The sequence below is a fragment of the Mycobacterium sp. D16R24 genome (genome assembly GCF_002013385.1).
In the GTDB taxonomy this organism is placed as follows: Bacteria; Actinomycetota; Actinomycetes; order Mycobacteriales; family Mycobacteriaceae; genus Mycobacterium.
Window position 1 is genome coordinate 170,478 of the sequence record NZ_MAEV01000010.1, and the last position, 56,276, is coordinate 226,753.

A 56,276-nucleotide genomic window follows, 5' to 3' on the forward strand; every position below is an offset into this window, starting at 1 on the left:
TCCCTGCCGGACCGCCCCGTTGAGCGCGTTCCGTGCCTCGGGGCGATTGATCGTCAACCAGGCCACCCCGTCGACGACCTCGTAGGTGATCGCTTCCTCGCTCATCAATCCCCGTCCTGATCGGCACCCGCCCTCCCGATGTGAGGGCTCGTTCACTCGCAGTACGTTACCCGGCAGAATGTCGCGAGGACCAGTTGGTGAGCGAACGCGTTGCGTCCGGCGGCGCAACCCGACCGGCGTGGCCAGCTCCGTAAATGTTGGGTTCGCCACCTCGTCGGCCGCATTCGGTTCGAGCGATTGACGAGATCGGATCCCAAGGCCGCAACACGGGGTTGCATTCGTACGTCAAGTCCTCGGCAAGAATGTGGCCCTCTTCGGCCTTTTGGGATTGGCACGCCGGAGGTGCTCCTTGCCACCGTTTCACCCTTGGCTCCCAGAAACAATCGGTGCCAAATGCTGTGAACGCATGCGTCGCCGCGGGGAACCGCTCGTCAGCGTCCGAGGACTTGAAAACCTTCCCATGCTTTCCGGCGGTCGGCGTGGGGGTCGTTGTCCACTCGCGAAGCGCGATCGAAGACGAGGACCGGACGGGCGTCGCTGGTGTAGCGCGGCCAGCCGTCTCCTGGAACTCCGGTGCGTGCGAAAGCATCCCAGCGCCCTTGCATGTCGTCGCTCACGCGTAGGGCCGAGCGGCGATCGGCTCCGGCGCTGAGTAGCCGACCGAGCGGCGTGCGGTAGGCGTCGAACACCGCAAGAAGCTCCGTCGCATGGGTGGCACCCAGCCCGGCCCATTGCAGAGTTCGCGGGGCGAAGTCATAGCGGTACAGATATGTGGGGGCGTGCCGACTGTGGGAATCCGCGAGCTGCCACAGTGTCGATCCGAATGTGAAGTCGGCCCCCAGTCGGATACAGGCATCGGGGGCCGGATATTCGGGATAGGCAGCAGTAATTCGCTCGCGACAGGTGGGTTCCGCTCCCGCTAGTAACGCTTCGATCTTGGCTTCGTTCGTCGGGAGGAGTTTGAGGAAGCGAGTGAACAACCGGCCCTCGTCGGCGTTCGTACCGACGATCAGCGGCACACGGTACGCCTTGCCGTCGCGCATCGCTTGAATGGGCTCGGACGGTAGATAGTCGGTTCCGAATGTGCATCCCACCGGGTAACCGCCAGCAAGGTCCGATGCACTCGTGGTGAGCAAGCGATCGAATGCATTCACCAGTTGAGCCGGACGCGCCGCCAACAGGAGGCGGGCGGGCTCCCGCTCGTCGGCGCAGAGAATGGATGCGAACTTGGCGGCGAACTCCGCGGCCAGCTCCTGGGAGCGGGATAGCGCGCCGGCCGGACTTTGTGAGATAGCCTGTGCGAAAAGCCCTTTCGCCGCTGGCACGGCCAGCAAAGTGGTAACGGCGTGCGCGCCCGCGCTCTCTCCGAAGATCGTCACGTTATCGGGATCGCCGCCGAATGCCGCGATGTTCTCGCGTACCCACCTGAGCGCCGACACGAGGTCACGCAAGTAGAGGTTGTCGTCAATATGGATGTCTGCGGTGGACAGCGACGACAGGTCGACAGCCCCTAGCGCGCCGAGGCGGTAGTTTGCCGATACGTACACGCAACCGCTGCGGGCAAGCGACGCGCCATCATAGATCGGTGTCGCGGAACTGCCCAGGAAGTACGCCCCGCCGTGAATGAAGAACATCACGGGCAGAGGTCGGTCCGAGCCGCCGTCGGGTGCAACGACATTGAGGGTGAGGCAGTCCTCGCTCATGGGCTGGAACTTGCCCGGACCGACGATGGTGTATCGGCGGGGCTGTGGAGCGCAGTAGCGGAATCGGTGGCAGGGTCGGACGCCGTCCCACGCTTCGACCGGCTGGGGAGCCTTGAACCGCAGCGCGCCGACTGGTGGCTTGGCGTAGGGAATGGAACGCCAGCGATTGACGCCGTCCCGCGTGAATCCTTCGATGGCGCCCGAGGTGAGTTCGGTGCGGACTGTCTTCGCTGGCATGTATCGACAATAGCGAATGACTATTCACACCAGCGCCCGGCTCTGCCGTTCAGTCGCCGTGTCGGGCACGGTTTGGCCTGCTACTGATGACTCACTCGACTTCGGTCAGCGGCCTCCACGGCCGTTCGGTGACGTCGTGGCTGATTCTTAAGCACCGGTTACTTCTTTTCAGAAGAAGAAGCTACCCATGACCGGCTATCTCCGGGCGTGCGGGGACATCCTCAGCGTTGTGAGCGTCGGTACTCGCTCGGAGAGCGGCCGGTCCATCGCTTGAAGGCGTGTGAGAAGTTAGCAAGATCGCCGTATCCGAGCTCGGTCGCGATCTGGCTTGCCGACATTGATCGGGTGATTAACAGCATCATCGCGCTCTCCCGCAGACACGACTGGCGCAACTCGCGAAACGTGGTGCCCTCTTCGGCGAGCCGGCGTTTGAGTGTGCTGGTGGATACCGAGAGTTCGTCTGCGACCCGCTGGCAACTTCGCTGTCCGGGATCCTCGTCCAACAACCGTCTCACCTTCTTGGAGAAGGACGTGGCTCCGCTCTGCTCGTCGAGGGTCCGCCTCAGCTCGGCGACGGCGAGTCGATACGCAAGGGGATCGGAGAACCGGCACACTTCATTGAGCGCGTTGACGGGAACATGAAGGTAGGACATCGGTGCGTCAAAGAACAGGCGCCCGGCTAGTACCATCTCTGCCGCGAGTTTGTTCAGGGAGACCGGCGCTGACCAACTCAAGTGGAGCGTGACGGTCAGCGCGTCACTGACGAGCATGTCCAGCAGTCGTAACAACGCCGAGCCGGTATATGTGACTGCTAAGCAGTCCAGGGCCCGATCGCCTGTGTGCCCCCAGAGCCCGACGGTGAGACCTTGGTCGTTTGGACGGAATTGTGCATTGATCGCCGTGGTGATCAACGGTAGATAGGTGAGCAGCTCGACGATCTCGGCTACCGAGCCTGCGCTGACCAGCGGGACGCTCAACGGGCCGAAAGATGTCAACTGTGCCTGTCCTGCAAACGAGAAGCCGAGCAGGGTTGCCCGGTCGACGTCTAGATCGGGGTACAGATCGCGAAACCACCGCAGTGGCGCCTGGACATCGTGCTGCATCAGCGTCGCCTCGTCGGTTCCCTCGCGCGCCATGATGGTGCGAAGCCGCGCGACGGCGTCCGGGTCGAGTGCCTGGCTCTCCAGCATTTGCACGAACGCGACCGGAGGCACACCGGCGTTGCTGAACTTCACCGATCGTGCCCCCTGAGCCCAATCCACAAGTTCCTGATCCGCGCAAACATAGCGGAAGCGCTCGGATTGGACAATCCTGTTAACAAGTATTCACATTCAGGGCAACTTAAGAGGAGTCGGTAATGGCCGTTGTCACTTTTGTCTCCCACGACGGCGACAAGCACCAGGTGCCTCTCGATGAAGGCCAGTCACTCATGCAGGTCGCGACCAACAATGCAGTGCCTGGCATCGACGGCGACTGCGGAGGCGAAGCGGCGTGCGGTACCTGCCACGTCGTCGTCGATCCGCAGTGGTCCGATCAGGTCGGCTCCTCCGGCGTCGGCGAAGAGGAGATGCTCGCGATGAACCCCGAGCGTCAGCCGACCTCTCGGCTGTCCTGCCAGATGACGGCCTCCGAGGCATGGGACGGCTTGATCGTCCATCTGCCGGAGTTCCAGATGTGACGACGAAGGGAAGTGGTCAAACATGGTAAAAATCTCTGAAAAGGTCGCCGAGAAAGTTCAGGCGACCATCCCGATCGACCTGCAGATTCAAGGTGCACACGCCTACGACAAAACTCGGCGTTGGGTGACCGGTACGAACGGGAAGAAACTCTTTGTAGAGCGTCCTATTCCGCCGGCCGAGGAGGTCGAACTCGCCGACATCGATCTCAGCAATCCTTTTCTCTATCGCCAGGGGCGCTGGCAGTCATACTACGAGCGCCTGCGTAACGAAGCTCCGGTCCATTATCAGCGGCACAGTGCCTTCGGCCCGTTTTGGTCCGTCACCCGGCATGCCGACATCGTGGCCGTCGACAAGAATCATGAGGTCTTCTCCGCTGAGCCATTGATCGTCATCGGGGTGCCGCCCCGCTTCCTGGATATCAAGATGTTCATCGCGATGGATCCACCACGCCACGACCTGCAGCGGGCGGCTGTCCAAGGGGTGGTCGCACCCAAGAACCTACGGGAAATGGAGGGTCTGATTCGCTCGCGCGTAAGGGAGGTGCTGGATAACCTCCCCGTGGATCAGCCGTTCGACTGGGTTCACGACGTCTCGATCGAGCTGACCGCTCGAATGCTTGCGACCCTGCTGGACTTTCCGTACGAGCAGCGTCGCAAGCTTGTCGAGTGGTCGGATCTGGCAACCTCGATGGAGCAAACCAACGGCGGTCCCTCGGACCTTGACGAGACGTTCGTCGGCATGCGCGCCATGGCCCGAGATCTCAGCCGGCACTGGCACGACAAGGCGGCCCGGACCGGTGCCGGAGAAGAGCCTGGGTTCGATCTGATCACCATGCTGCAGAGCAATGAAAGCACCAAAGACCTGATCGACCGGCCGATGGAGTTCTTGGGCAACCTTCTGCTGCTGATCGTCGGAGGCAACGACACGACCCGGAACTCGATGAGCGGCGGCGTTCTCGCGTTGAACCGCTACCCGGACCAGTTCGAGAAGCTGAAAGCAAATCCCGACCTGATCCCCAACATGAACTCCGAGATTATCCGATGGCAGACGCCACTCGCCTACATGCGCCGGATCGCCAAGGCCGACACCATGCTGAATGGTCAGTTCATTCGCAAGGGTGACAAGGTCGTGATGTGGTACGCATCGGGAAACCGCGATGAGCGCGTATTCGATCGGCCCGACGACTTCATCATCGACCGGGACAACGCCCGCAACCACATCTCTTTCGGGTTCGGCGTCCACCGCTGTATGGGCAACCGGTTGGCCGAGATGCAGTTGCGGATCCTGTGGGAGGAGCTGCTTCCTCGTTTCGAGAAGATCGAGGTCATTGGTGAGCCCGAATACGTGCAATCCAACTTCGTCAGGGGAATCAGCAAGCTGATGGTCCGCCTCACCCCGAAAGCCGGCGCATGACTTTGCATCGAGCGGTCATCGTGGGCGCCAGCCACGCGGGCGCCCAACTGGCGGCCAGCCTTCGTCAAGAAGGATGGGACGGCGAGATCGTCCTCGTCGGCAATGAATCGGCAGCGCCCTACCAACGCCCTCCGCTGTCGAAGGCATATCTGGCCGGGAACTGCACAGTCGACAAGCTCGCGATCCGCAGCGCCGAGTTTTACACAAAGCTGCGAATCGAAGTTCTGGATGCGACGGTGGAGGCAATCGATCGCGCAGCGGGTCACCTCTCGCTGAGCACCGGCGAGGTGCTGCCCTACGACAGGCTCGCGCTGTGCACGGGCGCGCGCCCCCGTCGGCTCTCCACCCCAGGCGCCGACCTGGCCGGAGTCTTCTACCTACGCACCGCGGCGGACGTCGAGATGATCCGAGACGCCACCAGACCGGGGCGTCGAGCCGTGATCATCGGCGGCGGTTACATCGGATTGGAGACGGCTGCCTCCTTGCGTGCGTTGGGTCTAGAGGTCACCGTGCTCGAGGCGACGGAGCGCGTCCTCGAACGGGTGACCGCCCCGGAGGTATCGGCGTTCTTCGACCGGATCCACCGGGAGGCGGGCGTCAACATCCAGACGGGCGCGCGGGTCGAGGCTCTGTCTGGCGACGGCAAAGTCGGCGAAGTAGTCCTGGCCGGTGGCGAATCGATTTCCGCCGACCTCGTCATTGTCGGCATCGGCGTTGAGCCGAACACCGAGCTCGCCGCTGCCGCGGGCTTGGTCGTCGACAACGGCGTCGTGATCGACGACCAAGCCCAGACCAGCGACTCCGCCATCATGGCCGCCGGGGACTGCGTCAGCCACGACATGGCTCGTTACGGCCGCCGTATACGTCTGGAGTCCGTGCCCAGTGCGGCCGAGCAGGCCAAAGTCGCGGCGGCGACTTTGTGCGGGAAGTCCAAGAAGATATCAGCGCTGCCTTGGTTTTGGTCAGATCAATACGACCTCAAGCTCCAGATCGCGGGTCTCAACACCGGGTACGACGAGGTGGTCCTCAGCGGCGACCCGACCCGCGACCGCGACTTCACCTGCTTCTACCTGCGTGCCGGCGAGCTCATCGCCGCCGACTGCATCAATCGCCCCCGCGACTTCATGTTCAGCAAGCGGGTCATTACGCAGCAGGTCCCCGTCGAACGGGCCGAACTCATGCTCGCCGGCTCGGTCTGAGGTCATGGCTGCATGGGCGATGGGACGGCGACTGCGATTGCGACGCGTGTGTCGGAGACGAACGTCAGCGAGAACCGCCATCCAACTCCGCTGGCCGCGGGGACTGGCTAGCGGATGCCGCCGGGCACCTCGGCGGTGTTACCGCAGCGCATCAGAAGCTAGTGGAGGTCGCCAACAGGCGTGACGATTTTTGCGGGGGGAGCATCGTCTTGAGTCGATGCTCGCGACTGTTCTGTTCTGACAACGAGATTGGTGGAGATTGACGGTGGCGGTATTCAAGGACGAGGACGAGGTCTATGCCTTCTTGGGTGGGATCTTTCAACGGGGCTTGGAGAAGGAGGGACTGGCGGACAAGCTCGCAAATTCGGGTGTGGTGTTACGGGTGCACTACACCGATCCGGACGCGGTGGTAACGGTGGACATGCCGAAGAAGGTGGTGGAGACCGGAGCGGCCAGTACCGCGGTGCCCAACGTGGAGTTGTTCATGTCGGCGGACACTGGAAACAAGTTCTGGCTGGGCAAGGTGAACCTGACGATGGCGATGGCCAAGGGGACGGTGCGCGCAAAGGGCCCGGTGCCGAAGTTGATCAAGTTGATTCCGCAGGCCAAGAATCTGTTCCCCGAGTACCGGTTGATGCTGCAGAGTCAGGATCGGCAGGACCTCATCGATGCGTGACCGTCGCCTCATCAAGGGTTGTCGGGCGGGCTCTCGATGAGGAGCACGATGCAGGACGTTGCGTTGACGGTGCCCGCGATCGTGGCCCATGCTGCGGCAGTCCATGGCGATCGCGAGGTGTTGACCGCACGCGGACCCCAACAGATCTCTGGGGTGTCGTATCATGAGTTGGGGCAGCGTGCGGCGCGGTTGGCGAATGCGTTGCGCGAGATAGGCATTTGTGGAGACGAGCGTGTCGCGACGCTGCAGTGGAGCAACCAGGAGCACCTGGACTGTTACGCGGCGGTGCCGTCGATGGGTGCGGTGCTACATACGTTGAATCTGCGGCTGCCACCTGAACAGCTGACGTGGATCGCCAATCATGCCGAAGATCAGGTGATCATCGTCGACGGTACGGTGCTGAACCTGTTGGCGGCGGCGTTGCCGTCGATGACCTCGGTGCGCACGGTGCTGGTGACCGGCACGGGTGATCTTACCGCAGTGCAGGGCTGCGGAAAGGACGTCCTTCGCTACGACGATGTGGTGGCAGCCCAGCCGAGCACGTTCGACTGGCCCGACGTCGACGAGCAGTCGGCCGCAGCGATGTGCTACACGAGCGGTACTACCGGGCACCCGAAAGGCGTTGTCTACAGCCACCGTTCGACGTGGTTGCACTCTCAATCGGCGTGCACCTCGAACGCCTTGGGCATCGGTCATGACGACACGGTGTTGGCGATCGTTCCGATGTTCCACGCTAATGCCTGGGGGTTGCCGTATGCGGCGATGATGGCGGGGGCGCAGCTTCTGCTGCCTGACCGTTTCCTGCAGGCGGGGCCATTGGTGGAGATGATCGAGGCGGCCCGGCCCACGATGGCGGGCGCTGTGCCGACGATCTGGACCGATGTCTTGCACTACCTGCGCGACAATCCCGGCCACGACGTGAGTTCGCTGGAGATGGTGGCGTGCGGTGGTTCGGCGGTTCCGAGGTCGTTGATGACTGCCTATGACGAACTGGGCATCCGAATCGTGCAGGCCTGGGGGATGACTGAGACCTCCCCGCTGGCTGCGGTCGCTCTGCCGCGGAACACCGACACCCCGGAGAGGTCCCTTTACCTGCGGGGAACCCAAGGCAGGGTAGTGGCCGGTGTGCAGGCGCGCATCGTTGATGACAGCGGTGCAGAACAACCTTGGGACGGACTGTCGGTGGGGGAGATTCAGATCCGCGGCCCGTGGATCACTCAGTCCTATTACGAGCATGACAGTCCGGCGGTGTCGCCGGACGGTTGGTTATGCACCGGGGATGTCGGGACCATCAGCGCCGATGCGTTCATCACTCTCACCGACCGCGCCAAAGACGTGATCAAGTCTGGAGGGGAGTGGATCTCCTCGGTGGAATTGGAGAACGAGTTGGCCGCTCACCCTGCAGTACGCACCGCCACGGTGATTGGAGTGCCCGACGACAAGTGGCAGGAACGGCCGCTGGCAGTGGTGGTCCTGGCCGCTGACTGCACCGCCACCGCTGCGGAGTTGACTGAGTTCCTGCGTGCACGGGTGGCCAAGTGGTGGCTACCGGAACGGTGGGCGTTCGTCGCCGACGTTCCGTTGACGTCTACTGGCAAGTTCGACAAGAAGAAGCTGCGCCGCCAGCATGCCGACGGTGAGCTCGCCGTCGAGACGCTGGCGTGAACCATCCACTGCTACGGAAGCACCGACGTTGAGGAGAGGACACACATGAAAACACGCGCTGCCGTGCTCTGGGGCTTGGGAGAGAAGTGGGAGGTTGATGAGATCGAGCTGGATCCGCCCGGTGCGGATGAAGTGCTGGTCCGGTTGACCGCCAGCGGGTTGTGCCATTCAGACGAACACCTGGTGACCGGTGATCTGCCGTTTCCGCTGCCCGTCGTCGGTGGTCATGAAGGCGCCGGCACCGTGGTCGAGGTGGGTGCAGGTGTCGAGGACCTGGCCGAGGGCGATTCGGTCATCCTGACGTTCCTGCCGTCTTGCGGGCACTGCTCTTACTGCGCGCGCGGGATGGGAAACCTGTGCGACATGGGTGCGGCGATCATGATGGGACCCCAGATCGACGGCACCTACCGCTTCCATGCCCGCGGCGAGGATGTCGGCCAGATGTGCTTGCTGGGCACGTTCTCGGAATACACCGTGGTGCCGAAGGCCTCCTTGGTCAAGGTTGACCACGGGACACCGTTGGACAAGGCGGCCTTGATCGGTTGCGGTGTCACGACCGGTTACGGCTCGGCGGTACGCACCGGTGACGTGCGCGCCGGGGATACCGTGGTCGTGATCGGCGCCGGCGGCATCGGCATGAATGCGATCCAAGGCGCCCGCATCGCTGGCGCGTTGACCATCGTGGCTGTCGACCCAGTGGAGTTCAAGCGCGAACAAGCTGGCGGTTTCGGCGCGACGCATGCCGTTGCCACCATCGATGAGGCCTGGTCACTGATCAGCGACATCACCCGTGGCAAACTCGCCGACGTCTGCGTCTTGACCACCGACGTCGCCGAAGGGGCCTACACCGCTGAGGCGCTATCACTGGTCGGTAAACGCGGCCGTGTGGTCATTACCGCGATCGGACACCCCGAAGACACGTCGATGTCGGGCTCGCTGCTGGAATTAACGCTGTATGAAAAGCAGATCCGCGGTGCCCTCTACGGCTCGTCCAACGCCGCCCACGACATCCCGCGGCTCGTCGAACTCTACAACTCCGGACAACTCAAACTCGACGAGCTGATCACCCGTGAGTACACCCTCGATGAGATCAATGAGGGCTACGACGACATGCGGTCAGGCCGCAACATCCGAGGACTCATCCGATTCTGACAGAGCACCGAAAGCAGGGAAGCGCAAAACGGCACCAAGCGAGCTCAGTACAACGATGGCGATGCTGCGGGTCAGGGGCTCTCACCGTTGACGCTTTGATGCGGATAGCGATCGAAAGCAATGTTTCCCATAGTCATAGGCGGTCGAGCTGCGCGGGTGAGATTGGCTGCGGTCGACCAGTTCTGGCACCTACCGCCAGCCGCGACGCCTTGATGGAACGTAGCTTTCGATGAGTCTTAACAGTGCTATTGGACAAGAGAGGAAGCGGCGATGGCGAGGATTGAAATTCCCTATCCCCACAGGAGAGGAGGGCACTGTGGTTCCGGTGCGCTGCGTGACCTTACTGAATGGGCACAACTAGGATGGGGGACAGAAACACTCAGTGAAGGATTGGTCTTCACCCTCGGCGGAGCCTTGGACTTCTCGTACGTCCGCTCTACGCAATTGTTTCCCCAGATCTACCTGGTAGGACGAGGAAGCGACCTGGAAAAAGACTACCTCTCCCGAGTTGGTGCAAACTGCGTAGTGCGATCGACCGATGACGCAGACGTGGGATGGTCATTTGTTACCGACGAAGTCGACAAGGGCCGACCCGTCATGGTCTGGGCTGACATCGGCGAACTTCCTTACCTGCGCGTCCGATTGCACATGAGCCGTCACGACATCGTCATCACCGGATATGATGACGAACAAGGGGTTGCCTATGTGGTCGATAATGACCGCGAGACCACCCAAACGGTGGCTTATGACGACCTGCGCCGGGCGCGGTCCTCGGTAGGGTTCCCTACACCGACCCGGCACACCACATATCACGTCGACTGGCCGGAGCGAGTGCCCGACCTTGGGCCGATTGCCGCCACTGCATTAGCCGCGAGCGCAGCTTTCATGCGCGGCGGTGCCGTAGGTGCGCCGCTACTGCGCATCGAGGCAGCTGAAGTCGAGGCCTCCGGTTTGAAGGGTGTGCAGGAGTTCGCCGATGACGTACGGCATTGGCCAACGGTGTTTGATGACGACGCCCTGACCGCGGCATTGTTCGGGCTCGGGGCGTTCATCGAGAAAGCCGGAACCGGTGGCGGGCTCTTTCGTATGCTGCAAGCACAAGGTTGCCAGAATATCGCCGATCTCCTCGGGGACGCCGCCGCAGCCGAAGCGGCGGCCGCGGCCCGACACGCTTCCCAAGCGTGGTCTGAGCTTGCGGCCGCAGCCACCGATGCCGGCACATCGCTACGGAGTCGTAGTCTCGCTGCGGCCAAAATCGCCGCGACGATCCCGGACTCCGAAACACGCCTCGTCGAAGCCCTCGAAACGGCCAGTCGATCCGTTGGCACTGTCGATACCGGCCTCGAGGCTTATCTGAAAGGCTATCTGTGAGCGACACTTCAAACGAATCGAGTTTCCTGGAGACAACTGGGTTCCTCGATTGGCAGCACGACGATGTACAGCGCTTCACCGAGGACGCGGTCGGTGACGTTCGTGACCCTGTGCAGAAGGCGAGGTTGATCTTCACCGCTGTGCGGGACAGGATTTGGTACGATCCCTATAGCACCGACGACGATCCCGAGCATTATCGGGCGAGCTATGTAGCGACAGCGTCGAGGGCGTATTGCATACCGAAGGCGGTGCTGCTGACCGCGGCAGCTCGTGCGGCGGGCATTCCGGCCCGGCTCGGATTCGCGGACGTGCGCAACCATCTGCAGACCACCACATTGCGTGCCCGGATGGGAGGTACCGACGTGTTCGTCTACCACGGATATAGCGAATTACAACTCAACAACCGCTGGGTGAAGGCCACTCCGGCGTTCAATGCCGAGCTCTGCGCGCGATTCGGTGTACCTCCGATCGACTTCGACGGCCACACCGATGCGCTCCTCCATGCCTACGACGGTGGGGGAAGCCAACACATGGAGTACCTCAACGACCGCGGTTGGTACCACGATCTCCCCTTCACCGACATCGTTACAGAGTTGCATCACCGGTACGGCCCGCTCATGGCTGGCGCTGGAGCCCAGCGTGACGCCTTCTCCCAGGAGTTGTGAGGCGCTGCGGACTGTGTGCCAGTTCATTGTGACGCGATCTGGCCGGCTATGAATACACTGCAGTCCAAGGGATTACGGGCAGGACCAGATAGCCGACAGTGTCCTAATCGGAAGGTGTGTCGCAGCGATGATCTCGGCGGGCTAACGAGTCCTACATACATATCTACCGGCGATCAGCCCAGTCGACGCCGGCGCAATTCTTCAGTCGTGTGGTGAACCACGCGCTACGAGGGTCTATTTAGGAGGGTTTCGTCATCGAAGAGCAAGCGGAAGAAGATTCGGCCATCGCATGGTGGCATAGCTTTCAGGATCGTGCTGTCGCCGCCGACGGCGACTACCTTGATGCGCACCACCCGTGGTGCCTTGGTTGCGGCACAGACAATCCGCACGGTCATCGCCTGCGAGCGCGTCGGCATGGCGACGGGGTGGGTGCCAGGCATATCTTCGACGGCAGACATCGCGGCGCACCCGGTATCGCACATGGCGGCGCAGTCATGACCGTACTCGACGACATGGTGGGCATGTTGCTGTACGTCGTCGGTGAGATGGCCGTCACCCGCAGGTTCGATACCGAGTTCTACGCGCCGGTGTTGCTGGGGGTCCCCTACGAGGTCAGCGCGGAGCTGGTGTCCAAGACCGGCCGGAAACTCGAAGTCCGGACAGAATTGCGCGAGGAGACTACCGGTCAGCTAGTCGCGTCCGCCTCAGGGTTATTCGTCGTCGTCACGATGGCGCACTTCACTAGTTCCATACAGAAGGCGACTTCGACACCCTGCATTGTGCGGTCACCCAGGGAGGGAAGATGCTGAGCACCAGCCTTGGAGGTGGCGCACGGCTGGCCGCGCGCGTTCCACGTCTCTTACCCCGCTCGACGCAAACATCATCAACGCACTCATGTACCTGGTCGCCGAGGATCACCTCCACCAGACGGCGGCCACGGGTCAGCGCCGTCGTATTCGACGGCCCGCGCCCGCGCACAGGAGACCGGTCATGAGCACCTACGGCCTGTCGGTTCTCGGCGCGGATTTGAAGTCACTGGCCCAGACCGCACACGCCGCCGATGCGGCCGGGTTCGACGCCGTATGGGCCTCGGAGTTCTACTCCCGGTCGGGTTCGATCTCCATGGCCGCGATGGCCAACTGCACACAGAACTGCCGGATCGGTTCCTCCATTCTCTACGGCGTCGGCCGAAGCCCCCTGGTGCTGGCCACCGAGGCGCGTGATCTCGACGAACTCTCCAACGGACGGCTGGTGCTGGGCATCGGCAACGGCACCAAGCGGATGATGAGCGACTGGCACGGCGTGCCCGACACCTCCGCGCCCGCGCTGCGGATGGAAGAACTCGTGATGCTGCTGCGCCGGATATGGAACCTGCATGAAGGCCCGATCCATCACGAGGGTCGTTTTTACAGAATGAATCTCACGCCGACCGGCGACGTGGGACCCTCCAGCCGGCCGATCCCGATCGTCACCGCCGGTGTCCGGCCTCGGATGTGCGAGGCGGCCGGGCGGGTGGCCGACGGGCTGGCCGGACATCCCCTGTTCACCACCACCTACGTCGAGGAGATCGTCCGGCCCGCTATCGCCAGGGGTGCCGCGCACACCGGCCGCGACCCCAATGACGTGGAAATCATTTCCATGGTGATGTGCGCCATCCACGACGACGCCGAGGTCGCCAGGCGCGAACTGGCGCAGCAGATTGCGTTCTACTCCTCGGTCAAATCCTACGAGACGGTACTTGATGTGAACGGCTTCGCCAGCGAAGGCCGAACCATCCGGGAAGCATTCGCCCAGCGCGATTTCCCGGCGATGTTCGCCGCGGTGTCCGAGGAGATGATCGACACCATGGGCGTCGCGGGGACGGCACACGAGGTCCGTGAACAGCTGAGACGCTACGACGGCGTCCTCGACCACATCATGCTGTATTCACCATCGGTTGGCATCGCTCCCGAGCGCGTGCAGCAAAACCTCGACAGCATCATTCGGGAATGCTCGCCCGCCTCGATGTCGCCAGGGCAGTCCGGTCCACGTTCAATCTGATCCACGCATTGCCGCCGAAGTTGACCCGTCCCCGTCCGCGGTCGCATTTAGTGCGTCTGTCGCGCCGACCCCGCCGACGGTTGTGCGGCGTTGTTGAGGATGTTGGCGTCGTCGCTGTCGGGGAGGTCGTGGCGGACCACGCGTACCCGCCCCCGGGGTAGGCATGCCATGTAGCCGTGGCGCTTGCCGTACAACTCCCATGCCGTTTCCTCGGAATCGGGGTCGACGTCGATGCTGTGTCCACGCGAGAACCTCAGGTGTAGCCCTCCATCGTCGCCGGACCAGGCCTGAGTGCACACCGCGCCGGCGAGGTTCAACAACGGGCGTTCGTCAGTCGCGATCTTGAGTGGATCGATGCGTACCGCTTCTGCGGGATACGGGTCGACCGCAGGCAGTGTCAGCAGCAAGGGGCACGAGATGACAATCTCGTTGTAGTCGTCCAGGTCCAGGACCAGGCCGTCGCGCACGGAGACGCGTTGCACGACACAATTTTCGATCCATTGGGTATACATGGCACTCTCCTTCGCCGCGTCATCGAGCCTCGCCCTAAGGGTACTTCAGGTAGCGCTGCGATACTACTAGTATCGTTATGCGGTTTCCGCGGGTCGTGCGCGGCTGGTCACCACGCGCCGAGTGGCCAGGTCGATGCGTTCGCGAGTATCGGCGGCCGACGCTCGGTGGCCACAAAAGGCCACGAGGTTGGCCAGCCACACGTCGGAGATGATCGCGGCGATGTGTAAATCGGCTGGAGTCGGTTCGCCGCCCCTGAGCGTGCGGGCCAGCAGGGTCTGAATTTCGGCGGCGGCGCAGTCTAGTTCTGCGGCTGCCCGGGTGTCTGCAACGGCGAACGCTCGTGTCATGGCTGATGTCAGCCAGGGATCGCGCTGCCAGCGGTCATGTAGGTGTGTGGTGAGACGTTCGAGCCGTTCCAATGGCGTGCCGTCACCGCTAGCCCAGTCGTCAGCCGAGTCGAGTCGGCGAAACTCGCGCGATAGCGCCGCCACCAACAAGTTGGTCTTCGCCGGGAAGTGGCGGTAGAGCGTGCCGACGGCGATACCGGCCCGCTCGGCGACCGACCGCATCTGAACCGCCTCATAGCCACCTGACGTGGCCACGAGCAGGGCCGCGTCCAGAATCGCTTCCCGGCGCTGGGTGGATGAATGCGAGGCGGGCGCTACAGCGGTCCGCGTCCGGCCGCCGGCTGATTTTGCCTCCAGCGGTCGGGTTTTGCCATGGCTGCGAGAAAGGGGGAGCGTCATGGTCGCCCGTCGTCGAGGCCGCCGTGACGTGAGAACTGTTCGAGAAGGCCGCCAAAAGCACTGACGTCGCCGTGCGCAGCGAAGTGATCCTGGCTGACCGCGACAAATACCGCAGTGGCGGTGAAGCGGTTGGCCCCATCGGAATCAGTGCCCGTCGCCATGACGTGCAGAGCCCGTCCTTCGCGGCACCGGATGTGGGCGGTGATCCTGTGGGGTTGATGCAGAGGTACCGGCCGCAGATACTCCACTGTCAGGCTGCGAGTCACCGCTGGTGTGCCGGCGATCCACAATGTGAATCCCAAGACGTCATCGCACGCCGCCGCAACTGCTCCGCCATGGGCCAGCCCAGGAGCCCCGATGTGGCGCTCGTCGAAAATCACGTCGGAGTACACCGCGTCGCCGCGGCGGTGCACCACCAACTGCAGTCCGTGGGGATTGTCGGGGCCGCAACCCATGCACGTTGTCGTGTGCGAAGGTAACCGCTTCGGCAGCGACGCGCTTTCCGGCACAATCACGCTCCAATACTATCGGTTTCGCTTCGATACCGTTAGTACCACACTGCTAGACTGCCAGGACAGCATCGCGTGAAATCGACCGCCGAGGTGAATGAGTGAGCGACAGTCAGCCAGCGCCGGTCCCTGACGATGACGTGGACCCGCGGCGAATCCGGTCTCGAAATCGACTGCTGGATGCAGCCGCGACCCTTCTGAGCACTGGCGGCGTGGAAGCCGTCACGATCGATGCCGTCACCAAAGCGTCCAAAGTGGCCAGAACCACGCTTTACCGCCATTTCCAAAGTTCGTCGCACCTGCTCGCAGCCACGTTCGAACGCTTGCTTCCCCAGGTGGCGACTCCGGTACCGACCAGCGGCCCTCTGCGTGACCAGTTGATCGAATTGCTAAGCCGCCAAGCCGCTCTTTTCAACGACGCGCCACTGCATGTCACGACGCTGGCATGGCTGTCCCTTGGTCCCACCGGCCCGACGAACGAAGCCGATGATCGACACACATCCGGCGCGTTGCGGGCCCGAGTCGTCGACCAGTACCGGCAACCGTTCGACGCCATACTCTCTAGCCCGACGGCGCAAGCCGAGTTGGAGAACTTCGACCGAGAACTGGCGCTGTGCCAACTGGTCGGCCCACTGGCGTTTGCCCGGATGACCGGGATTCGCGGCATCACTCACGACGACTGCGAGAACCTCGTCGATGGCTTTCTCGCCGCCCACTGCAAGAGCGACGATGGCGAGACCAAGCGCGTGAAGGCCGCCAGTCTGCATGCAGGGCGACCGCTCGCATAGCCCTCTAGCGGCAACGAGTTTCACTGCGCCCAGTCTGGCTGGTCTTCGAACTTTCCTCTGCACTCCAGTCACGTCGGCGATGGCACCGGCGAAATGTTCGCCGTCACTCGCTAGGGGCCGTGCACGCAGATCGCAGGCATGCCCACGACGACTATGTCGGGCCAGGCGACGTGAACCGCCTCAGCGTTCGCAGTGCGGTTGCTCGCGTTGAGACCCCGTAGCACTTTCGTCAATGGCATTGCGGATCGATGCGTGTTTATCGTCCGACGAAAAGTGATCGTGCTTACTGGTGGACAGGACGTATTCGCTCGAGTCTAATAGCGCGCCTCGTGGGTCGTTCTTTTCGGGCCATCCCGGCACGACGAGTCGGTCAGCGTCTGCCAACAGCGGAGTAAGGCGTGGCCGTTCTCTTTGAATGTCGGTGGTGATGTGCGTACGGCGCGGATCCGATTACGAGGCGAGAAAGCCGTGCGCTGCTGTTCGATGCTTCGAAGAGGTCGGGAGTCGATTGGTGGCGCCTCGGTCATGGCGCCGTCGCGTCGTTTGCGAGTCCGTCGGTTTCCGAAGGCGCTGGATCAGTCGAAAGTGGCGCTTGCGCAGTGGATACACACCAGTGGTGAGTCGGCGAGCACGATTGCCGCCGAGTTGGGTGTATCGCGTGCGACCGTTTACCGAGTCTTGGCCGAGGACGTCGACGACTAGCTATGCGACCGAGTCGTTGGTGTCGACTGCGTACGGCGGCCCGAGGAATCGCCGCACCATTTGATGCTCGGCATCGGCATCTTTGAGAGGCCAGTACCACAGCGCTAGGAATGCTCGGATCAGCCACTGCGCGGCAAGGGGATCAGGAGTGCTTAGCCCCACCATTTCGGTGGCGAAGCGGGTGACGATGGGGGAGTCGCTGAGCCATTCGTCGCCGGGGAGTGTGGCCATCGAGCGCATGATCTGCGCGAGCGGATCGGTGCGCAGCCGCTGCAAGGCGACCGTCGTGGCCGTGACGATGCGCTCAGGGCCGGTCAGCCCAGCGATGGCTTCGCGAACCGAGTCGAGGATGCGCTCGGCTTGTCGCCCCAGCACGGCGTCGCGGATTGCCGCCTTACCTCCCGCGTGGCGGTAGATGGTCGCCGGTGAACAGTGAACGGTGGCGGCCAAGTTGTCGATGCTGAATGCGTCGTAGCCCTGACGCGACATCAGGTGGGCAGCTGCGGCATAGATCCGTTCGGCAGCCTCGCTATGGCGATCCCGCCCAACCAGCCAATCGTTAGTCGCCATCAGTCAGTTGCTTCCGCGCCGCGAACCCATAAGCCCGTTTTATCACCATGAGAAGAATGCCGGCCAATTTATCATCGAAGGCGCTGGTGGGCTCACCGGACTGAGAAAGCGCCTCGCGGACCACGCTGAGATGGGATTTCATGTTCGGCCTGCGCCGTTGACGCTGCCGTGCGCCGCGTTTCAACCTGAGTGCATGACCCTTCTGGCGGATGCGAAAGACTTCTTCGGAACCGACGCTCTACAGGATCCCTACCCGCTCTATGACCGGATGCGCGACCAAGCGGCGGTACATCGCATTGGCGACTCTGTCTTCTATGCGGTGTGCGGATGGGACGCAGTCATGGACGCCGTCAGCCGGGTGGAGGACTTCTCTTCGAACCTCACCGCGACGATGGTCTACCACGACGACGGGACCGTCACCCCGTTCGATATGGGGACGCTGGGCGGCCCGATGCACGCGCTGGCCACCGCAGACGATCCGGTACATGATGCACATCGCAAGCTGCTGGTGCCCCACCTATCGGCCAGACGCATTCGTGTCATTGAAGAGTTCGCCGAAGCGACGGCCATCCAACTGTGGTCCGAAGGATTGGCCGACGGTCAGATTGAATGGATGAGCGCGGTGGCTAACCGGCTCCCGATGATGGTGGTCGCCCGCCTGCTTGGACTGCCGGAGGAAGACGTCGACAGGCTGATCCGACTGGGCTACGCCACGACGACTCTCCTGGACGGCGTCGTTAGTACGGCCCAAGTCGAAGCCGCTGGCATGGCTGCCATGGAGCTATCTGGGTACGTTATGGAGCACTTCGCAAAGGCCAGTGAAAGTGCCCAGCCAGGACTCATCGGCGACCTCGCCGCCCGCTATGCCGCAGGTGAGGTGGAGCAGCTTCCGGCACTCGCGATCATGCTCACATTGTTTAGCGCCGCAGGCGAATCCACTGCGTCCTTGCTGGGCAGCGCCGCTTGGATTCTGGTGAGCCATAGCGGCATCCAAGAACAGGTGCGCGCCAATCCCGAACTGCTGGGTGCGTTCATCGAGGAGACATTGCGCTACGAGTCTCCGTTTCGCGGCCATTACCGCCACGTAGTCAGAGACACCACCCTGGCCGGGGTCGATGTGCCTGCCGATTCCCGCTTGCTGTTGATGTGGGGAGCCGCCAACCGTGATCCCAACCAGTTCGTTTTACCTAACGAGTTCCGGCTCGACCGCAGCGGCGCTAAAGGTCACGCCACCTTCGGCAAGGGCGCACACTTCTGCGTCGGTGCCGCACTGGCACGCTTGGAGGCCCAGATCGTCTTGCGGATGCTGCTGGAACAGACAACCTGGATCGAGGCAACCGACGTCGGTCAGTGGCTACCCAGCATCCTTGTCCGCCGACTGGATCATCTGAAACTGGCAGTCTCATGACCGAGCAGGCAGAATTAATCGCCTTCTACGAACTGACCCAAGCCAAGGCCAAGTACTGCCGAACACTCGACACCCGCGACTGGAACGGCTTAGCTGCGCTGATGACCGCAGACATCGAATTTGGCATGGGTGAAGCACATTCCGAACCGCACATGACCGTGGGACGGGACGAGACAGTGGCGCTGCTGCAATCCCTGGTAGCCGGCTCAAGGACCGCTCACCAAGTCCACACGCCCGAGATCGACCTCAATGGAGACGAGGCGCAGGTGATTTGGGCCGTGCAAGACCGGGCTGTGTTCGACAATGGAACCTCGGTCACCGGCTACGGGCACTACACCGAGCGATGGGTCCGCCGAGAAGACGTGTGGAAACTCGCGTCCCTGCGCCTGAGTCATCTAATAACGGACGTCCACCAGATGAACGGAGTGGCAGTCCTGATCTCAAATGAAGGGGGTGAGGGGTAGCCCCAATTTCCGTGGGCAACGCGCCTAGTACGGGCGTTTGTCGCCGTTGATGGCGTTGGCATCGTTAAGTCTTAGCAGGTTCAGATGGTTGGCGGACGTCGGCTGCTGTTTACGGCGAACGAGGCTGCTGCGGACGACTGCGGACTGGGCGCGGTGCGTGAAAGCACGGAGAGAGCGGGCGCTGGCCTACCTGTTCCAGGGTGTACTGGTGGCGGAACGAATTTGGATCCTCGTCGATACCGACCACGGCATCGAGGCGGCCTCTCTGCCAGTGCTAGCGCACGCAGCGTCTCTCAGCGGACGCGTTCAGCGATGTAGTCGGTCCACTGGCGGGCGGCGAGCGCAGCCCAGTCGGCGGCGTTGTGGGTGGTGATGCCAATCAGCTCAGCGAGAACGGGGGAGGGTATGTCGCCGGCGAGGTGGAACAGCGCGGCTTTCCGGTTCTCGTAGGGTTTGATGCCGATGGCGACAAGCTGAGCGCGAATGTTCTCAGAGGCAAGGTGGTGGCCGGGATTGCCGCCGGGAAAGAGCCAGCCGGTGTCCCGCGAGGCGTAGAGGCTCTTGCCGCGTCGTTCGAGATGCTCGCGAATTAGATCGTCGAGGACGGGCGGCATTCGGATCGGAATGGTGTTGAACGTGACGTTCAAGCCATGGTCGTCGGTCTCGGCAATCTGACTGGTTCGCATGGCCACGATTCGCGCTAGTGGTTGCGCAAATAGGAGCGTGAGCAGACCACCGATACGGGTGTAGTGGCGCAAAGTGGTGTCGTGAAGTAGGCGGTCGACAGCTCCCCAGCGTTGAGTGTCGGACACCGTGATCGCCGGCCAAGTCCGCGGCACTTCTGGGATGGTCAGTTTCGTGTTGATTCGGGAGTCTCGCAGCCAGGTCACGAAGGCGTACTCATGGGTCAGCGACGCGCCGCCGACGTGTTGTTGGTAGCGCTCGAGTAGATCCTGGGTCGCGGTGTCGGGTGTGAAACCGTGGTCGTCGAGAAAGTTGACGATGTGGATTGCGACGCGAATGCGTCGGCGAGATGCATCGGCCATTGTCTTCGTCAGGCGGTCCCCTCGGGCGGCAGTGCGCATCTGCCGCAGGACGTGCCAGTGCGCGAACCGGCGAATCAGTGCGGCGTCGTCAGGGGGTAGGTCGGCGGTGATGTCATCAATCCAAGGCGGCATGCGCTCGATACGCATGTCGACTGGCTCGAGAACGCCTACGGCGATGAGGAGGTTGCGCAAATAGTCGTGTGGTTTGTCCGACGGAAGGGAGCGGAAGGTGTCGTGGCTGATGTCGATTGCACCGCAGGCCATCTGCTGGAGAAGCTGGGGGCCGAAGCCGGGTTTCTTGCGCAGCCACCACAGTCCGGTCTGCGGTCGCTCGGAGTTCACCAGCGCGTCGAATATCGGTCGCAAGCGGTGGTGGGTTTGACCGGTCGCCGGGTCCATCAGCAGGTCGCCTAGGCGTTCGCGCAGGAAGCAGCGCGCGCAGCGATGGAGTCCGTAAGGGTGGTCTTCTCGGCCGCATTCTCGGCACGCGAAGATCGATGCGACACCGGCACACGAGGCGCACACCACCATCTCTTCGCGTGGCCACGCAAGCGGCCGCACGACCTCGCACAGCGGGCAGCATTCGGGGTGATAGTGCCGTTTGCGACGGCAGCCGACACACATGCGACGGTCGTGCGACAGATAGGTCAATCCGTTGGTACTTCCGCATTCCCAACAGTGTTGGCGGGTCACTCGTTGTCGTCTGGCCGGCGGATCGTGGCGCGGATCGGCCGCAGGTCGCCAATCCCGGGGCCGCTGTCGTTGACGGCGGACGCCTCCAGCGTCTGTTCTTGGGCGAGCTCGAGAAGGTCGTTGGGAGTGCACGACAAGATGTCACACAGCGCTGCGAGCACATCGAGATTGATGCGTTGCGGCGGTTTGGTCGCGATGCGGTGAACCATCTGTCGGGACATCTCCACGCCACGTTCGTGCAGCGGTGCGACAAGCTCGGTGGTGGCGAACATGCCGTTCTCCGCCATGAGCCGGCGCAAATTCCACCGGATCACGGTTCTAGTGCTCATCCTGGCTCCCGATCGTTGGCGCGGATCCGTACACCCGACGGAGTGCCGACTGCAGTGTCTTGGTCTTGAAGTCGTTGGACACCGAGGTGTAAATCGCGGTGGTCGAGGCGTAGGAATGTCCGACCTGCTCGGTGACGAACCGTTCGGGGTAACCGAATTCGATCAGGTGCGTTACATAGGAGTGACGCAGGCAGTGCAGCGTGAGGTCATGGGGTAGGCCAGCTTGCGAGCGCAGAACCGCGAAACGCTTGTCCATCGTCGTGGTCGCCAACCGCTGCCGGCGCTCGGTCAGCCACAGTTCGTCACGCGTTCCGGGGCGCAGTAGTGGTCGAGCCTGCTCGACCCATTGACGCAGTCCGTCGATCACCCAGTCGAACTCCGGAACAGCCAGAACAGTGCGGCGCCGCGGGGCGCTACCACGACTGGATTTGCCGTACCGAACGTGGACCGCGCCGAACGTTCCCCACGCCGGCATCCGAGGGTTGGGACGCAAGTCGGCCACGTCGAGGTAGCACAGCTCTCGGCGACGCAAACCGAACGCATACGCAGTCTTGATCATCTGCGCGTCCCGCATCGCCGCCAAGGCACCCTTGCGGCCTGACCGTGCCACGATGTCTACGCGATCGTCGAGGAAACCGAACAGCGTTTCCACCTCGTCGTAGGTGAATGGACGGCGAGCCGGCTTACCCTCGTAGTCAACCAAATGCGCTGCTGTGTTGTAGTCGTGGCAGACCTGCGACGGAATCCTCCCGAACCGCTGCTCACACTGCCCAACCCAGCCATACCGGCCATCGAGCAGGTAGTCGCAAAACATCCGCAACGTCATGTGATAACCGCGGATAGTCGACGGCGCCTTGCGCTCGGATCCAGACATCAAAGCGGCCGTGAAATCCTCAACATCACCGGCCGTCCAGTCCCAGGGAAGCGTCTCTGCAAAAGCGGCGAACCGTCGCAGTAAACCCAGCCGCGACTCGATTGTGGACTCGGCAAGCAGCCTCGACTGCTGCTGACGACCCCACCCCAACAACATCGCCTCAAAGACCGCGGATCGCTCATCAAGGTGAACGACACCCGAGGCAAGAACTAGATGCGCCGAACCCGGAACGCTCACCTGACAGCCCCCGTTGCGGTCAACTCACGGTTTACAATGACAACGGCAAGTTACCACGGGTGAGCGCTAAAGCGTCGACCACCAGTGATAGAGATGTGCTTCAATCACGGCTGGGCAGCTCTCGCCCGGTGCGTCGTCTGCAGGCGACAACTTGAAGTTGATTCGCCACCTTCGGCCCCAGAGTGCAAGAGGTGTGTCGGAATTGGAGGAACTGGCTGGCAGGGATGGCTTGGTGGCAAGCGGGGCGGGTTACTCGGCAGTGACGACAGCGGCCGGGGCGCGCCATCGGAAGTGACGCTGAGCGACGCGCGGAACTGAGACGAATGTGGCTGTGGTCGTGGACGAAACCTCGTGTTGCTTCGTAGGTTGTCGACATGACTGCTGTGTCGAAACTGGAGGCGCGTCGTCGCGCCGTCGAGGCGCAACGCCGAGCGAACGAAGTGCGAGCGCAGCAGGACCGTGCCAACGCCGATGACGCGACCGCCGTTCGGGCGTTGATCGGACGCCTGCAGGATGTGGACGAATGGCAGGCCCGTCGCGTCGCGCAGTCTCGCCAGCAAGCGGAGGCGGAGGCGCAGCGCAGGCGCAGCCGCTATTACGCGGAAGCCTGTGCATCGATCAAGGACATGCGGGAACGTGGCGCGACGTTGGCGGCTATCGCCGAGCTGGTCGGTGTTGATGTCAGAGAGATACGCGCGCTGCTGCGCAGCAAGGCGGCGAAAGCCGTTAAGAAGCAACCGGCTGCGCGCGCTGATGCATGGCGCGACGCTCGTGTGGACACGGAGTGGCCGCGGTGCGTGCGATGCGATGTGTTGATGATGGATCCTGAAGACAGGCCACGTCGCGGACGCTGCCGGCTCTACTGCTCGGACACGTGTCGGCGCGACTCATCTGCTGCACGCATGGCTGCCGAGCGCCACGGAACGCCGATCCGCGTCGTCGAGGTGCCGAGGGCCGGTTCCGCGACCGACCTCGCCCTGACGCCTGAAGATTCACCGGCTCCTGTCCCTGTCAGCGCGCTCGACGCCGCAGACATTGCCTCCCGGGACGAGCGGGCGCTGTGCACGCTGCTAGCGAGGCTCACGGAACGGGCACGGCACAAGGACCTCGACCGAGCGACTCTGACGGCGGCGCGTGATCTCGCCAAAGCTGTTTATCCGTATCGCGCCTGAACGGCTCAGCAACCGTATCGATCATCTGGTCGTCAACGCCCGTTGTGCCCGCGTGATGCGCGCTGCGTAACCTGGGTCACGTGGCAGATAACCCGCCAGGCAATCGATGTGCGTCCTGCGCAACATCGGCATCGGCGTTGCCGAGCGCCCTAGGGCGGATCCGTCGCCAGTGAGCGCAGTCGCTCGTAACCTGCCTTCTGACTCCGCGATCCGGCCGGGAGCGGACCGCGGCGTGCTTCGATAGGTACGTGGGGCCACCCTGTCCGAAATCAGCTGTGCGATTGGTGAGGCGGACACCCCGAGTGGGTCTATGCAAACCGTCCGCGCTCGAGAGTCGGCGCTTCGATGGGTACCGACGCGCGATAGAGTCGCACGGGGCATTTGTCGACCGTGAGGAAATGGATTGGTTCCCAAGTAATCCCGGCGGCGTTCAATGACTTCCGATGGGACTTCCATTCGTCGCGAAGCGGTTTCTTCTCCGACGGTCCGAAGCGGACGTCTGTCAGCACGAGTAGTCGCACACGCTTCGGATACAGTGTGGTCCCCTCGACGATCTCCAAACGAAGCTGTTCGACGTCATCGCACCAGTCCTGCGACTTCTTCGCCTTCGAAATGAGTTTGCGCAGAGCTTCGAATACCGGACCGGCAAGCGCATCGTGCACAGCAGGCCGGCCAAGTTTGCTGGCAAGGCGCTGTCCGAGAATGAGCTCGTCCTCAATCGAGGCGAACCCCACGACCGGTTCCTGCGCAGCGAGCAAACCCTTGCTGACCGGAACGATCGCGCGCAGGTCCACGGCCCAAACCGCTCCAGGAACCGGAGGCTCACTTAGCCAGACGTAGTCGGAGAGCTGATGGTCTTTGATCTGCTGGACCTTCTCCGTCGAAAAGACTGAGATGTCGCGTACCGGGCATGCCTGCACCAGCGGATGCCGCATCCCGGGACCGCCCGCAATGTCGCAGGTCTGTGACACCACCGCGGCATACCCGCTGTCACTCAATGGTGCTGACCGAGCACGCACCTCACCCAACGCTCCATCGGCAGCGGGTTCTCCGGTTACAGGGTCGTCTACCCACGCTGGGACGATCCATGCGCCGCGATCCATCGGGAGAAGATGCCCTTGCCGCCACCGCTCCAGAGCGAGAAGCGTGTGCGGGGGCCATCGCTCCGGCAGGAGTCGATCAATAGTCACCGGGCGAATCCGTCCTCGACGTTCTCGGTCACCACCGGACCACCGGTTCGAATGATCGGTGTCTCGACGTGTTCGGCGATCCCCTCGTATACCGAAGTGCCGATCTCTCGCCGAGGGAACGGCGTCCGATCCACAGCCAGGTCAACGAGGTCGTCGAACCGGCCGTCGAGTAGTGCGGAGGCTCGCTTCTTGTCGGCACGCAGCCACCTGTTCATCGGCTGGTCCAGTGTGCTGCGGAGGTCGTCGACGGCGTCCGCCAACTCCCACAGTCCACCCAAGCTGGCTACACGGGGCCGGCTGGCGGGGGGCTTTGCCGCCCACGAGTGGAACGTGCGCTTGTTGATGCCGGTGGCCTTGAACATCTCCTTCTGCGTTAGGCCCAGTTCGGCTCGGATTCGTTCGAAGGCATCAAGAACATCGACCGTCTCGTCGACCTGTTGCTCGTCGGACAGCACCGTATCGATGAATGTATACGGCATCGTCAACCACAGCGCCGAGCCCGGAAGGTTCATCTGCCCGTCGAGACTCTTGAAAACTTCGACGCGAACCTGATCCCATCCGCACGGGTCGAGGGCTCCAGAGAAATGCGCGACGACATCCCGCAACCCCGGCGATGAACTCATCTCCACGAACGTGCTGGACCAGAGTCCGTCCTCGCAAGGGGCCGGGTACAGGCCCTTTTGTGCTCGGGCCCAGGAAGGTGACCGGAGCACGCGGGAGCCGGTCGGCTGCTGCTCCATGATCGTCATTTCGCGCTCCCTTCTCGAAGCTCTTTCAGGTAGGTATCGGTAACCGACGCCTGAAAAAGTGACAACGAAGTGCGGTTCAGCCGCTCCGCTGAGATGACGACCTCTCGCACGTCGAACGTGAATGAGGAGTGGCGGAACACGTCCGTATCGAGTAGATACTGCACGCACTTGCCCGAATCATCGCGAACTGGTCCATGCCGCAGCAACGCGCCGTGATGATCATCAAGCCGGATCTCCACCTGCTGTTGAGCACCTCGAACACTGCCGCCGAACACTGGGTTAAGCACAGGGCCCAGAAGGGTGTCGTCGATCCGGCCACGCCAAGCCTCTGCAGAGTTGAACCCACTGTCATGGAAGCGGTCGACGTACCGCAGACCGATGCGGTGCACCAACGATGGCTTGACTAACCGTCCGAGAGATTCGACCAGAACGGTTAGCGGAGCCTTCATGCTGGTACGCCACCGCTCGTAGCGGTTGACCTGCATGATCAGGATGTCGGGCATGAGCGTGACGTGTGCTCCGTCCGCGGAAGCAATTTGCCACCCACTGGACTCCGCTGCCACCTGGGAAACGCCGTTGGCCCCGAAGTCGATCCTCATCTGCTGTTGGACGGTGGGTTGAATGCTCGGGAAGTCCACCCCCGTGTTCTCCACAAGGTCGTCCCGGAAAGCAGCGGCGACCTCCGGTGTGATCTCGTCGGTACGGGCGGTATACCGGATCTCGATCACTGCGACTTCGAGGGGAGCGTTTCCGAGCAGGGTCGGATCGGCCGAGGGCAGCCCCCCCAATGGAACGTCCTCAGCTGGGCGAAGTGTGTGTGGATCGATGGTCATACTGTCCTGTCCATAGAGATGCACCTTAGATGCACCTACCGACAAGTGTAGGCGCTATCGTCAGAGATGAGGAGCAGGAGAGGCAGCGGCCCCCGGTCCGGAAATAGCGAACGCGGCTTCAAGGGATCTATGCGCCGCTCGATCGCATCTCGTCTGTCGACACGGGAGTGCGAAAGGCCATTTCGAAGCGGATGGTGCCGCCGCAAAACGGAACCTACCTAAGGACGGCTTAGGCGCAGTGTGCTGCTCTGCCGCCGTTGGGCCGGCCCGCACGCCGTCAGAGAGCCATTTGCCCTTCCAACACCGTGGGCTGTCAACGCGGCGATCTCGGCAGGTAGGTCAGCCACGAAGCGGAGCTCCAGTTCGTCGATTGCGTCTCGTCGCGCCGCTTCGAGAAGCAGGGTCGCATCGTCACGATGGGGGAGAACTCCGTGATCGCGCGCATAGCGATCTGTGACGGTATCGATGAGATCGTCCAACGAGGTGGTGAGAAGAAGCGCATCGTCGCCGGCGTGGCGCTCTGCGAACTCCTCGCGGCGTTCGCTGGACCATGTTGCTGGATAAGAAAGATCTGACAGATACAGCTGCTTGATGGCCGCCTCCAACTGGCCTGACCACCCGTAGTCAGGCCAGTCGTGGATGACCGCCTGGACGATCGCGTCGAATTGCGTGCTCACGAAGACCACTCCTCCCGTTGAGGGACCTGGTCCAGATTCTGCCCGATGGTGCCGACGCCGCTAGCCCGACAAGCGCGGTCACGACGCCTCGACGTCTAGATCGTCGGCTGAATGACCCTTCGGGACAGTCTGGCGGTGCGCGGGCAGCTCTTGAACAGAGGACGACTGCTCCCGCGGAGCCGAAATGCGCGAGGGACGCGAGGATTGCGAGTGTTGTTTGGCCGACACATCTTTGTAGGGCGGGTAGACGGTCCACAACAGGACATTCCGATGATTTCGAGCGCCATCGTCTTCGATCGCCCAACCCAGACTCCGTAGCGCGGGTGCGTGCCGTCGTAGGACGGCCGTGACATCCCGCCCGTTCCGGGGCCACTCCTTCGGCCTGCGCCAGGTGTCGCCGGTTGGCGTGACTGTCGCCAGCAGGTCGCCTCCGGACTTTGCGACGAGCGGTTCCCGGATGTGCAGCCGTAGCTGTTCGATGAACGGGTCGGCGGACAGGCTGTCTTCGGAGAGTTGATTGGCGCGTGACAGGTAACGCCGGAAGCCATGGGTCGACAGAATCTCGTCAACGGCCGCCAGCGTGCGACTGAAGTCCGCCATCCGTGGCGACACGTCGACCGAAATGGTTTCCAGCCGTTGATGGACGACGGCGGCCAGATCGAGAAGCCCGCCCAAAATCCCTGGTAGAGCCGTGCGCCACTGTTGTCGCATCGTGGCTTCCGGTTGTCGCATGTGGCGATCAATGCGTCGCAGGTCGACAGTCGCCAGTCGCTCCGCGAGGTCGGGCCGCACTGCTCCGACGTCGATGCCGTTGATGATGACGCACCGCCGAAATTTGATGACTGCGAGATCGGAGTCTGTGTACAACGCCCGTTTGACGTTGCCGTCGCCGGTGGCGGCGCGGCACAGAGAATCCGACAACCACGGCGAGATAGTCGACAGGTTGTCCAAGGCAACGACCCACGAACCGGAGGCTGCAGTGACCCACGAGTCGGCGTCACGCGGTGCCTGCCGCAGGGGGACCGGTGACGGGTCGATGAGATCGACCAGCATGCGCGTGGTTGTGCTCTTGGCGCTGCCCTGCTCGGCGAACAGCGCCAAGATCGGGTGGGGGACGTCCGTCTGGACAAGAGCGGCAACGAGGGCAGCAAGGAGGACCGGTCGGTCTTCAAAGTCGACGTTGACGAAATCCCAGAGCTTCTCGACATTCCCGCCCTGAGCCGGCAGCGGCATCGCCCCGGTCAACTTGGTACGCAGAAAGCGCACAGGTGCCCGTTCGGTGAGCGTCCACCGGCCCTGTCGGATACGAATCGTCTGGACATCGGGCCGTCCGGTGTCGATGTAAATGGTGCCGTCATCGTCAGCGACGCGGAGGTTGAGGCGTTCGGGCGGCTTCGTGGCAGCCAAACCTTCGAGGATCAGGGTGGCGTCAGTCAGCGCCTGGCCGCCGGCGACCGCGCCGGTTTCGGCGAAGTACCGTGCGGCGAGGTCGGCGCGTAGACCGGCCTTGCCGGCGCGGAGCAGCATCACCAAGTGCGGGCGGTCGCGGTCAGCGCCGAACGGCTCGCCCTCTTCTGAGAGCCCGAGCAGGTAGCGTTCCTGTGCCATGCTGACCAAGCGTGCGGCTACCGACTTCTTGTCCGTCTCGGTGTTGTCGCTCATAGGATTTCCTGCATACGGTGCTTATGCAGGCTGCGTTGACGAGCTATTCTCATGTGGAACTTCCGTGTCGGATGATCAGGTGGTTCGAACAAAGACCTCGGCTAGGCCCCGGGGTCTTTTTCGTGGGTGCGGTTCACGCGGCGTCTCCGCCTCCGCGCCGGGTTGCGCTTTCTTGCTCCGAGATCCATCGCAGCACTTCGTCGCGCCGGTAGACGACTCGGCGGCCCAAGGTGAAACTGGCCGGTCCGATGTCGCAGTGGCGCCAGTAGCGGAGAGTTCCAACGGGAATGCCGATGATGTCTGAAACCTGTTTGGCACTCAGTAGATCCATGTAGCTGCTCCTCAATAGTGGGTTCTGTCAACGAATCCAACGGTGGTGGTGGCGCCCTGCATTTGTCCACCAGTACCCTCAACTTCGCCTATAAATTGGCTCCAGTCGAACGATTTCGTCGGCTGTCGGTGGTCGGTGGGAATCTGGCACCCAACGGAGGTGGCTCACATGCAGCGACGAAACCGCCGCGCCGGCGTCGAGGACAGGTGGCGTCGATCGGACGGGACCCCTGCCGCGCGCAATGGCAAAGGGCGCCGATGGTTGGCCCGGTATGTCGATGATCAAGGCGGTGAGAACACCCGTTCGTTCGACCGCAAGGTGGACGCTCAGGCCTTTCTCAACGAGATCACAGCCGCGCAGACGATAGGAACCTATGTCGCGCCAAAAGCCGGGCGCATTACCGTCCGTGAATTGCACGCCAAGTGGCTTGGTACCCAGGGCCATTTGAAGGAGACGACGGTTGCGACACGCGCGTTCGCATGGTCGGGCTACGTCGAAGGCCGGTGGGCCGCGGTCGCAGTAGCCGACGTGCAATCGTCGGATATCAGGGCGTGGGTGCAGCAATTGGCGGCGGGTGGAGCCAAACCGGCCACCATCGAGAATGCGCTTAGCGTCCTGAGACAGATTCTGGAGATGGCCGTCGACGATCGACGGATCCCCCGCAATCCGTGTATGGGAGTGAAGTCGCCGCGACGACAGCACCGAGCACGGGGCTACCTGACGCACCGGCAGGTGGAACTTCTGGCCCGCGAGGTCGGCGAGTACGCCATCGTTGTTCGATTTCTGGCCTACACCGGGTTGCGCTGGGGCGAGATGGCAGCGCTGCGGGTGGAGTCATTCGACATGCTGCGTCGCAGGGTGAATATCCGTGAGGCGGTCGCCGAGGTGAAGGGACGTGTGGTGTGGTCGTCGCCGAAATCCCACGAACGTCGCTCGGTGCCGTTCCCGGCGTTCCTGGCCGAGCCGCTGGCCGTGCTCATGATGGGTAAGCGGCGTGAGGACTTGGTGTTCACATCGCCAGGAGGAGCACTGCTGCGAGTGTCGACGTGGCGGCCGCGGGTCTTCAACGTGGCCGTCCAACGTCTCCAGGCAGCAGACCCGGCGTACCCCACCGTGACACCGCACGACCTTCGCCACACGGCGGCGTCGCTGTCGATCAGCGCGGGGGCCAACGTCAAGGCCGTCCAGACGATGCTCGGGCACGCGTCCGCAGTCCTGACCCTGGACACCTATGCAGACTTGTTCCCGGACGACCTGGAGCAGGTTTCGGTTGCACTAGATGCGGCGCGGATGCGGTCTTTGGAATCCACTGCGGACCAGCTGCGGACTGGGAAGTAAGAAGGCCCCGACCAGAATTCCCGGTCAGGGCCTCTACCTGCGAACACACCAGTCGGGGTGGCGGGATTCGAACCCACGACCTCTTCGTCCCGAACGAAGCGCGCTACCAAGCTGCGCCACACCCCGCTTTGAAGCCACGCAAGGGTATCGCATCGAGGCCATCGGCCGCGAATGCGTTGAACCGCGGGTCCCAAAACCGGATGTGACGTGCCCTTATTGTCGCGAGACCTAGCCCCAGTAGCCGGTGTCCTCGAAATCGGCCAGACGCTCCGACGGCGCATTGAGATCGAATCCCTGCTCGGCGACCCAGGCGTCGTTGAAGTAGGTGTCGACATACCGATCACCGGTGTCGGCCAGCAGTGTCACCACCGACCCGGGGACACCATCACGTGCCATCTCAGAAATGAGTCGGAACGCGCCGCAGAGGTTGGTTCCCGTCGACGCCCCCACCCGGCGGCCCAGCACTCTGCTGGCGTGTCTCATCACCGCCACCGAAGCGGCATCGGGTACCTGTTCCATGCGGTCCACCACGGTCGGCAGGAACGAGGATTCCACCCGGGGGCGTCCGATGCCCTCGATGCGCGACGAAATCCCTGTCACCACTTCACGTCCCGCGATGTATGACGGGTAGAAGGCCGAGTTGTCGGGATCCGCCACGCACAATTGGGTGGGGTAGCGCCGGTACCGGATGTACCGCCCGATCGTCGCGCTGGTGCCGCCGGTGCCCGCGCCGACCACGATCCACGTTGGCAGCGGGTGCTTTTCATGATGCATCTGGTTGAAGATCGATTCGGCGATGTTGTTGTTTCCGCGCCAGTCGGTCGCTCGTTCGGCGTTGGTGAACTGGTCTAGATAGTGTCCGCCGGTCTCGTCGGCGAGTCGCTGTGCCTCGGCGTACACCTGCTGCGCCTCATCGACGAAATGACAACGGCCACCCTGAGACTCGATCAAGGCGATCTTGCTGGGGCTCGTCGAGGCGGTCATCACCGCGATGAATGGCAACCCTAGCAGTTGCGCGAAATAGGCCTCGGAGACGGCGGTCGAACCGGAGGAGGCCTCCACGATCGTGGTGCCTTCCCCGATGAACCCGTTACACAGCGAGTACAGGAAAAGGGAACGCGCCAAACGATGTTTGAGGCTCCCGGTGATGTGCGTGGACTCGTCCTTGAGATACAGCTGCACATCCACGGTGTCGGCCCAGGCCGCAGGCAACGGATATCGCAGCAAGTGCGTGTCGGCGCTACGGCGGGCGTCCGCCTCGATCAACCGGACCGCGTTATCGGCCCACACGCGGCTCACGTCACTGCGCGGTGGCGCTGGGCAGCCGGTCACCGGATTCGGCGTCGGCCCCTTGGCCGCGGATGCGTGCGGGCACCAGTGTCAGCAGCGTCGCCTCTGGGCGGCAGAAGAACCGCATGGGCGCGAACGGTGATGTCCCGATACCCGCCGACACGTGCAGCTGCGTGTGCGAACCCCACTGCGACGGACCTTTCACCCGGGACCGATCCAGCTCGCAGTTGGTGACGATGGCTCCGTAGAACGGCAGGCACAGTTGGCCTCCGTGGGTGTGACCGGCCATCACCAGCTGGTAGCCATCCTCGGCGAAGCGATCCAGCACTCGCGGCTCTGGTGAATGAGTCAGTCCGAGTCGCAGCGTGGCCAGCGGATTGGGCATTCCGGCGATGGTGTCGTAGCGGTCCCGGTGCAGATGTGGGTCGTCCACGCCGGCGGCCGCTATCCGCACGCCGGCGACCTCCATCTCATGACGAGTGTGGGTCATGTCGTGCCAACCACGCTCGGTGAACGCGGCGCGCAGATCCTGCCACGGCAGTGGTTCGCCGTGCTTGCGCTCGTCGCTCTTGTAGAGGTACTTGGCCGGATTCTTCAGCCGTGGGCCGAAGTAGTCGTTGCTTCCGAAGACGAAAAGCCCCGGGATCGAAAGCAAATCACCGAGCGCCTGGACGACCGAGGACACCGCCTTGGGGTGGGCCAGGTTGTCGCCGGTGTTGATCACCAGGTCCGGCTGCCATTGCGCCAGCTCACGCAACCAGGCCTGCTTGAGGCGCTGACCGGGCCGCATATGGATGTCGCTGATGTGCAGCACGCGCAGCGGGGAGGCGCCGGGATCGAGTACATCCATCGTTGCTTCACGGATGGTGAACGCGTTGCGTTCGATGATCGAGGCGTACCCGATGCCAAGCGCGGCCGAACCTGCCGAGTACGCCGCGGCCCGCTTGATAACCGTGTTGAACGACGTGTTCATCATCCGAGAGTAACTCCGAAAGCTGAGTGGCCCCTGATCACCGGCGCGAAACGTGGCGAATTTCTCGTCGTGGATGATCCCCCGCGCGCTAGATCACGGGGGCGGCGCGAGCACCGGCACGGTGATCGGCGGCAGGCCGGGAATGTTGACGACCGTGGTGGTCATCTCGCCTGGCGGGCCGCCAAAGCCCGGAATGACGATCGGCGGCGGGGCCGGCGGGATGCCGTTACTCAACAAGATGGTGATGGTGGAGCCGGGGATGGTGGTCCCGGACGGGCTGGTGCCCACAACCTCGTTGAACGGCGCGGTGCTGTTCACGACGCTGGCCTGATCAGCCACCTTGAATCCGGCCTTCTTGAGGGCGTCACGCGCCTCGCTCTCGCGCAACCCGCTGATGCTGGGCACCTTGGAGCCCGGACCTCCCTCGACATACCGCGGTTCAGTGGGCGGCAAGGCGGTGGGGCCGTAGTTCTCGGCAATCGGCTTCATGGCCTCGAACCAGGCCCGCGCCGGCTCATTGCCGCCGTACAGGTTTCCGTCGCCGCACTTGCGCAGTGGGAACGAGCACAGATCGCCGGGGTTCGTGGAGTCGTCGAAGATGTAGCTCGCCCCGGCCAAGTTGTTGGTAAAGCCCAGGAACGCCGAAGACCGATGTGCCTCAGTGGTTCCCGTCTTACTGGACAACGGCAGGCCCCAACCGACCGAACCTGCTGAACCTGCGGCGGTGCCGCCGGGCTGGTCGTCCTTGCTCAGGGCGTTCGCGAGAGTGTTGGCCAATCCGGTGGGCACCACCTGCTCGCACGACTCGGTGGTCGTCGGCACCTCTTTGCCGTGGCGGTCGAAGACCTTGTCGATGGGATTGGGTGGGCACCATTTGCCCCCCGAGGCCAAAGTGGCTGCCACATTGGATAATTCGAGGGCATTGACCTGGATGGGGCCCAGTGTGAACGAGCCCAGGTTGTACTTCTTGATGTAGTCGGCCAGGCTCTCGTCGCCCTCGGGGTCATAGGGCTTGGCGGTGCCCGCCTGCGCGTAGGAGCGCATGCCCAGTTTCACGGCCATATCGACGGCCTTGGACACGCCGATCGACTGAATAAGCTTGGCGAACGCGGTGTTCGGCGAGGTCGCCAGGGCATCGGTCACACTCATTTGCCCGCGGTAGTTGCCGACGTTCTTGACGCACCAGGTGTCCTTGGGGCAGCCCTTGGTACCGTCGCTGCTGCCGAGGCCCTTGGCCGCGAAAGTGGGCGGCACGTCGAGCACGGTGTTGATACCCATGCCCATATCCATGGCCGCGGCGATCGTGAAGATCTTGAAGATCGAGCCGGCGCCGTCGCCGACAAGCGAGAACGGCTGCGGCTGCATGGTCTCGTTGGTCGCGCCATCCAGACCGTAGGTGCGGCTGGAGGCCATGGCCAGGATGGGGTGGCTGGTCTGCCCGGGTTTGATGACGCTCATGACGTCGGCAACGCCGTTGAGGCCCGGATCGGCGACGTGCGAGACCGCCTGTTTCACCGAGTTCTGCACATCGGGGTCCAGGGTGGTGCGGATGAGGTACCCGCCCTTCATCACCTGGTCCTTGCTGATCCCGGACTTGGCCAGGTAGTCGAGCACGTAATCGCAGAAGAACGCACGGTCACCCGCGGCGATACACCCACGTGGCAGCTCGTTGGGCTGGGGCAGCACACCCAGGGGCTGCGCCCTGGCGGCCACGAGTTCAGCCTTCTTCTCTGGGGCGTTGGCGATCATGGTGTCGAGCACCAGGTTGCGGCGCGCCAGCGCGCGTTCGGGATTGACGTAGGGATTCAGCCCGGAGGTGGACTGCACCATGCCCGCCAACAGCGCCGCCTGCTGCCAGTTCAGGTCCTTGGCGTCGACCCCGAAGTAGGTCTGTGCGGCATCCTGCACGCCGAAGGAGTTGTTACCGAAGGACACCAGGTTCAGGTACCGGGTCAGGATCTCCTGCTTGGTGAAGGTGCGATCCAGCCGCAGCGCCATCCGGATCTCGCGCAGCTTGCGCGCGGGGGTGGTCTCGATGGCGGCCTTGCGTTCGGCGTCGGTCTTGGCCACCACCAGCAGCTGGTAGTTCTTCACATACTGCTGCTCGATGGTCGAACCACCGCGAGTGTCCTCGTCGCCGGAGGCGTACCCGGCCAGGCCGCCCAGCGTGCCCTTCCAGTCGACACCGTTATGTGAGGTGAACCTTTTGTCCTCGATGGACAGCAGGGCCAGCTTGATGGTGTCGGCGATCTGATCGGCGGGCACCTCGAAACGCCGCTGTGTGTAGAGGTACGCGATCTTGTTGCCCTTGGCGTCTTCGACCGTGGTGACCGCAGGCACCTCACCTTCGAGCAGCTGGGTGGAGCCGTTGGCCACCACATCGGATGCCCGATTGGAGGCCAATCCGAATCCGCCCGCGAAGGGGAACATCAGCCCGGCCAAGATCACCGCCGCGATGAGCCCGCAGCCCGCGAGCTTGGCGAGGGTCACCGTCTCGGGCGGGCGTTCTGACATACGCACAGGGTAACTGGCGTCCCCGGGGGTGTCTGCGGGTAGTTGATCGGTAACGCGGGGCTCCGAAAAGGCGATGAAAAGACGTTGTCGGCACAACCGTCCCAAAAAATTCGGATCAGGTGTTGCGTTGGAGATCCCTGACCACTAACTTGATCTCACGGTGTGATTCAAGTTACACACCGAGCGGACTGCGGCCCACGCCTCTTGTGGGCCACTAGTGACAGAAGGGATAGCCCGTGTCAGCTTCAAGGCCTGCCATGAGTGCTTTACATACAGTGGGATCGATCGATGGTGGAGAAGCACGCATTGCCTGGGTCTCACAGGCCAGATGCAGACAAGGCGACCCTGACGAGCTATTCGTCCGCGGAGCGGCACAGCGCAAGGCCGCAGTCATCTGTCGGCATTGCCCGGTGATGATGGAATGTGGTGCCGACGCCCTGGATAACCAGGTGGAATTCGGCGTATGGGGTGGACTGACAGAACGGCAGCGCCGCGCGATGCTCAAGGCTCACCCCGAGGTCGAGTCCTGGGCGGACTTCTTCGCCGCGCAGCGCAAGCACAAGAGCGCCGTCTAACACTTAGCGCCGAGCGCGCGCTCAGGTCCGCCGATCCGCGAGGATTGGAGCACCTGAGTGCGCGCTCGCTGCGTTTTTAGGAAGCGACGCCGGTGATCTGATCGGCGATGGCGCGCAGCGCGTCCACATCGGAGACATCGAACGGTAGCGAGGGTACTCCGACGATTGGGACCGTGGGGTTGGCACTCGTGAACCGCGACAGTAGCCGGATTTCCCGCTTGGCGGTCGCCGCGCGCTCGGCATGAACCCGCAGCACCGCCCCGGGCAGGCTGTATTCGCCCGATTCCTCGAGATTGTCCGCGACATCGATGGCGCGCTCGACGGTGAGGCTCGACAGGGTGGGGTGGGTGCGGTTGAGGATGAGGCCCGCCAGCGGCATGCCCTCTTGGCTCAGCCGCTCGACGAAGAAGGTCGCCTCACGCAGCGCATCGGGTTCGGCGGCCGACACCACGACGAACTGGGTGCTACGCCGGCGCAGCAGTTCGTAAGTGCGGTCGGCCTTCTCTCGGAAGCCTCCGAACGTGGAGTCCAGTGACTGCACGAACAGTGAAGCATCGGAAAGCAATTGCGATCCGAGCACCGTCGACAGCGCCTTCATCGCCAGCCCAACGGCCCCGGTGACGATCCGGCCCAGGCCGCGACTGGAGCCCAGCAGCATCTTCCAGAGACGTCCATCCATGAAGCTACCCAACCGCTTTGGCGCGTCCAGGAAGTCAAGGGCATTGCGGGACGGCGGTGTGTCCACCACGATCAGGTCCCATTTATCTTCGTGGAGAAGCTGTCCCAGTTTCTCCATGGCCATGTACTCCTGCGTGCCCGACATGGAGGTGGCGACGGTCTGATAGAACTTGTTATCCAGAATCGATTGTGCGCGATCGGATCCCGCGTGCTGGACCACCAGCTCGTCGAAGGTACGACGCATGTCCAGCATCATCGCGTACAGCTCGCCCTTGATGCCTTCGACGTGCACCTGTTGCGGGGTGTTGCCTAGTGCCTCGATGCCCAGCGACTGCGCCAACCGGCGTGCGGGGTCGATAGTGAGCACCACGACGGTGCGGCCGTACTCCGCGGCGCGGAGCGCGACTGATGCGGCGGTGGTGGTCTTGCCGACACCGCCTGCGCCGCAGCAGACCACGACGCGGTTCTTGCGGTCTTCAAGGATGGCCGCCATGTCCAAGACGGCAGGTGTGTTGCTCATCGGACTCCCTGCTCGGCCAGGCTCTCGGCCAGTTCGTAGAGGCTACCGAGGTCGACGCCGTCGGTCAGCGTGGGTAATTCCAGTCGAGGTATCTGCAGCTCGCCAAGCAGCTCTTCACTCTCGGCGCGCGCACGCATCCGTGTCGCATGCTCGATCGTCTCGGTAAGCAGACCGGCGAAGTCCGCGTCGGAGAGAGTTACGTTGTTATCGGTCAACGCCTTACGCACCGCGTCGGCGTCGATGACGCCCTCGGCGGCCTTGTCCAGATCCGCGGGCGACAGGTGCGGCACCACGGTTCGGTTGACGATGACGCTGCCGATCGGCAGGCCCATCCCGCTCAGCTCGGCGATGGCCTCGGCGGTTTCCTGCATGGGCAGCGCCTCAAGCAGGGTCACCAGGTGGATGGCCGTCTGGTCCGAGTGCAGCAGCTTGCGCACTCCCTCGGACTGGGAGTGGATGGGGCCGCCCTTGGCGATATCGGATAGTGCCGACGTCACATCGAGGAAGCGGGCGATCCGGCCGGTGGGCGGTGCATCGACCACGACAGCGTCGTACACATGCCGCCCGGATTTATCGACGCGGACGATGCACTCTTTGATCTTTCCGGTCAGGATGACGTCTCGCAGACCAGGCGCGATGGTGGTGGCGAACTCAATGGCCCCGATGCGCTTCATCGCACGCCCGGCCAGACCGAGGTTGTAGAACATCTCGAGGTACTCCATGAACGCCGTCTCGATCTCGACGGCCAGGGCGTTCACCGCCCCGCCACCCTCGGCGGTGGCGATCTTGAGTTCCTTGGGTGCCAGCGGAGGTACGTCGAAAAGCTGGGCGATGCCCTGCCTGTTTTCGACCTCGACCAGCAGTACCTTGCGGCCGCCCGCGGCGAGCGCAAGGGCCAGTGCCGCGGCGATGGTGGACTTTCCAGTCCCGCCCTTGCCGGTCACAAAGTGCAGTCGCGCATTCGCGACTCGTGCGGGCCAGGCATCCGACAAGGGCCCCGCCGCCGCATCGCTGGGGGAGTCAGGGGAAGTGTTCACCACGCACGCATGCTAACCGTCCATGATCGAGCCGATGTCAGAACGTCTGTGCTTGTCTAGGGTTGCGTGTATGACCGAACGCACCGCATGGGAGTACGCCACCGTCCCGCTGTTGACACATGCCACCAAGCAGATCCTGGACCAGTGGGGAAGTGACGGCTGGGAGCTGGTGAGCGTGCTGCCCGGGCCCACCGGTGAGCAGCACGTCGCCTACCTGAAGCGGTCGAAATGAGCACGCATAGCGCCCGGCTCGCCGAGCTCGGGATCGAACTGCCCGCCGTCGCAGCGCCCTTGGCCGCATATCAACCCGCAGTGCGCAGCGGCAACACCGTCTACACCTCCGGGCAGCTGCCCCTTGTGGACGGCAACCTGGTCGCCGCCGGCAAGGTGGGCGCCGAGGTCACGCCGGAGGACGCCAAGGCATTGGCCCGTACCTGCGCCCTCAATGCGGTCGCCGCGGTGGACGCACTCGTCGGGATCAACAACGTCGTGAAGGTGGTCAAGGTCGTCGGATTCGTCGCCTCGGCACCGGGGTTCACCGGCCAGCCCGGTGTGGTGAACGGAGCATCGGAGCTGCTGGGCGACGTATTCGGGGACGCCGGTGTGCACGCGCGCTCGGCCGTGGGTGTTGCGGAGCTGCCGATCAACGCCCCGGTGGAGGTGGAGATCGTGGTGGAGGTCAGAGCGGAAGCCTCCGCCTGATGGCCCACCCGGCCTACGGGCAACTGCGTCCGGTCACCGAGACCGCTTCGGTGCTGCTGGCCAACAACCCCGGGATGATGACGCTGGAAGGCACCAATACCTGGGTGCTGCGCGCGCCGGGCAGCGACGAGGTCGTCATCGTCGACCCCGGGCCGGGTGTCGCCGCCGGTGACCCCGATGTGCACCTCGAGGAGCTGGCGAAGATCGGCAAGGTGGCCCTGGTTTTGGTGAGCCATCGGCATTTCGATCACACCGGTGGTGTCGACCGTCTGGCCGAGTTGACCGGTGCGCCGGTGCGCGCCGCGGACCCGGCGTGGCTGCGCGGCGATTCGGTGGCGCTCTCCGATGGCGAGCGCATCGACGTCGCGGGATTGTCGATCTCGGTGCTCGCCACCCCCGGGCACAGCGATGATTCGGTGTCCTTCGTTCTGGATGACGCGGTATTGACCGCCGACACCATCCTTGGGCGGGGCACCACAGTGATCGCGCAAGACGGCGGCGGCCTCGGCGACTACCTGGAGTCACTGAGACGCCTTGAGGGCCTGGGCAAGCGCACCGTGCTGCCCGGCCACGGTCCCGAGCACGGCGATTTGTCGGCGATCTCGGCCGAGTACCTGGCGCACCGTGAGCAGCGTCTTGAGCAAGTGCGCGGGGCACTGGCCGCATTGGGTGAAGATGCCTCGGCTCGGCAGGTTGTCGAATTCGTCTACACCGACGTGGACCCGTCGCTGTGGGGCGCCGCCCAATGGTCGGTGCAGGCGCAGCTGGACTACCTACGCGCTGTTTAGTCAGCGGTGAACCCCATCTCATTGGCCCTCGCGGGGTCGCTCAGCTGGGGCGTCAGTGACTTCATCGGCGGGCACGCGAGCAAGCGGCGTTCCACGCTCGCAGTGCTCGCGCTGAGCCGGCCCGTCGGGTTGGCCGTCGTGAGTTTGGTGGCTGTGCTTACCGCGTCTACGCATTTCGACGGCCGCACACTACTGGGAACGCTTTCCGGCCCAGCGGCTTTCACGGCTCTCTACGCGTTGTATCGCGCGCTTGCCATCGGGCCGATGGGGGTCGTCTCACCCATCGCGGCGGTGGGCGCTGTGGTACCGGTCATCTGGGGCGCGATGATCGGACAGGCACTGTCGGGGCTGACATATCTGGGGCTGGCCGGCACACTCGTCGGCGTCATGTTGGCCTCGGCCTCGCAAGGATTGGATGGACAGCGCCCGGGGCGACAGGTGCTCGTGTGGTCGTTCTTCTGCATGGTGATGTTCGGGGTCTGCATGATCCTGCTGGCCGAGGCAGGCAGGTATCACCCCGTTGAGGCGGTGGTGGTTTCCCGCGCCACCGAGGTGATGGTGATCCTGGTGCTGGGGGCATTCAACTGGACGAGCCTGCGGCAGAACCTGCGCCCGCCATTCGGGGCGGTGCCCTTCGCGGGGGTGCTCGACACGTCGGCGATTCTGCTGTTCACGTACGCCTCATCGCGCGGAAGCCTGGGTGTGGCGGCGGTGCTGTCCTCGCTGTACCCAGTGGCGACGGTGCTCATCGCCCGCGTGGTGCTCCACGAGCGGCTGAGCCGTACGCAACAAGCCGGTGCGGTGCTGACGCTGGTGTGCGTCGCTGTGGTGGCGTTCAGCGCATCACGCTGATGCACGAGCCGCTAGCGCGCGCGGCGAGCCAGACGCTCCGAGTCGGAGATCAGGACGCTTTTGCCCTCCAGCCGGATCCAGCCGCGGTGCGCGAAATCGGCCAGCGCCTTGTTCACGGTCTCGCGGGACGCGCCCACCAGCTGAGCGATCTCTTCCTGCGTCAGGTCGTGCGTCACGCGTAGTGAGCCGCCTTCCTGGGTGCCGAACCGCTGGGCCAGCTGCAATAGCTGCTTGGCGACGCGACCGGGTACGTCGGTGAAGATCAAATCGGCGAGATTGTTGTTGGTGCGGCGCAGGCGGCGGGCCAACACGCGCAGTAGCTGCTCGGCGATCTCCGGGCGGTCGCCGATCCAGGCGCGCAGCGCGTCCCGGTCCATCGACACCGCGCGCACCTCGGTGATGGTGGTGGCGCTGGATGTCCGGGGCCCGGGGTCGAAGATCGACAGTTCACCGAACATGTCCGACGGGCCCATGATCGTCAGCAGGTTCTCACGGCCGTCGGGTGACCGGCGTCCGATCTTCACCTTGCCGGTCATGATGATGTACAGACGGTCGCCAGGCTCGCCCTCGGCGAACACCGTGTGCCCGCGCGGAAAGTCAACCGGCTGCAGCTGCTTCGTCAGCGCCGAGATGGCACTCGGTTCGACACCCTGGAAGATTCCGGCCCTGGCCAGGATCTCGTCCACGTTTGCCCCTTACCCAAATTCGTTGGTCATGCTTGCGCTGGCCTGCTCGACATGAGTCTAGAGGCCAAGTCGCTAAAGAACGTGATCAAAGCTACACCGCTGCCCCACCGGCACGCAGTGAATCCACCACCGAATGCCGTGAGCGCATGGAGGGCACACCCTCGTCACGCAGGCGATTCATGGACAAAGCGTTGACTCGTGGCTGGTTATAGCCGTTTGTGGTGGCCTCGTACACCGCCTCCAACGACGGCTCGATGCGTTGCAACTGACGCTGGTGCAAACCCTCGATGGCCGACGGCATGCCGTCACGGGCGAGCCTTTTCATATCCGATGGACTTGCTTGGTCCAGGAAATCGGCGACCTCACTTGGCTGCAAGGTATGCCGCATCAACCCGGCTTCCAGCCTTCCCAGCCCAAGGCTGGCAAGCATGAGAAGTCCGGGTACCAACAAACCGAATAGGCCCGACACGGGTTGAAGTAAACACGCCCAAGATCTCGACGAGGTCACGAAAAACAACCGGTTTGTCCTGCGCAAGGGTGCAATCGGTGGACATGCTCGCCCCTGCGGTGTCGCAAGCTCCCGCTACCCTGGGCTTGTGTCTGTGACCGGATCGGCCTCTAAGCCCAGAGCGAAATCGACGGCGAAGACGTCGGCCCCGATCCGAGCCGGGAAGACCGAGACGCACGCGGGACTGGTCCGTCGCGCGCGACGGATGAATCGAACTCTGGCGCAAGCATTTCCACATGTTTACTGCGAACTCGATTTCACCACACCGCTGGAATTGACGGTCGCCACCATCTTGTCGGCGCAATGCACCGACGTTCGGGTCAACATGGTGACCCCCGCGTTGTTCGCCAAGTACCGCACCGCGGAGGACTACGCCGGGGCCAACCGGACCGAACTCGAAGAAATGATCCGCACGACCGGCTTCTACCGGAACAAGGCGAACTCGATCATCGGGCTGGGAACGCAGCTGGTGGAGCGATACGGCGGCGAGGTGCCGCCGCGCCTGAAGGACTTGGTTACCCTGCCCGGGATTGGCCGTAAGACGGCAAATGTTGTTCTGGGCAACGCCTTTGACATCCCGGGCATCACCGTCGACACGCATTTTGGACGACTGGTGCGGCGTTGGGGGTGGACCGAGGAAGAAGACCCGGTCAAGGTCGAGCACATTGTCGGCGAGCTCATCGAGCGCAAGGAATGGACCCTGCTCAGTCACCGGGTGATCTTCCACGGTCGGCGCGTATGCCATGCCCGCAAGCCGGCCTGCGGGGTGTGCACCCTGGCCAAGGATTGTCCGTCTTACGGGCTGGGCCCGACAGATCCGGAGTTGGCGGCCGCGCTGGTGAAGGGTCCGGAAACCGAGCACTTGCTGGCCCTGGCCGGGTTGTGACGTGGCTCGGCTCAGCACCGGGGCACGGTGGACGATCGTCGGGGTGGTGTTGGTCGCCGCGCTGATCACCGTCATGTTGTCGCAACAACACGATGCGCGGCAGCGGGGGGCTCGGGGCCAGGAACCTGTCGCCGCTCGGGAACGCCGAGACGCCGACACTCCCGAGGCCCTGGCGGAACTGCGCCGCCAGGCCCAACTGCCGTCCTGTCCGGCTGCTGGCAGCGCCCCGGGCATGCCGGAACTGGCCGGGATAACGCTGGAATGCAGTGGGGTCGGGGTGCCGGTCGGTGCTGCGCTCGCCGGGCGTCCGGTGGTGCTGAACCTGTGGGCTTACTGGTGTGGTCCGTGTGCCGATGAGCTGCCGGCGATGGCCGAGATGCAGCGCCGCGCGGGCGACAAGCTGACCGTTGTGACGGTGCACCAAGACGAGAATGAGGCCGCCGGGCTGGCCAAGCTCGCCGAGCTTCACGTCCGGCTGCCGATGATCCAGGATGGAGCCCGCCGAATCGCGGCCGCGCTGAAGTCACCGAATGTCATGCCCACAACAATTTTGATCCGTGCGGACGGTAGCGTTGCCCGAGTGCTACCGCGTTCGTTCACTTCGGCGGATGAGATCGGTGCCGAGGTGGAGCAAGCGTTGGGAGTGAGGTTCTAGGTCGTGACTGCCGATGAGCCGCTTGCGCGAAGAGGATTGGCGACGGCGCCGTTGACGCCCGGCGCCGCTCCTGACTGGATGCGACCGCTGGTGGACAACGCCGCGGGTGTCAAAGATATCTACGGCCGAGGCGTGCACCCCGCGATCAAGGCGGTGCTACGGGCGCGCAAGCTGCCTTCCTCCGGGCGTCCGGCGGCGGTTTTGGTGCTGGTATCCGCCGACGGAACGGTCACCGATCCCACCGAGGCAGATCTGTTGCTGACGGTGCGGGCATCGACCTTGCGTCAGCACAGCGGCCAGGTGTCGTTTCCCGGCGGCGCCACCGATCCCGGTGACGGGGGACCGGTGGGAACCGCGTTGCGTGAGGCGCACGAGGAGACGGGGCTGGATCCCGTCCGGGTGCAACCGCTGACGGTGATGGAGCCGCTCTTCATTCCTCCGTCCGGTTTTCACGTCTCGCCGGTGCTTGCGTATTCATCCGATCCGGGTCCGGTCCTCGCCGTCGATCCGGGCGAGACCGCCGAGGTTTCGCGCGTGAAGATCGGTGACCTCGTCAATCCGGAAAATCGGATCATGGTGACCAAGAAGACTTTTGGTATTCGATACAGCGGCCCGGCCTTCTTGCTTCCGGGGATGCTGGTGTGGGGTTTTACCGGGCAGATCATCGCGGCGATGCTGGAAGTGTCCGGCTGGGCGCAGCCGTGGGACACTCGTAACCTTCGTGATCTTGATGAGTTACTGGCCGAGCACCTGGGAGGGTCGGTATGAACCTGAATCCGTCGCAGTGGCTTGATATCGGCGTCATCGCTGTCGCGTTCATCGCGGCGGTGTCCGGATGGCGTTCCGGCGCATTGGGTTCCCTGATGTCCTTCGTCGGAGTGATTCTGGGCGCGGTGGCGGGCGTCATGCTGGCTCCGCATGTGGTGGGCAACCTGGATGGAGCACGTACTCGGCTGTTCGCCTCACTCCTGCTCATCCTCGTGCTGGTGGTCATCGGTGAGGTCGCCGGCGTGGTGCTGGGCCGGGCCATGCGCGGCGCCATCAAGAATCGGGCGCTCCGTGCCGGTGATTCGGCGGTGGGGGTGGTGCTGCAGGTAGCCGCCGTGCTGGTGGCCGCATGGCTGCTGTCCATCCCGATGCAAAGCTCGAATCAGCCGAATATCGCTGCGGCAGCACGTGAATCGAAGGTACTCAGCCAGGTCGACAAGTACGCCCCGGACCAACTCCGTAAGGTGCCCAACGATCTATCGAAGCTGTTGGACACCTCAGGGGTCACCGGTGTGTTGCAGCCGTTCGGCAAGACCCCCATCGCGGCCGTCGATGCGCCGGATTCATCGCTGGTCGATGGTCCGGTGGTGCGTGGAGCCGAGCCGAGCGTCGTCAAGATCAAGGGTATTGCCCGCAGCTGCCAAAAATCGCTTGAGGGAACCGGATTCGTCATCGCCCCGCACCGGGTGATGTCGAATGCCCACGTGGTGGCCGGCACGAACAGTGTCACCGTGGAGTCGGCGGGGCAGACCTTCGACGCCAGCGTGGTGGCCTACGACCCCAGCGCGGACATCTCGATCCTCGCTGTTCCGGATATGCCCGCAGCGCCGCTGGTCTTCGCGTCCAAGCCCGCCCAGACCGGGGATGATGCCATCGTGCTGGGCTACCCGGGCGGTGGGAACTACAAGCCGACCCCGGCGCGGGTCCGCGAGATCATCGAACTGAATGGCCCAGACATCTACCGGTCCACCACGGTCACCCGCGAGGTGTACACCGTCCGGGGCTCGGTGCTCCAAGGCAATTCGGGCGGTCCGCTGATCGACACGGAAGGTCGGGTGCTCGGCGTGGTCTTCGGGGCGGCCATCGACGATGACGACACCGGATTCGCGCTCACCGCCAAACAGGTCAAGGATCAGCTGGCCAAGGCCGATCTTGTCGAGCCCGTCGGCACCGGCAGTTGCATCTCCTCGCCGGAGGCCAACAAGTCGCCGGAGCAGCCCGTCAATGGGCCGCAGTCACCGGCGCCCAACAAAACCCCGTAGGTGTTCGTTGACGGTGGCGGGATCTTCCTCGTGGCCGTAGTGACCCACCCCGCGCAGTGCGGCGAACTGTCCGTGAGGTGCGAATCGCAGTGACCGGTGCACGGGGTCGGCGAGCACGTACGGATCGGTATCGCCGCGCATGTGGAGCACGGGGACAGACAGTTCGCGGTTCATTGAGCGCATGAAACGCCAACCTTCGCTGCGTAATTGGCTGCGTACCGCCCACCGCTGATACTCCAGCGTGCAATGGGCCACCCCGGGGATGGCGATCGCGGTCCGCAGCTGCTTCATGGTCTCGGCGAAATCCTCAGTGGTGGTCCACTGTGCGCCGGCCCGCGAGCGCACCAGACGTTCCAGCTCGGCACCCTGATGACGTGTCAGGGTGCGCTCGGGAAGGATCGGCACCTGGTAGCGCATCAGTGAAGGCAGTAGCGCCCCACCCTGCCCGGTTCTGCGGAATGTGGCGGTGCGCAGCGCGATCGGGTGCGGTGAGCTCACCACTGCGATGGCATCGACAAGGCGCGGATGCAGGTTGGCGGTGGCCCAGCAGACCAGCCCGCCCTCGGCATGCCCGACGAGCGTGGCCGATGTGTGGCCCAGGGCGCGAATCAATCCGGCGGTGTCGCCGGCCAGTGTCCATCCGTCGTATCCGCGCGGTGGTTTATCGCTGCCCCCGTAGCCACGCAGATCGACGGCCACCACGCGGGCATCCGTCAGCGCGCGCAGCTGATGACGCCACGACCACCAGAAGGAACCGAATCCGTGCAGCAGCAGTACGAGCGGTCTGCTGGTGACGGCTACTGTCGGTGTGCTGGGGGCCTCGGCCTCCACCACGTGAAATCGAATTCCGTTGGCATGCACGTCGAAATGACGCCATGGGCCGACGATGCGGACCACGGACGGGTCGGGGTGGCGGGCCGTCTGGTCAAAGAGCATGGGTGTGTCGGTATCGAGCCGACGTGAATCAGTTACCAGCCCGACGGGTCTGTGGGCTTGGCCGACTTGGTCAGTGCTGGGGTCTCATCGTCTCGCGAGGTGAACACGGTCCGTGTCTCCTTGACGGAGGCGATGGTGTCGCGTGGTCCTCGGATTCGTCTGACCTGGAGGAAACCGATCAGCACCGCGAGGACGGCGACGAACACCATGGCGGCGAAGATGATCAGGTAGGCGGCCCAGGCCGGCAGCCAGATCTTGAGGATCTCTGCAGCGAAAAAGAAGAAGAAGAACGTCGAGTAGAACAGCACGACGAGGGCCGCGATGAAGAAGATGCTGCCCGCAACACCCTTCTTGACGTCCCGGACGACCTCGGCGCGGGCCAGCTCCACCTCGGCGCGCACCAGGGCGGAAACCTGGGTGGTGGCATCACGGACGAGATTGCCGATGGTGGGTTCGCCGGTGCCGGTCGCGTTCGGATCGGACAGCGGAATGGCGGCGACGGTGATCGGAACACCATTGCTGTCCGTGCGGTAGTTGCGGCTTCCAGGGCTGCTCACTGTGCTCCCTCCGTGTCCCCTTGCGGGTCCGGTGTGATGTCGTGCGGCCTATGTTGCCACGTCGATGGCGCCGGGGTTGCGGCGCGTCTTACCGGGGAGCGTCGTTACCCAATCGATAGCACTGTGACAGAAGTGACCAGTGTGAATATTGTTTAGAATGGTGGCAGGCATGGCCGACGGGGGAGAGATGCGGCCGGAATGAGAAAGGCTGCACCAATGAGCCGCATGCGTGAAGAGGCTAAGGCGCCGATGAGGTCACCTGGGCGGCGTATGCGATACGGGTTGTCGGTCCTGATCGCGCTGTTCGGCCTCGTCGCCGGCGTGATTCCGGCTGGCGCGGCCCCCGCGGCCGGCGCCGATGACAAGGTGCCCATGGGCGGTGGCGCCGGGCTGATCATCAACGGCGACACCCTCTGCACGTTGACGACGATCGGGCACGACAACAAGGGCAATCTGGTGGGCTTCACCTCTGCTCACTGCGGCGGTGCGGGTTCGCAGGTGGCCTCGGAGGACTTTCCCAAGAAGGGTGTGCTCGGCAAGTTCGTCAACGGCAACGAGCAGTACGACTACGCGACCATCCAGTTCGATCCCGAGAAGGTGCAGCCGGTGAACACCTACAAGGGTTTCACCATCACCGGAATCGGGCCGGACCCGCAGCCCGGTGACATCGCGTGCAAGCTGGGACGCACCACCGGAAACTCATGCGGCGTGACCTTCGGAGCCGGAGCTGAGCCCGGCACATTCATCAATCAGGTCTGCGGCCAGCCAGGAGACTCGGGTGCGCCGGTCACCGTGAACGGACAGCTGGTGGGAATGATCCATGGCGCTGCGACCAAGCTGCCGGTGTGCGTTATCAAATACATCCCGCTGCACACGCCGACCACCACATACTCGATCAATACCGTGCTGGCCGATATCAACGCCAAGAACCGCACCGCCGGAGTGGGTTACACCCCGGTCGGTTGAGGCACCAAGCCCAAACCACCGTCGGGTGCGAGCTTGACGTATCTAGCGAAATCTCCGCGTGAGACTCGCGCTCGATCTGGTGGGGCCTACTTACTGGCTCTGATCGCCTCGAAGACGCTCGGGTCGACCAGTGTCGAGGTATCGCCCAACTCGCGTCCCTCGGCCACGTCACGCAGCAGCCGCCGCATGATCTTGCCGCTGCGGGTCTTGGGCAGCTCGGGTACCACGTGAATCTCGCGCGGCTTGGCAATGGGCGAGATCTCCTTGGACACCTGGGCCTTCAGGTGCGAGACGAGCTCGTCACCCTCGACCGTGTGGCTGGCCTTCAGAATCACGAACGCCACGATGGCCTGCCCTGTCGTGTCGTCGGAGGCGCCGACGACGGCGGCCTCGGCGACACCTTCGTGTCCGACAAGTGCGGATTCCACCTCCGCGGTGGAGATCCGGTGACCGGAGATGTTCATGACGTCATCGATGCGACCTAATACCCAGATGGCGCCGTCGCTGTCATAGCGGGCACCGTCGCCGGCGAAGTACCAACCCTTGTCGGCGTAGCGGGACCAGTAGGTCTCTTTGAATCGCTCCGGGTCGCCCCAGATGCCGCGCAGCATCGACGGCCACGGCTTGTCGAGTACCAGATACCCGGTGACTGGTTCATCGCCGCTCGCCGGTTCCAGCCGATTTCCGTCGTCGTCAACGATTTTCGCGGAGACACCGGGCAACGCACGCATCGCGGAGCCTGGCTTGGTGTCGGTGATGCCGGGCAGCGGTGAGATCATGGCCGAGCCGGTTTCGGTCTGCCACCAGGTGTCGACGATGGGGGTGCGGTTACCGCCGATGACTTCCCGGTACCAGCGCCAGGCCTCCGGGTTGATCGGCTCACCGACGCTGCCGAGCAGTCGCAGACTGGACAGGTCGTGCGCGAACGGGATCTCGCGGCCCCACTTCATGAAGGTGCGCACCAGGGTTGGGGCGATGTAATAGATGGTGACGCCGTACTTTTCGATGATCTCGAAATGCCGGTGCTCGTTCGGGGACGTGGGTGTGCCCTCGTACACCACCTGGGTGGCGCCGTTGGACAGTGGGCCGTAGACGATGTAGGTGTGTCCGGTGACCCAGCCGATATCGGCTGTGCACCAGTACACGTCGGTCTCGGGCTTGAGGTCGAAAATGTTGAAATGCGTGTACGAGGTCTGCGTCAGGAAGCCGCCCGACGTATGCACGATGCCCTTGGGCTTTCCGGTCGTACCCGAGGTGTACAGCAGGAACAACGGATGCTCGGAATCAAAGGACTCGGGGACGTGAGTGGTATCGGCGTGGGAAACCGTCTCGTGCCACCACAGGTCGCGACCCTCGGTCCATTCGACGGGAATCTCGGTGCGGCGCACCACGAGAACATGTTCGACGGAACTCGGCTCGTCGCCCAGCGCCTCGTCGACGCCGACCTTCAGCGGGGCCGCCGCGCCGCGGCGCCATTGGCCGTCGGAGGTGATGACCAGCTTGGCCTGGGCGTCGTCGATGCGTGCCCGCAGCGCTGCGGCGGAGAATCCTGCGAACACCACCGAATGCATGAGGCCCAGCCGCGCACACGCCAGCATCGCCACGATCGCCTCGGGCAGCATCGGCATGTAGATGGCCACCCGATCACCGGACACCAGGCCGAGCTCGGTCAGATAGTTGGCCGCCTGGCTGACCTGAGCCAGCAGCTCGGCGTAGGTGATGGTCCGGGTATCACCGGGCTCGCCCTCCCAGTGGATGGCGACACGCTCGCCGTTGCCGGCCTCCACGTGCCGGTCGACGCAGTTGTACGCGACATTGAGCTTGCCGCCGACGAACCACTTCGCGAACGGAGCCCCGGACCAGTCGAGTACCTCACCGAAGGGCTCGCTCCAATGCAGGCGATTGGCCTGCTGCGCCCAGAACCCGAGTCGGTCTTCCTCGGCCGCCTGGTAGAGGTCCGCGGTCGCGTTCGCTGTCGCCACGAACTCCGGTGACGGCGGGTAGCGATCCGGTTCGGTGCTGATTTCGGTCATCTGATCTGGCCTTTCTGCCATAGACAGGTCCGCATCGAAAGCCTAGTGGGCGGTCCTGGTTACCGAGAAGTAATTGGGGTCGTCGTGCAGATCAGGGCGCGGCGGTGTGTCGATGAAGAGACATCGGCGTGATACCCGCCTATGGTTCGTCCTACCTATTTCAGCTACCGAAGGGAAGGGTGAGGATGAGGTTCCGCCAACTGGCCGTCGCGTTGCTCGTTGGTGTTGCCGCGATCCTTCCCGCCGGCTGCGGCGACCTCGTGACTCCGGCGCCGCCGGGCTACTTCAGCATGTACATCACCGAACCCGAGCACACCTTGGTACCGGGAAACACCACCGAGAATCAGGGTGGTCGGATCCTGCGCTCGCTATTTACCGCGCTGGTCGAGTTCAACAATGACACCGCCGAGGTGGAGTACACCGGGGTGGCCGAATCGATCACCAGTCACGACAACATCAACTGGACGATAAAGCTCAAGCCCGGATGGACATTCCACAACGGCGAACCGGTGACGTCCCAGTCCTATGTCGACGCATGGAACTACACCGCCCTGAGCACCAACGCCCAGGGCTCCTCGAGCTTCCTCGCCAATGTCGACGGGTTCGATGATCTGCAGGGTGACCCGAAGAACAAGATTCTACCGCGGGCGACACAGATGCGCGGATTGCATGTCGTGGATGACCTGATGTTCACCGTGCGGCTGAACACTCCGTTCGCGATCTACCCGATGACGTTGGGGTATACAGCGTTTCTCCCGTTGCCCAAGGTCTTCTTTCAGGATCCGGCCAAGTTCGGGGTGCACCCCATCGGCAATGGCCCGTTCAAGGCAGACGGCGATTGGGTGCGCGGCGTCGGTTTCACGCTGAGTCGCTATGACCAATATGTAGGCCCGAAGAAGGCCAAGTCCAAGGGCTTGATCTGGCGCGTGTACACCGAGGGACTGACCGCCTACACCGATATGCAGGCCGGCGCCCTGGATATCCAGCTCGATCTGCCCGACTCCGCCTACGAGAACGCCAGGGCCGAATTCGGATCGGCCTTCCTGGAGCGGCCACGCCCGGATATCACCTCACTGGGCTTCCCGATGTATGACCCGCGGTATGGCGATGTGCGTGTGCGCCAGGCGATTTCCATGGCCATCGATCGCGAGGCGATCACTCAGGTGATCTTCTCCGGTACCCGCACGCCCGCCACCTCTTACGGTTCCGCAGTGGTCTACGGGTACCGCAAGGGCGCCTGCGGAAAGCTGTGTGAGCTGCACGTCGACGAGGCCAACAAGCTGCTCGACGACGCTCACTTCGATCGGAGTAAGCCCATTGAGCTGTGGTACAGCTCGTCGAGCACCGGTGCGTTGTCGTGGGTGCAGGCCATCGGAAACCAGCTGCAGTCCAACCTGAAAGTGCCCTACATCCTCAAGAGCCTGCCGTGGTCGCAGTTCCTGCCGTTGCAGGACAGCAAGGGGATGACGGGGCCCTTCCGGTCCGGCTGGGTGATGGACTACCCATCGATCTACAACTTCCTGGAGTCGTTGTACGGCACTGTGGCGCTTCCCCCGGCCGGATCGAACTACGTGTTCTACAGCAATCCGGCCTTCGATGAGCTGCTGCGGCAGGGTAACAACGAACCGACCGTGGAACTCGCTACCAAGGCGTATCAGAAGGCGGAAGACTTGTTGTTCAAAGATCTTCCGGCCGCCCCGCTGTTCTACGAGGTCAATCAGGCGGTGCATTCCAAGCGGGTGAGCAACGTCAAGATCGGCATCCAAGACTGCATTGAGTACGCCGATGTGGAGGTCGTGCAATGACCGCCAAACTGCTTGATGTCCAGCGTTTGTGGCAGAACGCGGGCATGTTTCGGTACGTCGTGAAGCGCCTGCTGCTGGCCGTCCCGGTGCTCATCGGAACATCTCTGCTCATCTACGCCCTGGTGTACGCGCTGCCGGGTGATCCGATCAGGGCCCTGGCGGGCGATCGTCCGTTCACGCCCGAGGTCATGGCGCAGCTGCGCGAACGCTTTCACCTCAACGATCCGTTCTTAGTGCGGTACGGCAAATACATCGTCGGCTTTCTGCACGGTGACTTTGGTACCGACTTTCAGGAACGCCCTGTCGCGCAGACTGTTTCACAGCGCCTGCCGGTCACCTTACGGCTCACGGTGGTGGCGGTGGTATTCGAGACGATCATCGGCATCACCGCCGGAGTGCTGTGCGCGGTGCGCCGGGGATCGTTCTACGACAATCTGGTTCTCGTCACCACGACGCTGCTGGTTTCGATGCCGGTGTTCGTGCTTGGCTTTCTGGCGCAGTACCTCTTCGGCTTCAAACTCGGCTGGTTCCCCATCGCCGGAATCCGGGACGGCTGGTACAGCTTCCTGCTACCTGGACTGGTGTTGGCCTCACTGTCCATGGCCTATGTCGCTCGCCTGACCCGGACGTCGATGCTGGAGACCATGGACGCCGACTATATCCGTACCGCCCGCGCCAAGGGCGTCTCCGAATCGCGCATTCTGCTGCGGCACACGCTGCGTAACAGCCTGATTCCGGTGGTCACGTTCATCGGGGCGGACGTCGGAGCGTTGTTGGCGGGCGCCGTCGTCACCGAGTCGGTGTTCAACATCCCCGGACTGGGGAGGGCGACGTTCGATGCGGTCCGTAACCAGGAGGGTGCCGTGGTGGTGAGCATCCTGACATTGATCGTCTTCTTCTACATCTTCTTCAATCTCGTCGTCGACATCCTGTACGCGCTGTTGGATCCGAGGATTCGCTATGAGTGACCCCATACACGCTCCGGGCCCGGTGTCGGGGCCCGACGCCACTGCCGAATCGCTGGTGGAGCAGGCGGACCTCTGGGGCAACGCGTGGAAGTACTTACGCCGTAGTGGCTTCTTCATCACGGGGTCGATTCTGTTGACGATTCTGGTCTTGATGGCATTGGCTCCACAGTTGTTCACCTTCGGGAAAGACCCCCGCGACTGCGACCTTTATCAGGCCCGTAAGGGGATCAGCGCGGCTCATTGGCTGGGAACGGACCTGCAGGGCTGCGATTACTACGCCAATGTGGTCTATGGGGCCCGGGTGTCACTGACGATCGGGCTGATCGCGATGGTCGGTGTGCTGATCATCGGTGTCTTCGTCGGGGCGCTGGCGGGATATTTCGGGGGCATCGCAGACTCTGCTTTGTCTCGGTTGACCGATGTCTTCTATGGCATTCCCACGATTCTGGGCGGAATGATCCTCCTCTCCGTGGTGGGCCATCGCACGGTGTGGAGTGTCGCCGGCGCGCTGATCGTGTTCGGCTGGATGACCTCGATGAGGCTCGTGCGCTCCAGCGTCATGGCCATCAAACAGAGCGACTACGTCCAGGCCGCCATCGCGCTGGGAGCACCGACTTGGCGAATACTGCTGCGACACATACTTCCCAACGCGTTGGCACCGGTCCTCGTGTACGCCACCATCGCGGTGGGCAGCTTCATCGCGGCGGAAGCCACGCTGACCTATATGGGCATCGGCCTGGAGTTGCCGGAGATTTCGTGGGGGCTGCAGATCAATGACGGACAGTCCCGTTTTGCCACCACGCCACGGCTGGTCATCGTTCCCGCCCTGTTCCTCTCGGCCGCCGTGCTGGGCTTCATCATGGTGGGTGACGCCCTCCGCGACGCTCTCGATCCGCGGAGGAGGTAGGCGGAGGTGTCCACAGATTCCGTGATCGAGATCAGGGACCTCACGGTCGATTTCGAGGTCGACAAACAATGGGTGCCGGCCGTCAAGGGCGTCTCGCTGACCGTCGCCAAGGGGGAGGTGCTTGCCATCGTCGGGGAGTCCGGTTCGGGAAAATCCACGACCGCCATGGCCATTCCGGCGCTATTACCCTCCAGTGCGCGCGTTGACGGAAGCATCAAGCTCAACGGTGCTGAGTTGCTCGGTGCCACCAATGACGAGCTGCGAGAGGTGCGCGGCAAGGATGTTGCCGTCATCTTCCAGGAGCCGATGACGGCACTGAATCCGGTGTACACCATCGGCTGGCAGATCGCCGAGGCCGTCTGTTCGCATAAGAAGGTGACGCGCCGACAGGCACGCGACCGCGCCGTCGAGCTCCTTGAGCTGGTGGACATGCCCGAGCCGCAGAAGCGGGTTAAGCACTACCCGCACCAGCTTTCCGGTGGGCAGCGTCAGCGCGCGATGATCGCGCAGGCTCTTGCACTGGATCCCGGGCTGCTCATCGCCGACGAGCCCACCACCGCGCTCGACGTGACCGTGCAGGCCGAAATCCTTGATCTCATGCGTGATCTGCGACATCGCATCGATGCTGGAATCATTCTGATCACGCACGACATGGGTGTGGTGGCAGACATGGCGGACCGCATCATGGTGATGAAGGATGGTGAGGTCGTCGAAGAGGGGGATGCCGACGGCATCTTCCACCGGGCCCAGCAGCCGTACACGCGGCAGCTGCTGGCGGCGGTGCCCCACCTGGGCGCCACCCTGCACGACAATGACGAATCTTTGCAGCCGCCAAGCGATCTTGCGCTAAAGGTGGAGCACGCGGTCATCGAGTATCCGGGCAGGGGGGGAAGTTTTCGGGCCATCGACGATGTGTGCTTCTCCATCGGTCGGGGTGAGGTGGTGGGCCTTGTGGGCGAATCAGGTTCCGGGAAATCCACCATCGGGCGCGCAGCGGTGGGCCTACTCAAGGTGACATCGGGAACCATCTGCGTTGCTGGACATGATATTTCGAAGGCCAACCGCAAACAGCTGCGGGGCATCCGGAGCAAGGTGGGGGTGGTGTTCCAGGATCCGGGATCCTCGCTGAATCCGCGATGGCCGATCGGCCAGTCGATCGCCGAACCGTTGACTCTGCACACCGATATGGATCGCTCCCAACGGGAAAACCGGGTGAAGACGCTGCTGGAGCAGGTGCAGTTGCCCGCGAACATGCGAAACCGCTTCCCCCATCAGCTCTCCGGTGGGCAGCGGCAGCGTGTCGGCATCGCGCGCGCCTTGGCGCTGGAGCCAACGCTGCTGATCGCCGACGAACCGACCTCGGCGCTGGATGTTTCGGTGCAGGCGCGGGTGCTCGAACTGTTCGCCGAACTGCAACGTGAACACGGCTTCGCATGCTTGTTCATCAGCCATGACCTGGCGGTGGTCGAATTGGTCGCGAGCCGCATCGCGGTGCTCAACCATGGCCGCCTCGCTGAATTCGGTTCCGATAAGCAGGTATTGACCGCACCGACGGATGACTACACCAAGCGTCTACTCGCGGCGGTGCCGGTTCCGGACCCGGAGCAGCAGCGGATCCGGCGCGAGGAGCGCAAGGCGTTGCGGTGAGTCTGTTGTACGACGAGCCATTCAGTACCGTTAGTGGACCATGACTGATCCACTCGCGCCGTTGGCCACCTTGCCGGGAGTATCCGAAGCCGCCGAATCCGCTCGCGATGCGCTGAGTAAGGTGCACCGTCACCGCGCCAATCTGCGGGGATGGCCGGTGACCGCGGCCGAGGCTGCAGTGCGGGCGGCCAGATCCTCGTCGGCGCTGGACGGCGGCACGATGAAGCTGAGCGCCGATGGAGCGGTGGATGACCCGATACTGGCAGGTGCGCTGCGTGTGGGGCAGGCACTCGATGGGGACGCGCTCAGCCAGATGACGTCGGTGTGGTCGCGCGCGCCCCTGCAAGCATTGGCGCGTCTCCATGTGCTGGCGGCCACTGGCATGGCCGATGAGGACACTCTGGGACGGCCGCGCCCCGGCGTCGATACCGACCGGCTGGAGCTGTTGGCGCAACTGATCTCGGGTAGAACATCAGTGGCCGCACCGATTCTTGCGGCGATCGCACACGGGGAACTTCTGGCGCTGAACCCATTTGGTTCTGCCGATGGTGTGGTCGCGCGCGCGGCATCCCGGTTGGTGACAGTGTCGCGTGGTCTTGATCCGCATGCGCTCGGTGTTCCGGAGGTGATGTGGATGCGTCAGTCGGGAAGGTACCGAGAGCTTTCCTCCGCTTTTGTCGAGGGGACGCCGGAGGCGATTGCAGCGTGGATTATCTTCTGCTGTCAGGCATTAACGGCGGGGGCTGCTGAGGCGACATCGATCGCCGACACGGCGTCGAGCTAACGAAACCCGTCTGCACATAAAAACGGGCGACGGTCCGAATGAATCGGCCCGCCGCCCGTTAGCACGGATCCTCCGGTTACCAAGCGTGCATTATGGGTTGTGTGGGTGGCCTCGGCGCTTTCACGACGCTTCTTACCCGGACTTCACCCAAGAAGTCTGATGAGTCGTCTCTGTTCGCGATTGCGCAGGCCCACAACGCTTCTGCCCTTGTCGCGGCGTGCTCCGCGTGGGTGCCGTGGTCCGTGCTGGGAATCCTAGGTCGGGAGATCGATCCTTCTCTTCCGAGTC

General features: G+C 63.4%; 57 protein-coding genes, 1 tRNA gene and 1 pseudogene (1 of these 59 only partly in view). 31 read left to right on the top strand and 28 right to left on the bottom strand.

What is annotated here, in order from left to right; all coding sequences use genetic code 11:
- The 3 genes from B4383_RS08560 to B4383_RS08570 all read right to left on the bottom strand — a co-directional run.
- Window positions 1-105: the 5' portion of an enoyl-CoA hydratase-related protein gene (locus B4383_RS08560; RefSeq protein ID WP_011895438.1), read on the bottom strand. 663 nt of this gene lie to the left of the window's left edge; the window shows 105 of its 768 coding nt (coding positions 1-105); its start codon is at window positions 103-105; the stop codon falls past the left edge of the window.
- 386 nt (window positions 106-491) lie between these two features.
- Entirely contained in the window at window positions 492-2,000 is a 1,509-nt protein-coding gene (locus B4383_RS08565) for a carboxylesterase/lipase family protein (protein WP_067992190.1), read from the bottom strand.
- A gap of 221 nt (window positions 2,001-2,221) precedes the next feature.
- Window positions 2,222-3,235: a helix-turn-helix transcriptional regulator gene (locus B4383_RS08570; protein WP_041800299.1), complete on the bottom strand. Its 1,014-nt coding sequence runs from the start codon at window positions 3,233-3,235 to the stop codon at window positions 2,222-2,224.
- Window positions 3,236-3,357: 122 nt separating this feature from the next.
- Here B4383_RS08570 and B4383_RS08575 point away from each other — a divergent pair, with 122 nt between their 5' ends.
- From B4383_RS08575 to B4383_RS08610, 8 genes are all read left to right on the top strand, one after another.
- Window positions 3,358-3,678 (top strand): 2Fe-2S iron-sulfur cluster-binding protein, encoded by a 321-nt coding sequence (locus B4383_RS08575; RefSeq protein ID WP_011895435.1) that lies wholly within the window; start codon window positions 3,358-3,360, stop codon window positions 3,676-3,678.
- A gap of 22 nt (window positions 3,679-3,700) precedes the next feature.
- The gene (locus tag B4383_RS08580) at window positions 3,701-5,092 is read left to right on the top strand and encodes a cytochrome P450 (protein ID WP_011895434.1); all 1,392 of its coding nucleotides are present in this window, start codon (window positions 3,701-3,703) and stop codon (window positions 5,090-5,092) included.
- Window positions 5,089-6,291, top strand: a complete 1,203-nt coding sequence (locus B4383_RS08585) for an FAD-dependent oxidoreductase (protein ID WP_067992193.1) — start codon at window positions 5,089-5,091, stop codon at window positions 6,289-6,291. The genes B4383_RS08580 and B4383_RS08585 overlap by 4 nt, the downstream gene beginning before the upstream one ends.
- A 265-nt stretch (window positions 6,292-6,556) precedes the next feature.
- Window positions 6,557-6,967 (top strand): SCP2 sterol-binding domain-containing protein, encoded by a 411-nt coding sequence (locus B4383_RS08590; protein WP_067992196.1) that lies wholly within the window; start codon window positions 6,557-6,559, stop codon window positions 6,965-6,967.
- 48 nt (window positions 6,968-7,015) lie between these two features.
- A complete protein-coding gene (locus tag B4383_RS08595) occupies window positions 7,016-8,632 on the top strand; it encodes a fatty acid--CoA ligase (RefSeq protein ID WP_078290122.1) in 1,617 nt (538 codons plus the stop codon).
- A gap of 45 nt (window positions 8,633-8,677) precedes the next feature.
- Window positions 8,678-9,784 carry an NDMA-dependent alcohol dehydrogenase gene (locus tag B4383_RS08600; RefSeq protein WP_067992199.1) on the top strand — a complete coding sequence of 369 codons (1,107 nt, stop codon included), beginning with the start codon at window positions 8,678-8,680 and terminating at the stop codon, window positions 9,782-9,784.
- A 270-nt stretch (window positions 9,785-10,054) separates the two neighbouring features.
- Entirely contained in the window at window positions 10,055-11,155 is a 1,101-nt protein-coding gene (locus tag B4383_RS08605; RefSeq protein WP_067992202.1) for a BtrH N-terminal domain-containing protein, read from the top strand.
- Entirely contained in the window at window positions 11,152-11,820 is a 669-nt protein-coding gene (locus B4383_RS08610; protein ID WP_043985051.1) for a transglutaminase-like domain-containing protein, read from the top strand. The genes B4383_RS08605 and B4383_RS08610 overlap by 4 nt, the downstream gene beginning before the upstream one ends.
- Window positions 11,821-12,044: 224 nt before the next feature.
- Here the strand turns inward: B4383_RS08610 and B4383_RS08615 are convergent, their stop codons facing one another.
- Window positions 12,045-12,278, bottom strand: coding sequence for a hypothetical protein (locus tag B4383_RS08615; protein ID WP_162291742.1), 234 nt, complete (start codon window positions 12,276-12,278; stop codon window positions 12,045-12,047).
- On the opposite strand from B4383_RS08615, the gene B4383_RS08620 reads away from it, so the two are divergent.
- Together B4383_RS08620 and B4383_RS08625 are read left to right on the top strand one after the other, a co-directional pair.
- Window positions 12,246-12,629, top strand: coding sequence for a PaaI family thioesterase (locus B4383_RS08620; RefSeq protein WP_078281697.1), 384 nt, complete (start codon window positions 12,246-12,248; stop codon window positions 12,627-12,629). The genes B4383_RS08615 and B4383_RS08620 overlap by 33 nt on opposite strands.
- 181 nt (window positions 12,630-12,810) lie before the next feature.
- Entirely contained in the window at window positions 12,811-13,860 is a 1,050-nt protein-coding gene (locus B4383_RS08625; RefSeq protein WP_062655119.1) for an LLM class flavin-dependent oxidoreductase, read from the top strand.
- A gap of 47 nt (window positions 13,861-13,907) precedes the next feature.
- Here the strand turns inward: B4383_RS08625 and B4383_RS08630 are convergent, their stop codons facing one another.
- The 3 genes from B4383_RS08630 to B4383_RS08640 form a co-directional block, all read right to left on the bottom strand.
- The gene (locus tag B4383_RS08630) at window positions 13,908-14,372 is read right to left on the bottom strand and encodes a DUF6188 family protein (RefSeq protein ID WP_062655118.1); all 465 of its coding nucleotides are present in this window, start codon (window positions 14,370-14,372) and stop codon (window positions 13,908-13,910) included.
- A gap of 75 nt (window positions 14,373-14,447) precedes the next feature.
- A complete protein-coding gene (locus tag B4383_RS08635) occupies window positions 14,448-15,119 on the bottom strand; it encodes a TetR family transcriptional regulator (RefSeq protein WP_067992207.1) in 672 nt (223 codons plus the stop codon).
- Window positions 15,116-15,628 carry a PaaI family thioesterase gene (locus tag B4383_RS08640; protein ID WP_068001992.1) on the bottom strand — a complete coding sequence of 171 codons (513 nt, stop codon included), beginning with the start codon at window positions 15,626-15,628 and terminating at the stop codon, window positions 15,116-15,118. Before B4383_RS08640 ends, B4383_RS08635 begins: the two co-directional genes overlap by 4 nt.
- A 101-nt stretch (window positions 15,629-15,729) precedes the next feature.
- Between B4383_RS08640 and B4383_RS08645 the strand changes: the two genes are divergently transcribed.
- The gene (locus tag B4383_RS08645; RefSeq protein WP_067992211.1) at window positions 15,730-16,416 is read left to right on the top strand and encodes a TetR/AcrR family transcriptional regulator; all 687 of its coding nucleotides are present in this window, start codon (window positions 15,730-15,732) and stop codon (window positions 16,414-16,416) included.
- A 549-nt stretch (window positions 16,417-16,965) separates the two neighbouring features.
- Window positions 16,966-17,118, top strand: a pseudogene (locus B4383_RS08650) (helix-turn-helix domain-containing protein); the annotation flags it as partial.
- Here B4383_RS08650 and B4383_RS08655 read toward each other — a convergent pair.
- Entirely contained in the window at window positions 17,119-17,688 is a 570-nt protein-coding gene (locus B4383_RS08655) for a TetR/AcrR family transcriptional regulator (protein WP_078290124.1), read from the bottom strand. It lies immediately after the preceding pseudogene.
- Window positions 17,689-17,881: 193 nt separating this feature from the next.
- Here B4383_RS08655 and B4383_RS08660 point away from each other — a divergent pair, with 193 nt between their 5' ends.
- Window positions 17,882-19,096 (top strand): cytochrome P450, encoded by a 1,215-nt coding sequence (locus tag B4383_RS08660; RefSeq protein WP_078290125.1) that lies wholly within the window; start codon window positions 17,882-17,884, stop codon window positions 19,094-19,096.
- Window positions 19,093-19,560 carry a nuclear transport factor 2 family protein gene (locus B4383_RS08665; RefSeq protein WP_078290126.1) on the top strand — a complete coding sequence of 156 codons (468 nt, stop codon included), beginning with the start codon at window positions 19,093-19,095 and terminating at the stop codon, window positions 19,558-19,560. Before B4383_RS08660 ends, B4383_RS08665 begins: the two co-directional genes overlap by 4 nt.
- A 293-nt stretch (window positions 19,561-19,853) precedes the next feature.
- Here the strand turns inward: B4383_RS08665 and B4383_RS08670 are convergent, their stop codons facing one another.
- The 3 genes from B4383_RS08670 to B4383_RS08680 form a co-directional block, all read right to left on the bottom strand.
- Complete coding sequence (locus tag B4383_RS08670) at window positions 19,854-21,005, bottom strand: hypothetical protein (RefSeq protein ID WP_286150579.1); 1,152 nt, start codon at window positions 21,003-21,005, stop codon at window positions 19,854-19,856.
- Between the two features lie 290 nt (window positions 21,006-21,295).
- Window positions 21,296-21,628, bottom strand: coding sequence for a helix-turn-helix transcriptional regulator (locus tag B4383_RS08675; protein WP_078290127.1), 333 nt, complete (start codon window positions 21,626-21,628; stop codon window positions 21,296-21,298).
- Window positions 21,618-22,739, bottom strand: a complete 1,122-nt coding sequence (locus tag B4383_RS08680; protein WP_078290128.1) for a tyrosine-type recombinase/integrase — start codon at window positions 22,737-22,739, stop codon at window positions 21,618-21,620. The genes B4383_RS08675 and B4383_RS08680 overlap by 11 nt, the downstream gene beginning before the upstream one ends.
- Before the next feature lie 374 nt (window positions 22,740-23,113).
- On the opposite strand from B4383_RS08680, the gene B4383_RS08685 reads away from it, so the two are divergent.
- A complete protein-coding gene (locus B4383_RS08685; protein ID WP_067992214.1) occupies window positions 23,114-23,911 on the top strand; it encodes a hypothetical protein in 798 nt (265 codons plus the stop codon).
- 308 nt (window positions 23,912-24,219) lie between these two features.
- On the opposite strand, the gene B4383_RS08690 is transcribed toward B4383_RS08685, so the two are convergent.
- The 6 genes from B4383_RS08690 to B4383_RS08715 all read right to left on the bottom strand — a co-directional run bounded on the left by B4383_RS08690 (window position 24,220) and on the right by B4383_RS08715 (window position 29,353).
- Window positions 24,220-24,846: a hypothetical protein gene (locus B4383_RS08690; RefSeq protein ID WP_083000307.1), complete on the bottom strand. Its 627-nt coding sequence runs from the start codon at window positions 24,844-24,846 to the stop codon at window positions 24,220-24,222.
- Between the two features lie 251 nt (window positions 24,847-25,097).
- Complete coding sequence (locus B4383_RS08695; RefSeq protein ID WP_043985060.1) at window positions 25,098-25,850, bottom strand: hypothetical protein; 753 nt, start codon at window positions 25,848-25,850, stop codon at window positions 25,098-25,100.
- Entirely contained in the window at window positions 25,847-26,683 is an 837-nt protein-coding gene (locus tag B4383_RS08700; protein WP_070953156.1) for a TIGR04255 family protein, read from the bottom strand. Before B4383_RS08700 ends, B4383_RS08695 begins: the two co-directional genes overlap by 4 nt.
- 218 nt (window positions 26,684-26,901) lie before the next feature.
- Window positions 26,902-27,360 carry a transposase gene (locus B4383_RS08705; protein ID WP_131822210.1) on the bottom strand — a complete coding sequence of 153 codons (459 nt, stop codon included), beginning with the start codon at window positions 27,358-27,360 and terminating at the stop codon, window positions 26,902-26,904.
- Between the two features lie 78 nt (window positions 27,361-27,438).
- Window positions 27,439-29,022 (bottom strand): ATP-binding protein, encoded by a 1,584-nt coding sequence (locus tag B4383_RS08710; protein WP_067992223.1) that lies wholly within the window; start codon window positions 29,020-29,022, stop codon window positions 27,439-27,441.
- Window positions 29,023-29,155: 133 nt separating this feature from the next.
- Window positions 29,156-29,353, bottom strand: coding sequence for a helix-turn-helix domain-containing protein (locus tag B4383_RS08715; protein WP_062657835.1), 198 nt, complete (start codon window positions 29,351-29,353; stop codon window positions 29,156-29,158).
- Window positions 29,354-29,521: 168 nt separating this feature from the next.
- On the opposite strand from B4383_RS08715, the gene B4383_RS08720 reads away from it, so the two are divergent.
- Window positions 29,522-30,691 carry a site-specific integrase gene (locus tag B4383_RS08720; protein ID WP_067992226.1) on the top strand — a complete coding sequence of 390 codons (1,170 nt, stop codon included), beginning with the start codon at window positions 29,522-29,524 and terminating at the stop codon, window positions 30,689-30,691.
- 52 nt (window positions 30,692-30,743) lie between these two features.
- Here B4383_RS08720 and B4383_RS08725 read toward each other — a convergent pair.
- The 4 genes from B4383_RS08725 to ponA2 all read right to left on the bottom strand — a co-directional run bounded on the left by B4383_RS08725 (window position 30,744) and on the right by ponA2 (window position 35,468).
- Window positions 30,744-30,817: transfer RNA gene (locus B4383_RS08725), tRNA-Pro, on the bottom strand.
- Between the two features lie 102 nt (window positions 30,818-30,919).
- Window positions 30,920-31,990: a PLP-dependent cysteine synthase family protein gene (locus B4383_RS08730; RefSeq protein ID WP_078290129.1), complete on the bottom strand. Its 1,071-nt coding sequence runs from the start codon at window positions 31,988-31,990 to the stop codon at window positions 30,920-30,922.
- A 1-nt stretch (window position 31,991) separates the two neighbouring features.
- Entirely contained in the window at window positions 31,992-32,954 is a 963-nt protein-coding gene (locus B4383_RS08735) for a metallophosphoesterase (protein WP_078290172.1), read from the bottom strand.
- Between the two features lie 93 nt (window positions 32,955-33,047).
- On the bottom strand, window positions 33,048-35,468 hold the full coding sequence (ponA2, locus tag B4383_RS08740) for a transglycosylase/D,D-transpeptidase PonA2 (RefSeq protein ID WP_139360633.1): 2,421 nt from the start codon (window positions 35,466-35,468) through the stop codon (window positions 33,048-33,050).
- A 257-nt stretch (window positions 35,469-35,725) separates the two neighbouring features.
- Here ponA2 and B4383_RS08745 point away from each other — a divergent pair, with 257 nt between their 5' ends.
- The gene (locus B4383_RS08745) at window positions 35,726-36,043 is read left to right on the top strand and encodes a WhiB family transcriptional regulator (RefSeq protein WP_078290130.1); all 318 of its coding nucleotides are present in this window, start codon (window positions 35,726-35,728) and stop codon (window positions 36,041-36,043) included.
- A 76-nt stretch (window positions 36,044-36,119) separates the two neighbouring features.
- Here the strand turns inward: B4383_RS08745 and B4383_RS08750 are convergent, their stop codons facing one another.
- Together B4383_RS08750 and B4383_RS08755 are read right to left on the bottom strand one after the other, a co-directional pair.
- Complete coding sequence (locus B4383_RS08750; protein ID WP_078290131.1) at window positions 36,120-37,241, bottom strand: ArsA family ATPase; 1,122 nt, start codon at window positions 37,239-37,241, stop codon at window positions 36,120-36,122.
- Window positions 37,238-38,233, bottom strand: a complete 996-nt coding sequence (locus B4383_RS08755) for an ArsA-related P-loop ATPase (protein WP_078290174.1) — start codon at window positions 38,231-38,233, stop codon at window positions 37,238-37,240. Before B4383_RS08755 ends, B4383_RS08750 begins: the two co-directional genes overlap by 4 nt.
- Before the next feature lie 115 nt (window positions 38,234-38,348).
- Here B4383_RS08755 and B4383_RS26235 point away from each other — a divergent pair, with 115 nt between their 5' ends.
- The 4 genes from B4383_RS26235 to B4383_RS08770 are packed head-to-tail and all read left to right on the top strand — an operon-like array spanning window position 38,349 to window position 40,620.
- On the top strand, window positions 38,349-38,510 hold the full coding sequence (locus B4383_RS26235; RefSeq protein ID WP_005063257.1) for a DUF4177 domain-containing protein: 162 nt from the start codon (window positions 38,349-38,351) through the stop codon (window positions 38,508-38,510).
- Window positions 38,507-38,980 (top strand): RidA family protein, encoded by a 474-nt coding sequence (locus B4383_RS08760; protein ID WP_078290132.1) that lies wholly within the window; start codon window positions 38,507-38,509, stop codon window positions 38,978-38,980. The genes B4383_RS26235 and B4383_RS08760 overlap by 4 nt, the downstream gene beginning before the upstream one ends.
- Entirely contained in the window at window positions 38,980-39,768 is a 789-nt protein-coding gene (locus B4383_RS08765; protein ID WP_078290133.1) for an MBL fold metallo-hydrolase, read from the top strand. Before B4383_RS08760 ends, B4383_RS08765 begins: the two co-directional genes overlap by 1 nt.
- Before the next feature lie 6 nt (window positions 39,769-39,774).
- Entirely contained in the window at window positions 39,775-40,620 is an 846-nt protein-coding gene (locus B4383_RS08770; protein WP_078290134.1) for a DMT family transporter, read from the top strand.
- An 11-nt stretch (window positions 40,621-40,631) separates the two neighbouring features.
- On the opposite strand, the gene crp is transcribed toward B4383_RS08770, so the two are convergent.
- Window positions 40,632-41,306, bottom strand: coding sequence for a cAMP-activated global transcriptional regulator CRP (crp, locus tag B4383_RS08775; protein WP_078290135.1), 675 nt, complete (start codon window positions 41,304-41,306; stop codon window positions 40,632-40,634).
- Between the two features lie 91 nt (window positions 41,307-41,397).
- Window positions 41,398-41,736, bottom strand: a complete 339-nt coding sequence (locus tag B4383_RS08780; RefSeq protein ID WP_078290136.1) for a hypothetical protein — start codon at window positions 41,734-41,736, stop codon at window positions 41,398-41,400.
- A gap of 283 nt (window positions 41,737-42,019) precedes the next feature.
- Here B4383_RS08780 and nth point away from each other — a divergent pair, with 283 nt between their 5' ends.
- Genes nth through marP form a run of 4 tightly spaced genes read left to right on the top strand, consistent with a single transcriptional unit; the run spans window position 42,020 to window position 45,385 of the window.
- Window positions 42,020-42,700 (top strand): endonuclease III, encoded by a 681-nt coding sequence (nth, locus tag B4383_RS08785; RefSeq protein ID WP_078290137.1) that lies wholly within the window; start codon window positions 42,020-42,022, stop codon window positions 42,698-42,700.
- Between the two features lies 1 nt (window position 42,701).
- A complete protein-coding gene (locus B4383_RS08790) occupies window positions 42,702-43,355 on the top strand; it encodes a TlpA disulfide reductase family protein (RefSeq protein WP_078290138.1) in 654 nt (217 codons plus the stop codon).
- Window positions 43,356-43,358: 3 nt separating this feature from the next.
- On the top strand, window positions 43,359-44,123 hold the full coding sequence (locus B4383_RS08795; RefSeq protein ID WP_078290139.1) for a CoA pyrophosphatase: 765 nt from the start codon (window positions 43,359-43,361) through the stop codon (window positions 44,121-44,123).
- Window positions 44,120-45,385, top strand: coding sequence for an acid resistance serine protease MarP (marP, locus tag B4383_RS08800; RefSeq protein WP_078290140.1), 1,266 nt, complete (start codon window positions 44,120-44,122; stop codon window positions 45,383-45,385). Before B4383_RS08795 ends, marP begins: the two co-directional genes overlap by 4 nt.
- Here the strand turns inward: marP and B4383_RS08805 are convergent.
- Together B4383_RS08805 and B4383_RS08810 are read right to left on the bottom strand one after the other, a co-directional pair.
- Window positions 45,359-46,321 (bottom strand): alpha/beta hydrolase, encoded by a 963-nt coding sequence (locus B4383_RS08805; RefSeq protein ID WP_078290141.1) that lies wholly within the window; start codon window positions 46,319-46,321, stop codon window positions 45,359-45,361. The two genes, marP and B4383_RS08805, sit on opposite strands and share 27 nt — an antisense overlap.
- Before the next feature lie 32 nt (window positions 46,322-46,353).
- Complete coding sequence (locus B4383_RS08810; protein WP_078290142.1) at window positions 46,354-46,878, bottom strand: phage holin family protein; 525 nt, start codon at window positions 46,876-46,878, stop codon at window positions 46,354-46,356.
- Window positions 46,879-47,148: 270 nt separating this feature from the next.
- Between B4383_RS08810 and B4383_RS08815 the strand changes: the two genes are divergently transcribed.
- Window positions 47,149-47,844, top strand: a complete 696-nt coding sequence (locus B4383_RS08815; protein WP_078290143.1) for a peptidase — start codon at window positions 47,149-47,151, stop codon at window positions 47,842-47,844.
- A gap of 86 nt (window positions 47,845-47,930) precedes the next feature.
- Here B4383_RS08815 and acs read toward each other — a convergent pair whose 3' ends face one another.
- A complete protein-coding gene (gene acs / locus B4383_RS08820) occupies window positions 47,931-49,877 on the bottom strand; it encodes an acetate--CoA ligase (protein ID WP_078290144.1) in 1,947 nt (648 codons plus the stop codon).
- Between the two features lie 185 nt (window positions 49,878-50,062).
- Here acs and B4383_RS08825 point away from each other — a divergent pair, with 185 nt between their 5' ends.
- The 5 genes from B4383_RS08825 to B4383_RS08845 are packed head-to-tail and all read left to right on the top strand — an operon-like array spanning window position 50,063 to window position 55,988.
- Complete coding sequence (locus B4383_RS08825; RefSeq protein WP_078290145.1) at window positions 50,063-51,682, top strand: ABC transporter substrate-binding protein; 1,620 nt, start codon at window positions 50,063-50,065, stop codon at window positions 51,680-51,682.
- Window positions 51,679-52,650 (top strand): ABC transporter permease, encoded by a 972-nt coding sequence (locus B4383_RS08830; protein WP_078290146.1) that lies wholly within the window; start codon window positions 51,679-51,681, stop codon window positions 52,648-52,650. The genes B4383_RS08825 and B4383_RS08830 overlap by 4 nt, the downstream gene beginning before the upstream one ends.
- The gene (locus B4383_RS08835) at window positions 52,643-53,557 is read left to right on the top strand and encodes an ABC transporter permease (RefSeq protein WP_078290147.1); all 915 of its coding nucleotides are present in this window, start codon (window positions 52,643-52,645) and stop codon (window positions 53,555-53,557) included. Before B4383_RS08830 ends, B4383_RS08835 begins: the two co-directional genes overlap by 8 nt.
- A 21-nt stretch (window positions 53,558-53,578) precedes the next feature.
- Window positions 53,579-55,204 (top strand): ABC transporter ATP-binding protein, encoded by a 1,626-nt coding sequence (locus tag B4383_RS08840; protein ID WP_078290175.1) that lies wholly within the window; start codon window positions 53,579-53,581, stop codon window positions 55,202-55,204.
- Window positions 55,205-55,244: 40 nt separating this feature from the next.
- On the top strand, window positions 55,245-55,988 hold the full coding sequence (locus B4383_RS08845; RefSeq protein WP_078290148.1) for an oxidoreductase: 744 nt from the start codon (window positions 55,245-55,247) through the stop codon (window positions 55,986-55,988).
- Window positions 55,989-56,276: the final 288 nt, after the last annotated feature.

Bases quoted from the DNA above. Each gene is read 5' to 3' on its own strand.
- B4383_RS08565 (WP_067992190.1), bottom strand. From the start codon at position 2,000: ATGCCAGCGAAGACAGTCCGCACCGAACTCACCTCGGGCGCCATCGAA.
- B4383_RS08575 (WP_011895435.1), top strand. From the start codon at position 3,358: ATGGCCGTTGTCACTTTTGTCTCCCACGACGGCGACAAGCACCAGGTG.
- B4383_RS08580 (WP_011895434.1), top strand. From the start codon at position 3,701: ATGGTAAAAATCTCTGAAAAGGTCGCCGAGAAAGTTCAGGCGACCATC.
- B4383_RS08585 (WP_067992193.1), top strand. From the start codon at position 5,089: ATGACTTTGCATCGAGCGGTCATCGTGGGCGCCAGCCACGCGGGCGCC.
- B4383_RS08595 (WP_078290122.1), top strand. From the start codon at position 7,016: ATGCAGGACGTTGCGTTGACGGTGCCCGCGATCGTGGCCCATGCTGCG.
- B4383_RS08600 (WP_067992199.1), top strand. From the start codon at position 8,678: ATGAAAACACGCGCTGCCGTGCTCTGGGGCTTGGGAGAGAAGTGGGAG.
- B4383_RS08605 (WP_067992202.1), top strand. From the start codon at position 10,055: ATGGCGAGGATTGAAATTCCCTATCCCCACAGGAGAGGAGGGCACTGT.
- B4383_RS08615 (WP_162291742.1), bottom strand. From the start codon at position 12,278: ATGTCTGCCGTCGAAGATATGCCTGGCACCCACCCCGTCGCCATGCCG.
- B4383_RS08625 (WP_062655119.1), top strand. From the start codon at position 12,811: ATGAGCACCTACGGCCTGTCGGTTCTCGGCGCGGATTTGAAGTCACTG.
- B4383_RS08630 (WP_062655118.1), bottom strand. From the start codon at position 14,372: ATGTATACCCAATGGATCGAAAATTGTGTCGTGCAACGCGTCTCCGTG.
- B4383_RS08635 (WP_067992207.1), bottom strand. From the start codon at position 15,119: ATGACGCTCCCCCTTTCTCGCAGCCATGGCAAAACCCGACCGCTGGAG.
- B4383_RS08655 (WP_078290124.1), bottom strand. From the start codon at position 17,688: ATGGCGACTAACGATTGGCTGGTTGGGCGGGATCGCCATAGCGAGGCT.
- B4383_RS08660 (WP_078290125.1), top strand. From the start codon at position 17,882: ATGACCCTTCTGGCGGATGCGAAAGACTTCTTCGGAACCGACGCTCTA.
- B4383_RS08665 (WP_078290126.1), top strand. From the start codon at position 19,093: ATGACCGAGCAGGCAGAATTAATCGCCTTCTACGAACTGACCCAAGCC.
- B4383_RS08670 (WP_286150579.1), bottom strand. From the start codon at position 21,005: ATGGACCCGGCGACCGGTCAAACCCACCACCGCTTGCGACCGATATTC.
- B4383_RS08675 (WP_078290127.1), bottom strand. From the start codon at position 21,628: ATGAGCACTAGAACCGTGATCCGGTGGAATTTGCGCCGGCTCATGGCG.
- B4383_RS08685 (WP_067992214.1), top strand. From the start codon at position 23,114: ATGACTGCTGTGTCGAAACTGGAGGCGCGTCGTCGCGCCGTCGAGGCG.
- B4383_RS08690 (WP_083000307.1), bottom strand. From the start codon at position 24,846: ATGCGGCATCCGCTGGTGCAGGCATGCCCGGTACGCGACATCTCAGTC.
- B4383_RS08695 (WP_043985060.1), bottom strand. From the start codon at position 25,850: ATGACGATCATGGAGCAGCAGCCGACCGGCTCCCGCGTGCTCCGGTCA.
- B4383_RS08700 (WP_070953156.1), bottom strand. From the start codon at position 26,683: ATGACCATCGATCCACACACACTTCGCCCAGCTGAGGACGTTCCATTG.
- B4383_RS08710 (WP_067992223.1), bottom strand. From the start codon at position 29,022: ATGAGCGACAACACCGAGACGGACAAGAAGTCGGTAGCCGCACGCTTG.
- B4383_RS08715 (WP_062657835.1), bottom strand. From the start codon at position 29,353: ATGGATCTACTGAGTGCCAAACAGGTTTCAGACATCATCGGCATTCCC.
- B4383_RS08720 (WP_067992226.1), top strand. From the start codon at position 29,522: ATGCAGCGACGAAACCGCCGCGCCGGCGTCGAGGACAGGTGGCGTCGA.
- B4383_RS08735 (WP_078290172.1), bottom strand. From the start codon at position 32,954: ATGAACACGTCGTTCAACACGGTTATCAAGCGGGCCGCGGCGTACTCG.
- ponA2 (WP_139360633.1), bottom strand. From the start codon at position 35,468: ATGTCAGAACGCCCGCCCGAGACGGTGACCCTCGCCAAGCTCGCGGGC.
- B4383_RS08745 (WP_078290130.1), top strand. From the start codon at position 35,726: ATGAGTGCTTTACATACAGTGGGATCGATCGATGGTGGAGAAGCACGC.
- B4383_RS08750 (WP_078290131.1), bottom strand. From the start codon at position 37,241: ATGAGCAACACACCTGCCGTCTTGGACATGGCGGCCATCCTTGAAGAC.
- B4383_RS26235 (WP_005063257.1), top strand. From the start codon at position 38,349: ATGACCGAACGCACCGCATGGGAGTACGCCACCGTCCCGCTGTTGACA.
- B4383_RS08760 (WP_078290132.1), top strand. From the start codon at position 38,507: ATGAGCACGCATAGCGCCCGGCTCGCCGAGCTCGGGATCGAACTGCCC.
- B4383_RS08765 (WP_078290133.1), top strand. From the start codon at position 38,980: ATGGCCCACCCGGCCTACGGGCAACTGCGTCCGGTCACCGAGACCGCT.
- B4383_RS08780 (WP_078290136.1), bottom strand. From the start codon at position 41,736: ATGCTTGCCAGCCTTGGGCTGGGAAGGCTGGAAGCCGGGTTGATGCGG.
- nth (WP_078290137.1), top strand. From the start codon at position 42,020: ATGAATCGAACTCTGGCGCAAGCATTTCCACATGTTTACTGCGAACTC.
- marP (WP_078290140.1), top strand. From the start codon at position 44,120: ATGAACCTGAATCCGTCGCAGTGGCTTGATATCGGCGTCATCGCTGTC.
- B4383_RS08805 (WP_078290141.1), bottom strand. From the start codon at position 46,321: ATGCTCTTTGACCAGACGGCCCGCCACCCCGACCCGTCCGTGGTCCGC.
- B4383_RS08815 (WP_078290143.1), top strand. From the start codon at position 47,149: ATGCGATACGGGTTGTCGGTCCTGATCGCGCTGTTCGGCCTCGTCGCC.
- acs (WP_078290144.1), bottom strand. From the start codon at position 49,877: ATGACCGAAATCAGCACCGAACCGGATCGCTACCCGCCGTCACCGGAG.
- B4383_RS08825 (WP_078290145.1), top strand. From the start codon at position 50,063: ATGAGGTTCCGCCAACTGGCCGTCGCGTTGCTCGTTGGTGTTGCCGCG.
- B4383_RS08830 (WP_078290146.1), top strand. From the start codon at position 51,679: ATGACCGCCAAACTGCTTGATGTCCAGCGTTTGTGGCAGAACGCGGGC.
- B4383_RS08835 (WP_078290147.1), top strand. From the start codon at position 52,643: ATGAGTGACCCCATACACGCTCCGGGCCCGGTGTCGGGGCCCGACGCC.
- B4383_RS08845 (WP_078290148.1), top strand. From the start codon at position 55,245: ATGACTGATCCACTCGCGCCGTTGGCCACCTTGCCGGGAGTATCCGAA.